Source organism: Rathayibacter sp. VKM Ac-2929 (assembly GCF_022815495.1).
In the GTDB taxonomy this organism is placed as follows: domain Bacteria; phylum Actinomycetota; class Actinomycetes; order Actinomycetales; family Microbacteriaceae; genus Rathayibacter; species Rathayibacter festucae.
Window position 1 is genome coordinate 1 of the sequence record NZ_JALGRV010000006.1, and the last position, 57,671, is coordinate 57,671.

A 57,671-nucleotide genomic window follows, 5' to 3' on the forward strand; every position below is an offset into this window, starting at 1 on the left:
GTCCGCACCATGAAGCTCCTCGGCGCCCACTCCCTCGAGGAGCTCACCCCGGCCCACGTCACCCAGCTCGAGCGCCTGCAGCCCCGCCCCCGCGCCTGACCCGGGAAGCATGCTGGTCGAGTAGCCACGGAACGCGGCGTATCGAGATCCGCCGTCGCCAGCAGAGCGGGTCTGCGGACCTGTCTTCTGACGGTGGTGGATCTCGATACGGCCGCAGTGCGGCCTACTCGATCAGCATGCAAGGACTGACACCTTCGGCGCTGCATGCCCTCTCTTGCTGGTCGAGTAGCCGCCGCAGGCGGCGTATCGAGACCCACGCGGTCAGCACGGAGGATCTCGATACGCCCGCTCCGCGGCCTACTCGATCAGCAGAAGGGGCCGACCCGCACTCAGCCTCTTGCCAGGTACACCCGCAGCCCGCTACGGTCGACGAACGCCACCACGAAAGGAGCCGACCATGACGAACGCGCCGCACTTCACCACCGCCGGCTTCTTCGGCGCCCTCTCCGACTGACCGGTCGAGCCTCCCGCTCGTCATCGCTCAGACGGTGACGGCGCAGAAGAAGCTCCCGGTCCCGCGGCACCGCCGCACGGACCGTCGTCCCGTCCCCGACCCGATCCCGGGTCCTGCGCGCCGCCCCTCCGGCGGCCGCTCCGCGCGCTCCGAGCGCGCTCCTCGCCGCGCCCACCAGGCGCTCTCCGGCGCGCCCGCGCGCCAGCCGCCCGGCACCGACCGGGCCCCGCACGAAGGACACCATCGTGAACACCGCAGCGACACTCGTCGCCCGCCTCCCCCGACCCCGACTCGCCCGCCTCCTCGACCGCCTCGCGCTCCGCGCGGGCATCGCCCTCGTGGCGTGGAGCACCCGGGAGCGCCGCCTCCCGCCCACCCACGCGGAGGTCGCCGCCCTCCGCCACGAGCGCGCCGCCCTCGAGGACCGCGAGCGCCGCACCGCACTCCTGCGCACCCCGCGCTGACCCCGCCACAACGCTGAAGTCGCGGTGGTCGAACGCGACCACCGCGACTTCAGCGTCATGAGCCGGGTGGCCTAGAGCTGCTGGTCGAACACCTTCGCCTTCCGAAGCGCGTCGTCGAAGCCGAAGCCCAGCACGCCCTCGTACTCCCAGACCTCCAGCCGATCGCCGGGATCCACACCATCGATGAAGAAGGTCGTCTCCGCGTCCTCGGTCGACTTCGAGACACCGGCGACGCCGCGGGCATCGTTCTCCCGGATCTCGGCGACGGGCTTCCCGCCGACCACGACCACGAAGCGCCGATCCGACTCGACGATCGCGTCCGGCAGGGTGACCAGAGCACGACCGTCCGAGATCGACGCCTTCACGAACGTCGGCTCCACCGGGGCGGGCGCGGGAGGCGCAGGCGGCGTGGCCGTCAGAACCTGGTCGAGCAGCTTCTCCTTGCGGTGGGCCGGATCGCGCGAGTCGTACCACGTGCCCTCGTACTCCCAGACCTCCAGGTGCTGACCGGGCGACACCGTGCTGAACTCGAACAGCTTGGCGTCACCCTCGCGCCACACCTTCACGGGCCCGTACGCCGCGTCGCCCTGGATCTCACCGAGGTCCCTTCCGCCGGTGGAGACCACCAGCCGCTTGTTCGTCCGGAGGACCTCATCGGGCACGGACAGCACGGCGTTCCCGTTCACCAGGGACACCGCCATGCCCGGCTTCTCGCCCACCTGCTGGTCGAACAGCTTCGCGATCCGCTTGACGTCCTCCACCCCGAAGTCGAACCCGGCTCCCTCGTACTCCGAGACCTCCACCCGGCTGCCGGGCTTCACACCGAGGAGCTGGATCCTCGTCCGGTCGCCGTCGATCCGCTTGCTGCCGAGGAACGCGGTCCGCCCGTCCTGGCCGCCGCCGATGAACGTCTTCCCGCCGTAGCTCTGACCGACCTCCACCCCGTCGGCCCGGAACACGAGCCTCCTCTCCGCCGCGATGACGGCGGTGGGCACGCTCACCACCGCGAAGCCGTCCACGAACGACGCCGTCAGTCCCGACTCGACCGGAGCGTCCGACGCTCGGAAGTCGGCCAGCTTCTTGATCCAGTGGGCGTCGTCGACGTCATCGCCCAGCGATCCCTCGAGCTGGAAGACCTCCAGCCGCTCACCCGCCTGCGCGGCACCGAACTCGATCTTCATCCGGCCGTCCAACGCGTAGTACGACGTCCCGCCGAGGACGACGCCGTTCTGGATCTGACCGAGGACCCTCTCCCCGGCGCGGACCATGAGCCACGTGTCCGACGAGGAGATCTCGCCGGGGAGGCTCACGATCACGTGACCGTTCACGAGGGACGCCGTCACAGCCGAGCTCGGCGCAGGAGCGGGCACGGCCGGCGCGGCCGCGGACCGGGAGGCCCCGACCCCGGCCGGGTCGGCCGGTGCCGCCGTCGCGGGCGTCGCCGACAGCAGCCCGACCAGTGCGGTCGCGGCGACGCAGGCCGCCAGGGTGCGCGTGCTTCTCATGGAATTCCTCTCTCACTGCGACCGGCGACGACGAAGCGGCGCCTTCTGGAGCGGCCCCGGCCGGTCACGAGGAGCCATTGTGTTCGAGGCGCACCGCACCCCTTCTCCCCCTGTCGCGCAGTGCGGGATGCCTGTCCCGACCCGCGAGCGCCGCGCCGCGCTCCGCTCCAGCGCGGCCCGCGCCGATCCCGCCCCCATCACCACGCAGAAGTTGCGGTAGTCGCACTCGACTACCGCAACTTCTGCGTACAGAACCACTTCTCGAGAGAGAGCAGCGCCGGCTACAGCGTCCCCTCGAACAGGACACGCTCCGGAGCGTCTTCATCGACACCGGACCCGTTGCCACCCTCCAGAGTGACCTTCACCTGGTCACCCGGATGCGCATCAGCCGCGAAGTACAGCCGGTGCCCCGAGTAGTAGGCGCCCGAGAGACCGGTGAGCTCGTCGTTCCAGACCGATCCGATCTTCACGCCGTTCACCGAGATCAACACCCGCGCCGTACTGGTAGCGACGTCCTCCGCCAAGGAGAAGACCGCTCGGCGGTCCTCGTACGACACCGTCACCACCGGAGCATCCTTCGCAGTACCGGGCCCCGCGACAGGACCGGGAGTCGGTGCCGCGGTCGAGACCGGAGCCGGCTGCCCGCCCGTCGGAGCCGCATCGCCGAGCTGCGCCGTGTACAGCCTCGTCCGGCGGAGGGTGTCATCGAACCCGTCGTCCAGCGACCCCGCGTACTCCGTGACCGCCATGCGATCGCCCGGCTTCACCCCGGGGATGTAGAGGACCGTCCGACCATCGACGACATCGGGGACCACCCTCACCACACCGCGAGTCCGCTTGCTCTGGATCTGAGCGACGGGCTTCCCCTCGACGATCACCACGAACCGCTTGTCCGTGCGGTAGAGGTCATCGGACACCGACACCAGCACCCCCTCGTCCGAGAGCGTCGCGATCACGAACGGCTGCTGCGCGATCGGCACCGCTCCGGGAGCGGCCTCGGTCGACGCGGGAGCGGCATCGCTGAGCTGCCCCGCGAAGAGCCTCGTCCGGCGGAGCGTGTCGTCGAACCCGTCGTCCAGCGACCCCACGTACTCCGTGACCGCCATGCGATCGCCGGGCTTCACCCCGGGGATGTGCAGGACCGTCCGACCATCGACGACATCAGGGACCACCCTCGTCACACCGCGCGTCTGCTTGCTCTGGATCTGAGCGACGGGCTTCCCCTCGACGATCACCACGATCCGCTTCTCCGACCGGTACAGGTCGTCGGACAGCGACACCAGCACCCCCTCGTCCGAGAGCGTCGCGATCACCGGCGTCGGCTGCGCGGACGGCGCCGCTCCCGGAGCGGGCTCGGCCGTCGGCGTGGGCGCGATGGTCGTCGGAGTCGGGGCCGGCTGACGCGGAACGGCCGTCGGCGTGGGCGCGATGGTCGTCGGAGTCGGGGTCGGCTCGGCCTGCGCCGGCGTCGCCGCCAGCAGGCCGAACAGGGTGGTCGCGGCGAGACAGGCCGCGGCAGCGCGCGTGTTCCTCATGGGTATCCCTTCGATGAAGGCGACCAGAGACGAAGGAGCGGAGCGCTTCGGGACGCCCGCGGCTGGTCGCGACGAGACATTCTCATCCGGCGGGACTCGCGGTCGCTCGGCCGTGGCGCGAGACACCTGTGCGGTCGACCGCGCCTGCTGCGGGCGTCAGGAGCGACCGGGATGCACGCCTCATCCGGCAGTCGCTCACAGTCGCCGCACATATCGCTGAGTATCGTTCGGAGCGACACGGTCGTTCGGAACGGCACACTCGGAAGACACTCGGAGGTCATCATGAAATACCAGTCCTCGACCGGCGCGTTCGGCGCCGGCAACCCCATCGACGGCATCTGGCAGGCGATGGAGCAGGCCCGCGCCGGCTTCGAGAAGCGGACAGGCAGCCGGGTCGGCCGCGGCGACGTCCGCGCCGCCGTCCTCGCGCTCCTCGCCGAGCAGCCGATGCACGGCTACCAGATCATCCACGAGATCGAGGAGCGCAGCGGCGGCAGCTGGAAGCCGAGCCCCGGCTCCGTCTACCCGACCCTCCAGCTGCTCGCCGACGAGGGCCTGATCGCCGCTGACGAGTCGAACGGCCGCAAGACCTACAGCCTCACCGACTCCGGCCGCGCGCAGGTCGCCGCGTCCGGCACCGATGCCCCGTGGTCCGAGTCCGACCAGGTCGACTTCGGCGCGCTGCCGAAGGCCGGCGTCGCACTCGCTCAGGCCGCCGCGCAGGTCGGCCGCTCGGGCACCCCGGCGCAGATCCGGCAGGCCGTCACCGAACTCGAGGACGTGCGCCGGCGCCTGTACGCGATCCTCGCGCAGGACTGACCCGGGTGGCGCCGGTCCGCCCGGGTCCCACGGACCCGGGCCGCCGAGCCCGCAGCGACCAGCGTCGCTACCGCCGCATCCTGCGGTTCGCCTCCTGGCACCTCGCGGTGACCTGGTTCTTCGATCTGCTGCTGCCCCGCATCGGGCTGACGGCGATCGCGTTGCGCACCCGCCCGCAGCGGATGCGGCGCTTCGCGCGCAGCTTCCACGTCCTGGCCGTCGATCTCGGCGGTCTGATGATCAAGGTGGGCCAGTTCATGTCGTCGCGCCTGGACGTCCTCCCGCCCGAGATCACCCGGGAGCTGGAGGGCCTCCAGGACGAGGTGCCGCCAGTCCCCTTCCCGCGGATCCGGGCCCTCGCCGAGGCCGAGCTGGGCATGACGCTCGCGCGCGCCTACGCAGACGTCGACGAGACACCGGTGGCCGCGGCCTCGCTCGGGCAGGCGCACCGCGCGCGGCTGTCGCCGGTGGACGCCGCCGACTCCGGGCACGAGAACGCCATCGTCAAGGTCCAGCGCCCCGGCATCGACGAGATCGTCGAGGTCGACCTCGCGGCGCTCCGGCGCATCGGCGGCTGGCTGACCCACGTGCGCCTCGTCTCCGATCGCGTCGACGCGCCCGCGCTCGTCGAGGAGTTCGCGGTCACCAGCCTCGAGGAGATCGACTACCTGCGCGAGGCGGCCAACTCGGTGCGCTTCGCCGCGGACTTCGCCGGCGACCCCCGCGTCGGCGTCCCGGATGTGATCTGGGAGCGCTCGACCCGCAAGGTGCTGACGCTGCAGGACGTCACCGCGATCAAGATCACCGACGCGGAGGGCCTGGCCGCCGCCGGGATCGACCCGCGCGACGTCGCCCCGGTGTTCGCCGCGGTCATGTTCGATCAGCTCTTCACCAACGGCTGGTTCCACGCCGACCCGCACCCGGGCAACGTCTTCGTCACACCCACCCCCGGCGGCGAGCTGCCCTGGCGGCTCACCTTCATCGACTTCGGGATGATGGGCGAGGTGCCGCCGACGACGCGGGCCGGGCTGCGCGCGATGCTGATCGCCGCCGCCTCGCGCGACGGCAAGGGGCTCGTCGACGCCGCGCGCAACGTCGGCGTGCTGCTCCCCTCCGCCGACTCCCGCGAGCTCGAGCGCGCGATGACCCAGCTCTTCGCGCGCTTCGGCGGAATGGGCTTCGCGGAGCTGCGCGAGGTCGATCCGCGCGAGTTCCGCGACTTCGCGATCCATTTCGGCGACGTGGTCCGCTCGCTGCCCTTCCAGCTGCCCGAGAACTTCCTGCTCATCATCCGGGCCATGTCGCTGACCTCCGGCGTCTGCAGCGCGCTCGACCCGGCGTTCAACCTCTGGGACTCCGTCGAGCCCTACGCGCAGCAGCTGATCCGGGAGGAGCGCGGCAACGTCGCGCAGGACGTGGGCCGGCAGGCGCTCGACACGCTCGGGCTGCTCGTCCGGCTGCCGCGACGCCTGGACGAGCTGGCGACCACCCTCGAGGACGGGACCCTCGCGGTCACCGTGCCGACGGTCGAACGCCGGCTGAACCGGCTCGAGGGGACGGTCCGGCGGGTCGTCTCGGCGGTGCTCTTCGCCGGGCTGCTCATCGCGGGCGCGGTCGTCCGGGCGGACGACACCGTGTTCGGCACGGTCCTGATGGCGGTGTCGGCACTGCCGCTGCTGCACGCTCTGTTCTCGCGCTCCCGCTTGCTCTGACCCGGTCGGCGACCGACCGATTCCCGCCAGGTCATCGGTCTCCGCCGATCAGTGGAGAGTCGGGTGATCGAGGTCCACGGTGGAACCACGGTCACCCACCACCGGGCGCCCGATCAGGTCCGAGGAAGGGAGCCGTCATGATCTTCGCGTTGATCGCCTATCTCATCTCGATCTTCGACTAGTCCCGCCGCATCGGCCGCGGCCACCCGCACACTCAGGGGTGACCGCGACCACGACGGGGCACGTGGATCTCACCACCGTGGATCCCGCCACCGCGGACCGGAGCACCACGGACTGGAGCACCACGGGCCGAGTCCCGGGATCGTCGACCGTCAGCGCTCCGACCCGGGCGTGCTCAGCCGCTCCTCCAGCAGGCTGTACTGGCCGAAGCGGGAGCCGATCGGCTCGCCCGGACGGCCTCCGATCACCGCGACCCGCACCTCGTCGCCGGGCTTCGCGGGCCCCATCCTCATGAAGACCCGATCGCCCGCGGACCAGCGGTGCGCGTAATAGGCGGTGCCGCAGTAGGTCTCGCCGATGTACTTGTCGTTCACCAGGACGACGATCCGGGTGCGCGTCCGGAAGAGCCCGGCCGACACGTCGATCACGACGTCGGTACCGTCCAGGTGGGCCTTGACGGTGGTATCCGCCTTGTAGACGGAGTGGTTCGTGGTGCAGAGGGTCGAGTCCGTCGCCGTCCCGCCCGTGTCGTCCGCTGCTGTCGCCGGGGGCGCGGACGCGAGGCCGAGGAGTACTGCGGCGATCACGCCGATGGTCGTGGTGCGGATGAGCTTCATCGTGTTCCTTTCGCTCGGCCTCTCGGCCGACCGAGGAGGACGGCGGTCTCCCCTCGGCCGTGACGAGGGAGGGTCGTCCGATCCTCGTGGAGTGAGCGGTGAAGGACGTCATCGCTGTCGCGGACTGAGGCGGATGGCACGGAGCCTGCCGTCGGCGGCCTCTCGACAAGGAGCGATTCCGCCGCCCAGGACGACGAGCGCCATCGGGTTGAACCCGCGGCCGAGCATCGGTGAAAGTGGGCGCCGGTCCCCGTGACCGATCCGTCCGTCCGACACCGCGACAGGAGACAGCCGTGTTGCTCAACGCCCTCGTCGCCATCGCCATCGCCTTCTTCGGCTCGCTCTAGCGAGTCGACGGCGGGGACGAGCCGCTCCCGCGCGAGCGGGCCGCTCCTCGCCACCGAGAGGCAGACCCCCGCCGTCCCGGCGACCCGTCCCGCCCGACCCGATGAGAGGAGCCGACGTGGCCTTCTTCCTGCTGATGTTCAGCTGGCTGTTCCCCAGCTGACGTGGCGCTCCCCTGACCGCAGGGTTCAGGGACGACGACCACGACACGACGGGCAGGGGGAGGCGGTTCTCCATTCCCGCCTCCTCCTGCCTCCTTCCGGCCCTCGACTGCGCTTCGGCTCGTCGGGCGCGGACTCACGCGAGGACGATCACCTTGCCGGTGATGCGGCCCCCGGCCGACTCGGCGTGGATCGCCGGCAGCTCGGCCAGCGGTACCCGGCGGGTGACCTCCACGGTCAGCTCCCCCGCATCGACGAGGGCGACGAGCTGCGCGAGGCGCTCGCGGTCCGGGAGCACGAACACCGTCGCCGCTCGGACGCCGCGGCTGTCGTCGCCGGGCGTGGTCAGGAACGCCGTCGTGCTGACGACGGCCCCGCCGTCGCGCACCGCGGCGACCGAGGCGGCGAACCGCTCCCGCTCGAGCGGAGCCAGGTTGAGCAGCACGTCCACCTGCTCGCCGAGAGCCGCGAGGACGTCGGTCGCCGTGTGATCGATGATCTCGTCGGCGCCCGCCGACCGGACGGCGTCGATGCTGCGCGGACTCGCCGTCGCGATCACGTGCACGCCGGCGCGCTTCGCGAGCTGCACGGCGTACTTCCCGACCACTCCGCCCGCGCCGATGATGAGGACCCGCTGACCGGCGACGAGCCGGCCGTCGTCGAACAGCGCCTGCCAGGCGGTGAGCGCCACCGAGGGCAGCGCAGCCGCGTCGGCGAGCGGGAGGCTCGTCGGAGCGGCGACCACGGCCTCGGCCGGCGCCAGCACGAACTCGGCGGCGCCGCCGTCGCGCTCCATCGGCAGGAACGCGAGGACCGCATCGCCGACCGCGACTCCCTCGACCCCGTCGCCGACCGCGTCGACGGTGCCCGACACGTCGTACCCGGGGACGTGCGGGAGCTCGACCGGGATCGGCAGGAAGCCGGCCCGCATGCCGGCGTCGGCCGCGTTGAAGGCCGACGCCGCCACGCGGAGCCGCACCTGCCCGGTGCCGGGAGTCGGGACCGGGATCTCCTCCTGGACGAGGACCTCGGGTCCGCCCACCTCGTGGAATCGCACTGCCTGCATGATCGTCTCCCTCACCTCATTGCTTCAAATTCGAAGCACTGGGGAGACGGTAACACTGCTTCCAATTCGAAGCAATAGTAGGATCGAGAACATGACGGACGCCCTCACCCCGACCCAGCTCTCGGCCTACCTGGCCTTCACCGAGGTCGGCAGCCTGCTGCGGCCGGCGGTCGAGCAGCAGCTGCGCGAGGCGGGCGATCTGAGCTACCTCCAGTTCCAGCTGCTGGCGCGCTTGGGCGACGCTCCGGACGGCCGGCAGCGGATGACCGACCTCGCCGACGGCGTCGTGCACAGCCGCAGCGGCCTCACCTACCAGGCGCAGCTGCTCGAGCAGCGGGGGCTCGTCACCCGCTCGCCGTCGCCGGACGACGAGCGCAGCACCGTCGTCGCGCTGACCGCCGCGGGGCGGGAGGTCCTCCGGGCCGTGTTCCCCGGGCATATCGAGACCGTGCACGGGCTGCTGTTCGCCCCCCTCACCGACGCCGACGCCGGCGAGCTCGCGCGCATCCTCGGGCGGGTCGGCGAGCACCTGCGGGCGGCGCCGCCGAGGTCGGCGCGACGACGACGGACGAAGCCCGCCGACGGCTCCGCACCGACCGGAGCCCGAGAGGCCTAGAGCAGGCCGGTGAGCACGCCGCCGTCCGCACGCAGGGCTGCGCCGTTGGTGGCGGAGGCGCGCGGGCTGGCCAGGTAGGTCACGAGCGAGGCGATCTCGTCCGGCTCGAGGAAGCGCTCGACGAGCGAGGTCGTGTTGCCGCCGATGATCGCGGCCCGGAGGGCGTCCACCGGCACGCCCTGGGCGGCGGCGACGCCCTCGACGCTGCTCGCGACGCCGTCGGACCAGGTCGGGCCGCCGAGGACCGAGTTGACCGTGACTCCGGTGCCGCGGGTCAGCTTGGCCAGGCCGTTGCCGAAGGCGAGCATCCCCGCCTTGGTCACTCCGTAGTGCGTCATGTCGCCCGGCACGTTCACGCCGGACTCGCTGCTGACGAAGACGATGCGGCCCCAGCCCGCCTCGAGCATCGGGTCGAGGACGTGCCGGGACAGGCGGACGCCGCTCATCACGTTGACCGTGAAGTAGCGCAGCCACTGCTCGTCGGTGATCGCCGCGAAGGGCGCGACCTCGAAGAGCCCGACGTTGTTGACCAGGACGTCCACCCGGCCGAGGCGCTTCAGAAGGCGGTCCACGGACTCCGCATCGGCGAAGTCGGCGGCGAGGCCGGAGACGACGGCGCCGGGGACCTGCGCGTCGAGACCCTCGACCGCCGCTCGGACACCGGCGTCGGTGCGGCCGTTCACGACGACCTCGACGCCCTCCCGCAGCAGCGCGAGAGCGATGGCGCGGCCGATGCCCTGCGTCGAACCGCTCACGAACGCGCGCTTCCCTGTCAGTTCCAGATCCATCCCGGTCGTCTCCCTCGTCTGCCGCAGGCGATTGCTTGCCTGGGAAACTGTAGCCGGTTCACTTTCCTGGTCAAGTGAGTCGGCGGTACGCTGATGAGGTGACCGGCCCTGATCCCGCCCCGCTGAGCGGCGACGACCTCGCCGCCTGGAGCGCGCTCGCGACCGTGCTCGAGTGGCTCCCGGCGACGCTCGACGCGCAGCTGCTGCGCGACTCCGGCCTGAGTCACTTCGAGTACGGCGTCCTCTACGCCCTCGCGACCGCGCCGGAGCGGACCCTGCGGATGAGCGCACTGGCGGGCTTCGCGAACAGCTCGCTGTCGCGGCTGTCGCGCGCGGTCTCGCGGCTGGAGGCGCGCGGCTGGGTGGAGCGGCGACCCGATCCCGGGGACGGGCGCACGACCCTCGCGACACTGACCGCTACCGGTGCCGCCCAGCAGGAGCAGGCGGCGCCCGGCCACGAGACCCTGGTCCGCGCCGTCGTCCTCGATCCGCTCAGTGCACGGCAGCGCCGGGAGCTGCAGGCGATCGCGGCGACCATCGCGGGGGCCATCCGCCCGGACGGCTCCTGGACGGCGCCGCCGGAGGACCGCGCCGCGCGGTGACCCGGCGCGGCGCGGCCCTCCTCAGGCGCTACCGGACCACGCGAAGGTGTAGCCGGGGAGGCGGAAGTAGCTCGACCGCTCCCAGTAGACGTGAGGATCCCCTGCGGGCATCTCACCGGGTTAGCTCCTCTCGGCGACGATAGCGCCGGACGCGGCGTGCACCTGGATGTCGACGTCCCGCGCATCACCCGGAATCACGGCCCTCCAGGACGGGCCTCCGGGCTGCACGAGAGGAGAGACCTCTTCGACGAACTCGCCCGAGCCCGCCTGGTAGCGGATCTCGAGGGAGGCGGCGAGCGGTGCGCCGTCGTTGTTCGAGAAGGTGAGGTCCCGCGCGGGCGCGGGAGTCTCGGATCCCTCGACGATTCGGTAGGAGACCGTCCTGTCCTCGGTCTGGACGAGCTCGTAGCCGGGCACGGAGAGGGGCTGCGCCGTCCGCGCTCCGGGGGAGGAGATCTCCTGTGCGATCGAGGCAGCGGCGGCGACGGCCGTCGCGTCGGCGTTCCCGGACGCGAGAGACGCCGCGGCGGCGACGGCCGCGGCGTCAGCGTTCCCGACCGGCGCCGCCATCGCCGGCGACACCGCCGTCACACCCACGAGCACCGCCGCAGCCGCACCGATCGTCATCGTCTTCCAGAGTTCCATCGTGATCCCTTCCGTCGCCGCGAGCAGTGGCGGAAGGGCCCGGGTCACCGGGTCACCGCTCGCGGACCGTGAAGAGGTCATTGTTCTCGTCCAGGCGCGAAAGCCGGGGCTTCCCGTCAGAGAACGATCGCGCTGGCACGGGACGTGCAGAACGGCGTCGATCAGGGACGTCGGACGAGGCCCGGCCGGGGCCGCTCCGAGCGCCGGATCAGCTCACGACGATGCGGATGAAGACGGTCGCCTCGCCGTCGGAGGCGTTCGCGTAGGCGTAGTGCCGGGCGGTCGAGAAGGCGATGTGCTGGCCGAGGGCGAGCCGGACGTCCGGCTCGCCCTCGCGCTCGAGCAGGAGCGCGCCCGCGGTGACGAGGAGGATCTCGTGCCAGCCGTCGGGGTCGGGTTGCGCCCGGTAGCGGTCGCCGGGGCCGAGGGTCCAGGTCCAGAGCTGCGCCTCGGCGCGGGCCGGGACGGACGCGAGCAGGACGGCGACGCTCGCCGCGTCGTCGCCGCGCCAGGCCACCTCGTCGATCGCGGCGGGAACGGAGCCGGGAGCGGAGACGAGGGCGGTGAAGCTGGAGCCGAGCGCGCTTGCGAGGCGGTCGACGCCGGTGAGGCTGATGTTCGCCTCGCCCGCCTCGACGTTGACGATCGTGCGCCGGCTGATGCCGGAGAGCTCGGCGAGCGCCGCCTGACTCAGCCCGGCCTCCAGCCGCGCCCGGCGGAGGTTGCTGCCGACGTGAGCGAGGACGGCGGAGGGCTCTGGCGTGCGCATCGTTCTGCACTCTATAGTGTGCAGAATGCTGCGCACCTCCCCTCTCTCGGCCGTCCGGTTCTCGCGACCCGAGTGGGCGCTGATCGGCATCACGGCGCTCTGGGGCGGCACCTTCCTGGCGGTGCACGTGGCGATGCAGCACAGCGGTCCGCTCTTCTTCGTCGGGGTGCGGTTCCTGGCGGCGGGAGTGATCAGCGCGGTGGTCTTCCACCGGTCGCTGCGCGGGATGCGGCGGATCGACCTCGGGGCGGGGGCGGCGATCGGGGTGATGATCGTCCTCGGCTACGGGCTGCAGACCTACGGACTGCAGACGATCCCGAGCAGCACCTCCGCCTTCCTCACCGCGCTGTACGTGCCGCTGGTGCCGCTGCTGCAGTGGGTCGTGCTGCGGAAGCGGCCCGGCGTCTTCACGCTGGTCGGCGTCGGTCTGGCGTTCGCCGGACTGCTGCTGATCGCGGGGCCGCAGACCGGAGTGGGGCTGGGCCCGGGCGAGCTGGCGACACTGATCAGCACCCTTCCGATCGCCGCCGAGATCATCCTGATCAGCGCGTTCGCCGGCCGGGTCGACCTGGGGCGGGTGACGGTCGTGCAGCTCCTGGTGGCGGGAGGCCTCTCGTTCGCCGGCATGCCCTTCGCGGGAGAGGCGATCCCCGCGTTCTCCTGGGTCTGGCTGATCGCCGCGCTCGCCCTGGGCGCCAGCAGCTGCCTCATCCAGCTGACGATGAACTGGGCCCAGCGCTCCGTCTCGCCGACCCGCGCGACGATCATCTACTCCGCCGAGCCGGTCTGGGGCGGGGTGATCGGGCGGCTCGCGGGCGACCGGCTGCCGGCGCTCGCGCTGGTAGGGGCCGCGCTGATCGTGGCGGGGACGCTGGTGAGCGAGCTGCGGCCGCGGCGGGCGAGCGGGGACGCGGCGGAGGTGGAGGCGCGAGGACCGGAGGAGGCTCTCGAGGCGACCACCCCCTCGTCGGAGCCGCTCGACCGCACCGTCGGCTCGTGAGCGCTCGCCCGGGACTGGCCCACGGCCAGGAAGTTAGGTTAGGTTAACCTTCGCAACCCCGTCACCCCCTCCGAAGGATCGCCGTGCCCGTCTCCCTCACCCCCCTCCGCCGCACGCCTCTGCGCGTCTCCGCCGTCGCCGCGCTCGGCCTCTCCGCCCTGCTGCTGACCGGCTGCTCCGCGGGGGCCGACGCCGCCGGCACCGACGGCGGCACCGATGCCGCCGCGACCGGCGCGGGCTTCCCCGTCACCGTCGAGCACGCCTTCGGCGAGACGACCGTCGAGTCGGCGGACCGCGTGGTCGCGACCAGCTGGACCAACCAGGACGTGGCGCTCGCCCTCGGCGTGACCCCGGTCGGCTTCGCGAAGGCCTCCTACGGCGACGAGGACGGCGACGGCCTGCTCGCCTGGACCAAGGAGGCGCTCGACGCGAGCGGCGCCGAGACGCCGACCCTCTTCGACGAGACCGACGGCGTGCCGTTCGAGGCGATCTCGGACCTCACCCCCGACGTGATCCTCTCCGCCTACTCCGGCATCACGCAGCAGGACTACGACACCCTCAGCCAGATCGCCCCGACCGTCGCCTACCCGGGACTGCCCTGGGCGACCACCTGGCAGGACTCCGCGAAGCTCGACGGTGAGGCGCTCGGACTGGGCGACGAGGCCGAGGCGAAGGTCGTCGAGGTCGAGGACGAGATCGACGCCGCCGTCGCCGCGAAGCCCTCGCTGGCCGGCAAGACCTTCACCTACGGCTGGTACGACCCAACCGACGCCAGCACCTTCACCTACTACACCGGCAACGACGCGCGGGTGAAGTTCGTCGAGGACCTCGGCCTCGAGCTCGCCCCGAGCGTCGTCTCGCTCACCGGCGACTCCGAGCTGTTCAGCGGCACCGTCAGCTCCGAGAACGCCGACCAGCTCGACGCCGACGTCCTCATCGTCTACGGCGACGACACCACCCTCGCGGCGCTGCAGGCGGACCCGCTGCTCTCCAAGATCCCCGCGGTCGCCCGCGGCTCGGTCTACGTCCTCACCGACGACTCCTCCGAGGCGATGGCGACCTCGTCGCCGAACCTGCTGAGCATCCCGTGGGTGCTCGACGAGTACACGACCGGCCTCGCGACCGCCGCCGACAAGGTGTCGTGACCGCCGAGGCCACGGCACCCCACCGGCGCCCCGGACGCGACGACACTCGCCTCCGGGGCGCCGGTGCGCGCTGGCGCGTCCCGGCGCTGATCGCCGTGCTCGCCGCGCTGGTCGTCGCGTCGGTGCTCTCGCTGGTCTACGGCTCGCGCGAGATCCCGCTTGGCGAGATCTGGCCGGCGCTCACCGCGCCCGACCCGGACTCGATCGTCGACGCGGCGGTGCAGGGGCGCGTCCCGCGCACGGTCCTGGCGCTGCTCGTCGGCGCCGCGCTCGGGCTCGCCGGCGCGGTGATGCAGGGGATGACCCGCAACCCGCTCGCGGATCCGGGGATCCTGGGGCTGAACGCGGGCGCGTCCCTCGCGGTCGTGCTCGGGATCTCGACGGTCGGAGCGACGACGCTCCCCCAGTTCATCTGGCTCGCCTTCCTCGGCGCGGCGGCGGCCGGGGCTTTCGTCTACGCGGTCGCCTCGCTCGGACGGGAGGGCGCGACACCGCTCAAGCTCGCGCTCGCCGGCGCCGCGACCGCCGCGGCCCTCGCCTCGCTGATCAGCGCGGTGCTGCTCACCCAGGACGCGACGCTCAACCGCTTCCGGTTCTGGCAGGTCGGCGGGGTCGGCGGCGCCGAGTTCACGAGCATCGTCCAGGTCCTGCCGTTCCTCGCGGTCGGCGGCGCGCTCGCGATCGGCAGCGCCCGCGGGCTCGACGCCCTCGCGCTCGGCGACGACCTCGCCAAGGGACTCGGCCGCCGCGTCGGCCGGACGCGCCTCGTGGCCGGGCTCGCCGCGGTGCTGCTCTGCGGCGCGGCGACCGCCATCGCGGGGCCGATCGGCTTCATCGGGCTCACCGTGCCGCACCTCGCGCGGCGGTTCACCGGTCCGTCGCACTCCTGGCTGCTCCCCTCCTCCGCACTGCTCGGCGCGCTGCTGCTGCTGGTCGCCGACGTGATCGGGCGGGTCGTCGCGCGGCCGAGCGATGTGGAGGTGGGCATCGTCACCGCGCTGATCGGGGCTCCGGTGCTGATCGCGATCGTGCGCCGCTCGAAGGTGCGGGCCCTGTGAGCGCCGCCCCGTCACTCCGTTCTCCTGCGGGTGCTCCGCCGCTCGGCGTCGCCGCGGGTCGTCGCCGCCGCGCCCGCCGCACCGCGCTGGGCTGCGGGGTGCTCGCGCTGGTCGCCCTCGCGCTCGTCGTCGTGTCGCTCACCGTCGGCAGCACCGTCTACTCACCGCTCGAGGTGCTGCGGGTGATGCTCGGCGAGACGGTGCCCGGCGCCTCCTTCACCGTCGGCACGCTGCGGCTGCCGCGCACGCTGACCGCCGTGCTGGTCGGCCTCGGCTTCGGGATGGGCGGCGTGATCTTCCAGACGATGCTGCGGAACGCTCTCGCCAGCCCCGACATCATCGGCATCACCTCGGGTGCGAGCGCGGCGGCCGTCGTCGCGATCGCGTTCTTCGGCCTGTCCGGCGGCGCGGTCTCGGTGATCGCGGTCGCGGCGGCACTCGTCACGGCGCTGCTGATCGCCTGGCTCGCCGACGGCAGCGGAGTGATCGGCGCCCGGCTGATCCTGATCGGCATCGGGATCGCGGCGATGCTGCAGAGCGTGATCGCCTACGTGCAGACGCGCGCGCAGTTCGAGGACGTGCAGGAGTCGCTGCGCTGGCTGACCGGCAGCCTCAACTCCGCGTCGTGGGCGGGGGTGCCGGCGCTCGCGCTGTCGACGCTGGTGCTCGTGCCGCTCGCGCTGCTGCTGGCCGGCCGGCTCTCGATGCTGCAGCTCGGCGACGAGTCGGCGACCGCGCTGGGCGTGGACGTGCGGCGCAGCCGGCTGGGGCTGCTCGCGGTGGCGGTGTGCCTGGTCGCCGTCGCGACCGCGGCCACCGGTCCGATCGCGTTCGTCGCCTTCGTCTCCGGGCCGATCGCGCGGCGGCTCGTGCCGGACGCGCGCGTGCCGCTGATCCCGTCCGCGCTGGTCGGGATCGTCGTCGTGCTCGCGGCGGACCTGGTCGCGCAGCACGTCGCCGGGCTCGCCTTCTCGGGCGCCCGCTTCCCCGTCGGAGTGGTGACCGGTGCGCTCGGCGCGCCGTTCCTGCTCTGGCTCCTCGCCCGCCGCAACCGCACCGGAGGATCCCTGTGACCGCCCCGACCTCCCCCGTGGCCGCCGGTCACTCCACGCTGTCCGTCGACGGCGTGACGCTCGCCTACGACGAGCGCGTGGTCGTCGACGGGTTGTCGCTGACGGTGCCGACGGGCGCGATCAGCGTCATCGTCGGGGCGAACGCCTGCGGCAAGTCGACGCTGCTGCGCGCGATGGCGCGGCTGATCACGCCGAGCGCGGGGGCCGTGCTGCTGGACGGCGAGGCGATCCACCGGCTCCCGACGCGGCAGGTCGCGCAGCGGGTGGGGCTGCTGCCGCAGACGCCGATCGCGCCCGAGGGGATCGCCGTGGCGGATCTGGTGGCGCGCGGGCGGTACCCGCACCGCGGCTGGTTCGGGCGGGGCGCGTCCGCGGACGACGACGCGATCGTCGAGGACGCCCTGCGCGCGACCGGGACGCTGGAGATCGCGGACCGGCCGGTGGACGAGCTGTCCGGCGGGCAGCGGCAGCGGGTGTGGATCGCGCTGGCGCTCGCCCAGCGGACGGACGTGCTGCTGCTCGACGAGCCGACGACCTACCTCGACGTGTCGCACCAGATCGAGGTGCTCGACCTGCTGACCGACCTCAACCGCGAGCGCGGCACGACGATCGTGATCGTGCTGCACGACCTCAACCTCGCGGCGCGCTACGCGGACCACCTCTTCGCAGTGCGGGCCGGCGCGCTCTACGCCTCGGGCACACCGGCCGAGGTGGTGACCGCGGAGACGGTGCGCGCGGTCTTCGGCATGGAGTCGCGCGTGATCGCGGACCCGGTGTCGGGGACGCCGCTGGTGCTGCCGATCGGGCGGCACCACTCGGGGTGACGGGTCTCGAGACGCCCCCGCGGGGCCACTCGACCAGCATGAGGGCGGCGAGACGTCCTCGGACTGTCGAGGCGTCCCGGTGCTGCTGGACGCCTCGACCGTTGCAGGACGTCTCGGCGGGTGCGCTTCGTGCTGATCGAGTAGGCCGCGCAGCGAGCGTATCGAGATCCACCAGTGCCGAACGGGCGGTCTGCAGACGCCCCTCCGAGGCCGCTCGACCAGCATGCGGGGGCGGTGGGAGCGGTTTCCTGGGGCCGGTGTCGGAGGCGTGTGGCACCCTCCTCCGAGGAGTCCGCAGGCGGCGGACGGAGCGGAGCGGCATGATCGAGCTGGACCTGAGCGGACGGACGGCCCTGGTGACGGGGTCAGGCCAGGGCATCGGACTCGCGATCGCTATCGGGCTGGCACACGCCGGCGCCGAGGTTGTCGTCAACGCGCGATCGGAGCGGTCGGTGCGCCGAGCGATCAAGGACGTGCGCGGGGCCGTGCCCGACGCCTCCGTCCGCGGTGTGGCGGCCGACGTCTCGAGCGAGGCCGGGACGGCGAAGCTGCTCGAGTCGGTCCCGCGGGTCGACGTGCTGGTGAACAACCTCGGCATCTTCGGCAGCACCGAGCCGCTCGACATCACCGACGACGAGTGGCGCCGCTACTTCGAGGTCAACGTGCTCACCGGCGTGCGCCTCACCCGCGCGTACCTGCCCGCGATGACGGAGGCGGGCTGGGGCCGCGTCCTCTACATCGGCAGCGACTCCGCCGTCGTCACGCCGGCCGAGATGATCCACTACGGCGTCTCGAAGACCGCGCTGCTCGGCGTCTCCCGCGGCTTCGCGAAGGCCGCCGCCGGCACCGGCGTCACCGTCAACAGCGTGCTCGCCGGGCCGACCCACACCGGCGGCGTCGAGGACTTCGTCTACGAGCTCGTCGACCACTCCCTCCCCTGGGAGGAGGCGCAGCGCGAGTTCATGCGGCTGCACCGCCCGCAGTCGCTGCTCCAGCGCCTGATCGAGCCGGAGGAGATCGCCAACATGGTCGTCTACCTGGCGTCGCCGCTCGCCTCGGCGACCACGGGCGCCGCGGTGCGGGTGGACGGCGGGTACATCGACGCGATCGTGCCGTGAGCGGTCGCGGTGCAGGAGGCGCGGGCCGGGGCAGTCCATGGGTCCTGCCGGTACGCGACGGCGGGGCGGGGCCGTCGACGCGGGCGGCGCTCTGCCATCTCCACGGTGCTTGAATGAGTCGATGACCTCCCGCGCCGACCACCTCGCCGACTTCGCCGAGTTCCTCACCGCCTCGCCCTCCTCCTTCCACGCCGCGGCGGAGACCGCGCGGCGACTGGCGGCGGCGGGGTTCGAGTCCGTCGATGAGACCGCCGCGTGGCCGTCGGAGCCCGGGCGCTACTTCGTCCTCCGCGACGGGGCGGTCATCGCCTGGCACGTCCCGGCCGGGGCCACCGCGGTGACGCCGTTCCGCATCCTCGGCGCGCACACCGACTCCCCCGGCTTCAAGCTGAAGCCGCGGCCGACGGTCGGGTCGAAGGGCTGGCTGCAGGCCGGCGTCGAGGTCTACGGCGGACCGCTGCTCAACTCCTGGCTCGACCGAGAGCTCGAGCTGGCCGGCCGCATCGTCACCCGCGACGGCGCCGAGGTGCTCGTGCGCACCGGCCCGTTCCTGCGCATCCCGCAGCTCGCGATCCACCTCGACCGCGAGGCGAACGACGGCCTGAAGCTCGACCGGCAGAAGCACACCGTCCCCGTCTACGGCCTGGGCGACGCGGACGGGAACGACCTGCTCGAGATCCTCGCCGCGAAGGCCGGGCTCGACACCGCCGCCGACATCGCCGGCTACGACCTCATCACCGCGGACACCCAGCCGCCCGCGCGCTTCGGCCTCGACGACGCGCTCTTCGCGGCCGGGCGGATGGACGACCTCAGCTCGGTGCACGCGGGACTCGTGGCGCTGCTCGCGGCGAGCGCCGGGGACACGGACGCGGAGCCGCGGCACATCAGCATGCTCGCCGCCTTCGACCACGAGGAGCTCGGCTCGGCCAGCCGCTCCGGAGCGAGCGGCCCCTTCCTCGAGGACGTGCTCACCCGCATCGGCGCCGCACTCGGCGCGGGCGTCGACGAGCGCGCCCGCGCGATGGCGCGGTCCTGGTGCCTCTCCGCCGACGCCGGCCACTCCGTGCACCCGAACTACCCGGAGAAGCACGACCCGGTGAACCAGCCGGTCGCCGGCCAGGGCCCGCTGCTCAAGATCAACGCCTCGCAGCGCTACGCGACCGACGCGCGCGGCGCGGCGCTCTGGGCCGGAGTGTGCGCGCGGGCCGGAGTGGAGTTCCAGGAGTTCGTCTCGAACAACACGGTCCCCTGCGGCTCCACGATCGGGCCGCTCACCGCCACCCGGCTCGGGATCTCGACGGTCGACGTCGGGGTGCCGCTGCTGTCGATGCACTCCGCGCGCGAACTCGCCCACGTCGACGACCTCGTCGCCCTGACCCGCGCGATCGAGGCGTTCTTCACCGCCGCCGACTGACGCCGGCGGGCCTGCAGGCCGCCGTCTCGACGGGGGCGGATCTCGATACGCGCGCTGCGCGCGCTACTCGATCAGCATGAAAGGGGCGCGCTGCGCGCTCTGCTCGCTCAGCACGGAGGGGCGCTGCTCGACCTGCATGGCGGGGCACTGCGCGCACTGCCCGATCAGCACGGCGGGGCGCTGCGCGCACTGCCCGATCACAAGGTGCCTCTGCAGCACCATGCTGGTCGAGCAGCCCCGCAGGGGCGTCTCGAGACCCACCCTCTCCGGCAGTGCCGGTCCGGAGACGCGGTCCTCCGACGTGGGCGGAACGGCCCCTCCCGGATCGCAACCCCCTTGCCGCGCCACCCGAGCACGCGGTGCCCTGGGGCATGCGCGAAGTGAAGCTCGTCCGTCTCGTCAGCCGTCTCGAGAACGTGGCCGCCCTCGATCCGCTCGTCGACCGGGTCAAGAAGGTGGTCGACGCGGTCATCCGGCCGCAGCCCGTGCGGGACGTGCTGCACGGCGTCCCGATCGGGCACCCGGTGCATCCGCTGCTCGTGCTCGTGCCGACCGGCGCGTGGGTGTCGGCGGCGGTCCTCGATCTGCTGCCCGGCAACGAGCGCGCGGCGCGCACCCTCATCGGCCTGGGGATCGTCAGCGTGCTGCCCACCGCCGCCGCCGGCTACACCGACTGGTCCGAGCTGCACGAGCAGCAGAAGCGCGTCGGGCTCGTCCACGCGGCCGCCAACGTCGCCGGGACCGTCCTCTACACCGCGTCCTTCGTCCAGCGCGTGCGCGGGCGGCGCGCCAGCGGGAAGGTGCTCAGCGCGCTCGGCCTCGCCGTCGTCTCCGGCGGCGGCTACCTCGGCGGCCACCTCAGCTACCGCCAGGCGGCCGGTGCGAACCACACCGAGGACGTGCCGCACCGCTTCCCGACCGGCTGGCACCCCCTCGGCCCGCTCGCCGAGCTGCCGCAGAACTCCCCCGTGAAGAAGACCGTCGCCGAGACCCCGCTGCTCGCCGTCCGCCGCGGCGACCGCGTCGATGTCCTCTCGAACGTCTGCAGCCACCTCTCCGGCCCCCTCGACGAGGGCGAGCTCCGCGGCACCGGCGCCGACGCCTGCATCACCTGCCCCTGGCACGCGAGCGCCTTCTCGCTCGAGACCGGCGAGGTCGTCCGCGGCCCCGCCACCTCACCCCAGCCGCGTTTCGAGACGCGCGTCACCGACGGCCTGGTGGAGGTTCTGCTGCCGCACGCGGGGTGAGCGGGACCCCTGCGGCGCGCCTCAGTCCACTCGCGGCCAGTCGCTCGTCAGCGACGCCTCGATCGCCCGGTGCCGGAACCCGTACAGCTTCCCTCGGTCGATGATCCCGCGGACGGTGTCGAGACGCTGCGCCGTCGTCCCCACCTCCGACGGCTTCGACAGACCGAGCGCGCGGGCGATCCGGGTCAGCGACCGATCGCGGGCCGGCAGAACCGCCATCGCTTCGAGGAAGGCGCGCTCTCGCGCGGGCAGCCGGCCGAGGATCCGCTCGACATGCGCGGCCGCCTCCCGCTGCACGCCTCGCCAGCCCGCAAGCACCTGCCGGCGCGTGATCGTGGCGTCGGTGCCCGCGTACCAAGCGCTCTCCCCGGCCAGCTGGAACAGGAACGGCTCACCCCGGCAGAGGTCGACGATCGCCGCGACGGCGTCGGCCTCCATCCGGATGCGGCCCGTCCCACCCGCGCCGTCCGCGACCTCCCAGCCGGGCAGCACGAAATCCTGCAGCGCCGCGACGATGTCGTCGTCGTCGATGGCCGTCAGCACGGTCGTCTTGAAGCGGCGAGCGAAGGTGGCGCCCTTCTGGCCGCCGGCGCGGTCCTCGAAGTCGGGCAAGCCGGTGAGGTAGACCGCGATGGGCAGGAAGCGGGTCACCTGTACGCCGCCCGGCAGCGCGACCGTCTCCTCGTGGGTGATGGCATCGCCGAGCGCGATCAGCAGCTGCGAGAGGCCGCTCTCGTCGGCGATGTTCTGCACCTCGTCGAGGTGCACGAGCACGACGACGTCCTGCGCGATCGCGGCCCGGCCCACCTCGACGAGCAGCTCGGTCAGCGCGGTGTGCGCCTCCGGGCCGTCCTGTCCGCGGAGGGTGAGCGACAGCCCGGATGCAGCGACCGCCTGCACGCGCTCGAGGAGGGCCGCGATCCGCTTCTCCCGGGCCGTCGGCAGACCAGCGGCCTCGGCGAGAGCGAGCAGGGCGGCGGCCACGAGCTTCAGCGGGTCGGCGCCCGACGGGATGCGCAGCTGCGGAGTCACCCAGTCGCCGTCCGCTGCGGCGTCGCGGGCGATCCGCCGCACCAGGGCGGACTTGCCGAGTCCGGGCTCGCCGAGGATCGTGCGGCCGCGCTCAGGGAGGCCTCGCGCGAGGCGGGGACGGAGCACGTCACGCCAATCGCTCAGCTGCGTCGTCCGCCCCGCCCAGATCTCGGGCACCGCGTCGGAGCCGGGACTGAACGGGTTGTCGAGAGAGTTGCGCATGTTGATAATGTTACCAACTCGACCATCGGCGATAATGTTATCGCCGCGGTGATCGCCTGCTCACCCGCTCCGCCGCTCCTCCGCCAGTGCCGCGAGCTGCTCGCGGCAGCGCGCCAGCAGCGCGTCCTTCTGCTGCTGCGGCTCCGGCGGGAACAGCTCGCCGAGGCGGGACCAGTCGGCCGTGGCCGGGATCGCGGCCTCCTCGTCGATCCACTCCGAGAAGGCCGTCGTCAGGCGGTCGGCCTCGGCGCGGCGCCCGAGCGCCAGGAGCGCGCGGATCGCGGAGACCGTCTGCTCGTCGTAGTGCGGCGCTGTCACCGCGTCGCCGGTCAGCCCGGCCGCCGCCTCCCAGTCGTCGGCGGCGCCCGCGTCGTCGCCGAGGCGCGCCCGCGCGGTACCGCGGCGCAGCAGCAGCCCGGCGGGGACGGCCGACGGCGGGCGCTCCTCGCCGAGGCAGGCGGGCGGCGCGAGGGCGGCGCAGAGGAAGGTCAGCGCATCGGTGGGCGACGACGCGTCGGCGAGCGCGATCATCGTCGCGTCCCAGACCTCGAGCACGCGCCCCTCGGGCACCCGGCTCCCCGGGCCCTCCCCCTGCCCGAGCACCCGGCCCAGCAGCAGGCCCTGAGCGCGACCCGCTCGGCCGTCCGCGATCAGCAGCGCCGCGTACTCGAGGGTCAGATCGTCGCGCTCGAGGACGAGCGCCTCGTTCTCCTCGAGGAGGGCGAGCCGCTCCTCGTGCCCGAGGAGCACCCGGAGCTGGTCGTACTCGACGAGGAGCCCTGCGTCGCCGGGGGCGAGGTGCCGAGCGCGCTCGAGGTAGGCGAGCCCCGCCTCGGCGTCGCCGTAGGCGGTGCAGGAGGCCGCCCCCAGCGCGCGCAGCGCGGCCACCCGCACCCACGCCCTCGGGTCGTGCGCGGCGGCGGACCACGTAGCAGCGAAGGCGTCCTCGACGCGGCCCACCGCGGAGTACCAGCCGCCGAGGAGGAAGCGGGCGGTGGTGTCCTCGGCGTCGGCCGCCTCCAGCGCCTCGACGTCCTCGAGGCGGACCGGGCGGCAGCCCTCGAGCGGCGCCTGCTGCGCGATCCGCCGGGCGGACCGTGCCTGGTCGGGCCGACCCTGCCGCTCGTGCAGCAGTGCGGCGTGATAGTGCACCAGCGGCACCACCCCGGTCCGCTCGCCGGGGGTGCGCCGCGCGGCATCGGCCGCGAGCGCGAGGGCGAGCAGTCGCAGTGCGTCGTCCGGCAGCCCCGCGTCGCGGTACTCCAGCGCGACGTCGAGCAGCGCGTCGGCGTCGGCGTCGAGCGGCCGGCCGGCGAGGTCGCGCGCCCAGTGGTCGAGCGGATCGCGCGCGAGCACGCTCTCGAGCAGCGCCCTCGACTGCTGCGCCCGCCGGCCGCGCCGGAGCACGACGGCGAGCAGGACCGCCGCCCGCGCGTGCTGCCCGTCGACCACGCGCACCTCGCGCAGCACCGCCTCGGCCTCCTCGAGGCGGTCCGTCGCCAGGAGGAGCCGCCCGAGCGCGACACCGGACGGGACGCGCCAGGCCGGTGTCCTCCGCGCCGTGCTCAGAGCCTCGAGCGCCTCCTCCGGCCGTCCCTGCCGGGCGAGGAGCTCGCCCAGCCGGTGGTGCGCCTCGCCGTCGGCCGGCACCACGCCCCGTGAGGTCAGCCGCTCGATCGCGGAGCGGAGGTGGCCCTCCGCCTCGTCGAAGCGGCCCGCGGCGGCGAGCGACCGCGCCAGCGCGACGCGGCAGCGGGCGTCGCCGGGGTCCCGCCAGACCGCCTCCTCCCAGTAGTGCTCGGGCGCGCCTCCGGAGTGCGGGCGCTCCTCGAGGTGCAGACCGAGGAGGAACAGCTCGTCGTTGGACGCGACGTCCTCCGGAGCGGGCGGAGGGGGCGGCGGCGCAGCGCTTCCCCTGGACGTTCCACTGGTACTGTCGGCGGAAATGGCAGCGTTGTCATCGAGCACGCCGCCCAGTCAAGATCAGATCCGGTGCCGAGATGGAGGACGGAACCCGTGGAACTTCTGGACGGAACGCTGATGAGGTGCGCACGGACGCCCACGATCCTCGGGGCGGGCTTCCCGGGCGAGACGATGCACGTCCTGCCGCGTCCCCGCGTCCGGGAGGCGCTGACGCAGCCGGGGACGTCGCACCTCCTGGTCACCGACTGCGGCCACTTCCCCGAGGCGCGCGGGCACGGACGAGTGCGCACCAGCCCGATCGCGGACGCCGTCGTCCTGGTCTGCACCCGGGGTTCCGGCTGGTGCACGACGGCGGCGGGCACCTTCGCCGTGACCGCGGGGCAGATCGTCCTGCTGCCGCCCGGCGAGCCGCACGGCTACGGGGCCGACGCCGCCGACCCGTGGACGCTGTGGTGGCTGCACCTCGCCGGCAGCGACCTGCCCGAGTTCCTGCAGGCCGCGCGCGCCACGGTCGACGCTCCGGTGCGCACCCTGTCAGACGTCTACGCCGCGGTCGCGCTGATCTCGGCGGCGATCACGCACCTGGGCTGCGACTCGACGATGAACAGCCTGCTCGCCGCATCGGGCGCCGCCTGGCACCTGCTGGCGATCCTCGCCTCGGACCGCCCGCCCGGCGACGCGCGCAGCACCGCCCTCGACCGGGCCGCGCAGTTCCTCCACGACCACCCCGCCGAGCGGATCGAGGTGGCGGAGCTCGCCTCGATGGCGTGCCTGAGCCCGTCGCACTTCGCGGCCCTCTTCCGGCGCCGCTTCGGGATGCCGGTGCTGCAGTACCGGACCGAGCTGCGGATGGCGCGGGCCCGCGAGCTGCTCGACATGACGGAGCGGCCGATCGCCGAGGTGGCCGCCGCGGCCGGCTACGAGGACTCCTTCTACTTCGCCCGGCAGTTCAAGCGGATCCACGGCCTGACTCCGCACGCGTACCGGACGCGGAACTGAGCGGAGCGGAACCGAGCGGCACGGAACCGAGCGGCGCGGAGGACAGCGGCGCGGGCCCGGTCTCCCCGGTCTTCCCGGACGCCAGGACGAGGCCGTTCAGCCGCCGCTGCAGCTCGACGTTCGACCAGCCCGGGTGCTGCGGTGCGGAGTTGGAGCCGACGAGCGTTCCCCAGTAGCCGAGGTCGATGCAGCGCTGGACGGCGTAGCCGGCGAGGACCCGGCCGGCCGGCCCGTCCTCGAACTCCGCCTCCAGCGGCGTGTAGCCGATCCAGCCCTCGCCGACCACGGCGGGGATTCCGCGGCGGCGGGCCCAGGTCGCCACCGCGCGCAGCCGGACGTCGATCGCCTCCCTCATCGCGACCTCGTAGCGGCCGTAGTGCGAGTACAGCCAGGCGTCCCAGGCGACCGGATCGACCTGGTCGTAGGCGTAGAACATGCTCGGGCTGATGCCGGTCGCCGCGAGCCGCCACGGTTCGACGGTGTGCGCCAGGGCGTCGAACTCGGGCGCCCCCTCGCGCAGGAGCGATCTCAGCTCGGCGCTCGGGAACACCGGCGGCTCGGCCCGCACTCCCGCCCACTCCTCCAGCGCCGCGAGGACCCCGTAGACGTAGAAGTGCACGTGCGCGACCTGCGCGTTCTCCGGCACGGAGTCGAGGTCGAGGTACGGCGGGATCCCGTAGCAGACGGTCGACAGGACATCCGGATGATCCGCCTGCAGGATCTCCAGCGCGGCGGTCAGGTACGGCTTCTGCGCCCAGAAGGTGTCGAGCCCCTCCGCCGGCACCTCGCCGAGGCGGGAGAGGTCGACCTCGTTGTGCACCTCGACGTAGGCGATCCGGTCGGCCAGCCCCTCGACCTCGAGGAAGGCGATCAGCCGGGACTCGGCGCGGGCGAGAGCCTCGTGGCGCTCGGTCGGCGGGATCGCCGTCAGCAGGTCGTGCCAGGACGAGTCGCTGAGGAACGCGGGGCTCTGCTGATACTCCCAGGAGGAGACGATGACGAACACGTCGTGCGCGGCGGCCTGGCGGAACAGCTCGACCAGGCGCGCCCGCAGGTCGACCACGGCGCCGCCGACGGCGTCGTACCAGCGCGTGCCCCGGCCGACGTCACCGCCCATGTTCGAGAAGCGCAGCTGCGAGGTGTCGATCGAGTGGTCGCCGAACAGCAGGAGCGGAGCCGCGCAGATCCGGACCGTGTTGCAGCCGCGCTCCACCGCCTCGTCGAACGCGCGCCCGAGGTCGTGGAAGGGCTCGCCCGGCATCGTCCGCGTGTACCAGGAGAAGTCCCAGAGCGAGAGGGTCAGCCGCGGCGGCAGGTGTGCGGGCGGGCGGGGTGAGCGGGTCGCGCGGGACATGCCGGGTGCTCCTTCGGGCCGGAACGGTGCTCCCACGCTAGGCCTCGTGCCGCCCGATCCGCACGGGCGATCCTCCGGAGAAGACTGGAGGATTCGCTGATCACCCAGGAACGGCCACGGATGCCCTGTCTGCGCCACCTGGACGATGGGACGGTCGACCGACCGGTGCGGTGCGAACGCGCCGAGGGTCAGCCGCGCGGTGCCGCGACGGACCCGCCCGGGCGCCACGGCCCGCCGATGCGCTCCTGGAGCAGCGGCGCGGCCGGATCGGCGAGGCGGGCGAGCAGCGCCTCCACCCCGCGGCGGCCGAGGGCGTGGCCCGGCGCGACGAGCAGGTCGAGCGCGGGGTCGGCGAGGTCCGCGACGTCGGGGTCGGAGGCGAGCAGCACGATCGAGAGGTCCTCGGGCACCCGCACGCCGCGGTGGCGCAGCTCGTGCGCGAAGCCGACCGCCGCGCCGCCGTTGATCACCAGCACCGCCGTGGCCGCCTGCGGATCGAGCGAGCGGGCCAGGGCGCGCCCACCGGCGGGCGTCTCCTCGCAGTGCAGGAGCGCGGCGGTCAGACCGCGGGCCGCGGCCGCCCGCTCGAACACCTCCCGGGTCCGCGCGTAGGGGCCGAAGTCGGCGCCGCCCTCCGGCCCGAGCACGAGCGCGACCCGGCGGTGCCCCAGCGCGGTCAGGCGCTCGAGCGCCTCCTCGACCATGCCCTCGAAGTCGATGTCCACCCAGTCGAGCGCCGAGGGGTCGCGGGTGCGGCCGAGCAGGGCGAACGGGGTGCCGGAGTCGCGCAGGACCGCCACCCGCTCGTCGCCCGACGTCACCTGCATCAGCACGACGCCGTCGAGCAGGCCGTCGGCGCGCAGATCGGCGAGCTTCTCCGCGCCGCCGACCGTGGGCCAGAGCACGATCGAGTAGCCGCTCTCGGCGGCCGCCTCGGCGGCGCCGGCGAGGAAGGTCGTCGCGGTGTTCAGCGGACGCGAGGGCACCAGCGGGTAGACGATCGCGATCATCATCGAGCGCCGTCGGGCCAGCGCGCGGGCGAGGGCGTGCGGGCGGTAGCCGAGCTCGCGCATCGCCTCCCGGACCCGCTCAGCCGTCTCCGGCGAGACCGGCTTGCTGGCGTTGACGACGAAGGAGACGGTCGCGATCGACACGCCCGCGCGGCGCGCGACGTCCTGCATGGTCGCCATCGCGTCTCCCTCCGCTCGACGCGCCCCGCCGCGGTTGACGCGGGGGCGCGGTGTCCCGCAGTCTAGGAGCACTCGCCGGTAAAGCGCTTAACCGTCCCACCGGCGCCCTCCGACACCCTCCGACGAAGAAGGACCCTCCGTGACCACACCCGCCGCTCCCCTCCGCGTCCTCGTCTGGGGCGAGAACCGCCACGAGCAGATCGAGGAGAAGGTCCGCGCGATCTACCCCGACGGCATGCACACGACGATCGCCGCCGGCATCACCGAGAACCTCGGCGAGCGCGCGACCGTCTCTACCACCACGCTCGACGAGCCCGAGCACGGCCTCACCGAGGAGGTCCTCGCCGGCACCGACGTGCTGGTCTGGTGGGGCCACATGGCGCACGACGCCGTCGCCGACGAGATCGTCGAGCGCGTGCAGCGCCACGTCCTCTCCGGCATGGGGCTCGTCGTCCTGCACTCCGGCCACTGGTCGAAGATCTTCGGGAAACTGATGGGCACCACCTGCACGCTGCGCTGGCGCTCGGCCGAGGACCGCGAGATCGTCTGGACCGTCGACCCGACCCACCCCATCGCGCAGGGCGTGCCGCACCCCTTCACGATCCCGCAGCAGGAGATGTACGGCGAGTTCTTCGACGTCCCCGCGCCCGACGAGCTGGTCTTCCTCTCCACCTTCTCCGGCGGCGAGGTCTTCCGCTCCGGGATGACCTGGAAGCGCGGCCACGGGAGGATCTTCTTCTTCTCGCCCGGCGACCAGGACTTCCCCGTCTACCACCACGCCGACGTCCGTCGCGTGATCGCGAACGGCGTCGAGTGGGCGCACTCCGACCGCCCCGAGCGCCGCCTGCCCGTGCTGCAGCGCTACGAGTCCGGCGAGTTCTTCGCCGGCGAGGACTACCAGGGGGCGCTCGTCCGATGACCGTCCGTCTCGTCCAGGTCGGAGCGGGCGCCATGGGGCGCGCGTGGATCCGCACCGTCCGCGACCACCCCGACGCCGAGCTGGTCGGCCTCGTCGACCTCGACGTCGCGCTCGCCGAGCGGGCCGCCGAGGAGGAGGGGGTCGGGCCGATCGCGGTCGGCAGCTCCGTCGCCGAGGTCGCCGCGCGCTCCGGCGCCGATGCGGTCGTCAACGTCACCGTGCCGCGCGCGCACCTGCCGGTGAGCAGCGAGGCGCTCTTCGCCGGGCTGCCGGTGCTGTCGGAGAAGCCGATCGCGCCGACGATCGCCGAGTCGCTGATCCTCGCCGCGACGAGCGAGGTCGCCGGGCAGCTGCTGATGACCAGCCAGTCGCGGCGCTACTACCCCGCGATCGCCGCGTTCCGCGAGCAGGTCGCCGGGCTCGGAGAGCTCGGAACGGCGTCGGTCCTCTTCGCGAAGGCGCCGCACTTCGGCGGCTTCCGCGAGGAGATGCCGCACGTGCTGCTGGTGGACATGGCGATCCACGCCTTCGACGCGGCGCGCTACGTCCTGGACCGCGACCCGGTCGCCGTCTACTGCGAGGAGTACAACCCGGGCTGGAGCTGGTACGCCGACGGTGCCGCGGCGAGCGCCGTCTTCGAGTTCGCCGGCGGCGTCCGCTTCAGCTACACCGGCAGCTGGTGCGCCGACGGGCTCGAGACGTCCTGGAACGGCGACTGGCGCGTCACCGGCGCGGGCGGCACCGCGCACTGGGACGGCGACGGCGCGCCCTCCTGGCAGGCACGGGAGTCGGAGGCGGTGCGGACCGCGACGCTCGAGCCCGGCCCGCAGGAGATCGCCGGCTCGCTCGCCGAGTTCGTGCGCGTGCTCGGCTCCGGCGCCGTGCCCTCCGGCGAGGTGCACGCGAACGTGCGGAGCCTCGCGATGGTCGAGGCGGCGGTGCGCTCCTCCGAGACGGGCGCGCGCGTCCGCATCGACGACGTGCTGGAGGAGGGCTACGCGGAGGCACTCGGCCTCGCGCGCGACGAGCGCGTGCGCGCCGCCCTGGCCGGCTGGGGCTCGGCGGCGGCGGGCCTCGCCGCCCGCTGAGCCGACGGAATGTGTGCATGCTGGTCGAGTAGCCCCGCAGGGGCGTATCGAGACCCACCGTCCTCAGCAGGGCGGGCCGGCAGACCCCACTTCTGACCCAGGTGGATCTCGATACGGCCGCTCCGCGGCCTCCTCGATCAGCATGCATCCGCCAACGGACCCGCGACGGGGCCAGAGCTCCGAGCAGGCCCCCGTACGCGTCCACTCGCAAGCGCCGACCCACGCGAGTGGACGCACATCGGGCCCTGCCCTCCGGCCGAACCCCGTTCCGAGTCCACCCGCTCGCTCTCGCCCATGCTGGTCGAGCAGCCGCGGCACGCGGCGTATCGAGACCCCCGGCCCCAGCAGGGCGGTTCGCAGACTTCTCCTCCCGACCCCGCCCCCGGGCGTTCGCCCGCCGGACACCTGGGCGCGCCGTCGCGTTCACCCGGGGCGGCCAGCGTGGGCGGGTTCCTTCGAAACCGCTCAGGAGATCCGTGCCCCGTCACTTCGCCCCCCGCCGCACCGCCGGCGCCGCGCTCACCCTCGTCCTCGCGAGCTGCACCGTCGGCGCCGCGCTGCCCGCCACCGCCGCCGGCGACTCCTTCTTCACGCGCATCGCCACGGTGCCCGCGTACCTCAACGCCGTCGACCCGGCGGTCGACTCCGCCGTCGCCGAGATCTCCAGCGCCTCGCCCGACGGCCGCCTGGTCTACTCCACCGACTCCGCCGGCCAGCGGATCAACGTCCTCGACATCAGCGACCCGGACGCGCCGAAGCCCCTCGGCGGCGTCGGCGTCGGCGGCGAGCCCACCTCGGTCTACGCGACCGGCGAGTACGTGCTCGCGGTCGTCGACACCTCCGACGGCGACTTCGCGAACCCCTCCGGCCACGTCAGCGTGCTGCACGCGAGCGATCTCGCCCCGGTCGCGACGATCGAGCTCGGCGGACAGCCCGACTCCATCGACGTCACCACCGCCGGCGACCTCGCCGTCATCGCGATCGAGAACCAGCGCGACGAGGAGTTCACCCCCGAGGGCGCCGAGGAGGGCGACCTCCCGCAGGCGCCCGCGGGCGAGCTCGTCGTGATGGACCTCACCGCCGACCCGTCCGCCTGGGTCGCCGAGCACATCGCGCTCACCGGCCTCGCGGGCCTCGACACCCCGAGCGACCCGGAGCCCGAGTACGTCTCCATCAACCCGGCCGACACCGCCGTCGCCGTGACCCTGCAGGAGAACAACGCCGTCGCGATCCTCGACCTGGCCACCCGCACCGTCACCGCGTCCTACTCGGCCGGCACCGCCTCCGTCTCCGGGATCGACACCCTCGACGACGACCGCATCGCGCTGACCGACTCGATCACCGACGTCCCGCGCGAGCCCGACGCGATCGGCTGGGTCGGCGACGACCACGTCGCGATTGCGAACGAGGGCGACTGGAAGGGCGGCACCCGCGGCTGGTCGATCCTCGACGCGGCCTCCGGCGCCGTGGTCTGGGACGCCGGCAACTCCTTCGACCACCTCGCCGTCAGCCTCGGCCTCTACCCCGACCAGCGCTCCGACGCGAAGGGCTCCGAGCCGGAGGGCCTGCTCTCGGCGACCTTCGACGGCGTGCCGTACGTCTTCGTCGGCGCCGAGCGCGCCAACTTCGTCGCGGTCTACGACGTCTCCGACCCGGCCGCGCCGCGTCTCGTGCAGGCGCTGCCGTCCACGCCCGGGCCGGAGGGGCTGCTCGCCCTGCCCGAGCGCGACCTGCTGGTCGTCTCGAGCGAGACCGACGACGCCGAGGCGGCGGTGCGCGCGAGCGTGCAGCTCTACGCGCTCGGCGCCTCCGCCCCGGCCTTCCCGACCATCGCGTCGGCCGACGTCGACGACTCACCGCTGCCGTGGGGCGCGCTCTCGGGCCTCTCGGGCGACCCGGCCTCCGCGGATCGTCTCTACGCCGTGAGCGACAGCGCGTACGCGCCGAGCACGATCCACTCGGTCGACACGTCGGTCGTCCCGGCGCTGATCGACTCGACGCTCACCGTGACGGAGGCGGGTGAGCCGGCCGCCCTCGACCTCGAGGGCATCGCCGCGCGCGAGGACGGCGGCTTCTGGGCGGTGACCGAGGGCGCGACCGGACCGGAGAACGCGCTGCTGCGCCTGGACGCCTCCGCCGCCGTGCTCGAGCGGATCGCGCTCCCCGCCGAGCTGGGCGACGCGCTCGGCTCGCAGGGCTTCGAGGGCGTCACGATCGAGGCGGGTGCGGACGGCGAGATCGTCTGGACCGCACTGCAGCGCGAGGCGTCAACCGACGCCGACGGGATGGTGCGAATCGGGCGCTACGACGTCGCGGCCGGCAGCTGGAGCTTCTTCGGCTACCCGCTGGAGACCCCGTCCGGTGCCGAGGGCGACTGGAACGGCCTCTCCGAGATCACGCTGACGCCCGCCGGGACCCTCGCGGTCATCGAGCGCGACAAGCGCAACGGACCGGACGCGGCGCTCAAGGCCGTGTACACCGTGCCGCTGCCGACGGGGCCGGGCGCCATGATCGGCGAGGAGCTCCCCGTGCTGGAGAAGACGCTCGCCGTCGACGTCCTGCCCGCGCTCGAGGCCGGCAACGGCTGGACCCAGGAGAAGCTCGAGGGCCTGGGCATCACCGGCGCCGGCGAGGTCTTCGCGGTCACTGACAACGACGGCGTCGACGACGCGAACGGCGAGACGGTGCTCGCGTCGCTCGGCTCCGCGGCCGACGTGTTCGGAGCGGCGGTGACGCCGACCCCGGTGCCGACGACCGAGCCGACCGCTGTGCCGACCGCCGCGCCGACTGCCGTGCCCACGGCCGAGCCGACCGCTGCGCCCACTGCGCAGCCCACGGCCGGACCCACGGCCGAGCCCACCATTGCGCCGACCGCGCAGCCTACGGTCGCGCCGACGCACCCCGCCGGTGCCGTGCCGCCGCGGACGGGCTCCGGCTCCGGCTCGCTCGCCTCGACCGGTGTCGAGACCGGCTGGCTCTCGGCCGCCGCGCTGTCCCTCCTCGCCGGCGGAGCCCTCGTGCTCGGCCTCGCCCGGAGGCGCCGCACGGCGCGCTGACGCCGCGAGATCTCGAGACGTCCGCTGCACATGCTGGTCGAGTAGCCGCGGCACGCGGCCCCGCATGCTGGTCGAGTAGCCGCGGCACGCGGCGCATCGAGACCCGCCGTCACCAGCAGGGCAGGTCTGCAGACTCCACTCCTGGCGGGGGTGGATCTCGATACGCCCGCTGCGCGGGCTACTCGATCAGCATGGAGGACCCGCTCCGCGGGCTGCTCACTCAGCAGAGAAGTGCGCACCAACGCGGCCCCATGCTGGTCGAGTAGCCGCGGCACGCGGCCCCGCATGCTGGTCGAGTAGCCGCGGCACGCGGCGTATCGAGACCCGCCGTCGTCAGCAGGGCTGGCCTGCAGACCCCACTTCTGGCGCCGGTGGATCTCGATACGCCCGCTCCGCAAGAGGGGGCGCCTTCGTCGATGTGTCCGGACCTCCGGCACGCGGAAACACCTCCGGCTCGTCGAATCCGTGGATTCCGACGAGCCGGAGGTCGTTCCGCGTGCCGGAGGTGCAGCCCGGGGGTCAGCTGCCGGAGGGGGCGTCCGACTCCTCGGGGGTGGCGGTGTCGCTCGGGGCGGAGGGGGTCGCACCGGCGTCGGGAGCGTCACCGGCGGCGGGGCCGGTGCCGGGGCGCGCGGGACCGGCGGGCGCCTCACCGGCGGCCGGGGGCGCGGGCGGGGTCGGAGCGGAGCCGTCCGCCGGGGGCGTCGGGAGCTCGCAGTCGCCCGAGGGCGCGGCCGGCGGGGTCGGCGGGGTCACGGCGTCGCCGTCCGCGGGCGCGGCGGGCGGGGTCGGGAGCACTCCGTCGGCGGGCGGGGTCGCCGTCGCGCCGTCGGTGGGCGCGGCGGGAGGCGTGGGCGCCTCGCCGTCAGCGGGAGCCGCCGGCGGGGTCGGCATCGAGCCGTCGGCGGGAGCGGCCGGCGGCGTGAGCGCCTCGCCGTCGGCAGGGGCCGCGGGAGGCGTCGGGGTCTCGCCGTCAGCGGGGGCAGCGGGAGGCGTCGGCGCCTCGCCATCAGCGGGAGCCGCCGGCGGGGTCGGCATCGAGCCGTCCACGGGGGGCGTGGGCGCCTCGCCGTCAGCGGGAGCCGCGGGCGGGGTCGGCGCCTCGCCGTCGGCGGGCGCGGCCGGCGGGGTCGGCATCGACCCGTCCGCACCGGGCGCCGGGGGCTTCGGCAGTCCGGCGCCCGCGGGTCCGCAGGCGGCCGGGCCGGTCGAGGCCGGGCCGGTGAGGGTCGGCGCGTCGCTGGAGTCCGGGGTCGGCGTCGCACTGGCCGTCGCGCTCGGCGTCGTCTCGATCGTGCTCGAGCTCGTCGAGCCGGAGGTGGGCGCGGAATCGGCGAAGGCGGCGGTCGATCCGATCGCGGCGAAGCCGAGGGCGCCGGCGGCGATGCAGAGGGCGATCGCACGGGTCCGGGGGCGGCGCGGGCCGAAGCCCTGGCCCTCAGTACCCGAGCCCTGGGTTCCGGGGGTGCGGCTGTCGGGGGTCTTGCTCATGGGAGTCTCCTCGGTCCGGCCCGGTGCCGTTCCCGTTCGGGAGCGGTTGCGGCCGGTTCCATTTCAGATTCCGAGCCGAATCTGAAGCGGTCCTTAAGAACAGAGGCTCCCCAGCCGAGTGGCGGTCGACGCCGATCCGCGCCCCCTACGGTCGGAGCATGCTCCCCTCCGCCCGCGTGCTCCTCGTCGAGGACGACGACGCCATCCGCTCCTCCGTCGAGGCCGCCCTCCGCGGCGAGCGCTACACCGTGCGCGCCCTGCCGACCGGCGAGGACCTCGCCCGCGAGCTCGCCGACTTCGCGCCCGACCTGGTCGTGCTCGACTGGATGCTGCCTGGCCCGAGCGGCATCGTGCTCGCCGAGCGGATCCGGCGCACCAGCGACGCGGCCGTGATCATGCTGACCGCGCGCGACGCCGTCGACGACCGGCTCCGCGGCTTCGACGAGGGCGTCGACGACTACGTGGTGAAGCCGTTCGTCCTCGCCGAGCTGGTCGCCCGAGTCACCGCGGTGCTCCGCCGGCGCGGTCGCGTCCCCTCGATCATCGAGATCGGCGACCTGGTCGTCGACCCCGACGCCGGACGCGCCCGCCGCGGCGGCGAGCCCCTCGACCTCACCGCCACCGAGTTCCGGCTGCTCGCGTTCCTCGCGGGAAGCCGCGGCCGCACGCTGACCAAGACGCAGATCCTCACCCAGGTCTGGGGCTACGACCACGTCGACCCCAACCTCGTCGAGGTGCACCTCAGCTCGCTCCGCAAGAAGATGGAGGCGCACGGCGACCGCCTCATCCACACCGTCCGCGGGCTCGGCTACCGGGTGGAGGCATGAGCACCCCCGCAAGCACCCCCGCCGCGCGCTCCGCCTCCGCCCCGCTGCGCACCGGATCCCTGCGCCTGCGCACCGTGCTCGCCGTGCTCGCCCTGCTGGCGGTGCTGCTGCTGGCGCTGTCCGCGACGGTGCAGGTCGTGCTCGGCGAACGCCTCCGCGACCAGATCGAGGAGCGGCTGGCCGATCGCGCCTCCGCCGCCGCCGCCCTGGTCGGCACGATCGCCGACGACGAGCTCGCCTCGCGGCTCTCGGCGCAGGGTGTCGCGGTGCGGATCCAGAGCCCCGACGGCGAGGAGGTGGTCGCCGGCCCGAGCCCCGAGCAGCTGCGCCAGGGACCGGGAGCGGCGGACCAGCTGGGCGAGCCGCCGAGCCCGCCCGGGAGCACCAGTGCCGCCGTGCCCACGCCCCGCGACGCCACCGTCACCGTCGCCTCGAGCAGCGTCTCCGGCGACGACGGCCTGATCACCCTGCAGTCCGTCCTCAGCGACGGCACGGTGCTGACCCTCAGTAGCGAGGCGGGCTCGGTCGGCTCGACCCTCGCGTCGCTGAACGGGATCCTGCTCGGCGCCTCGGCCGTGTTCCTCCTGCTCGCCGCCGGCGCCCTCGTCCTGGTGGTCCGCGCGACCCTGCGCCCGCTCGAGCGGATGACGACCGTCGCCCGCTCGATCGCTCACGGCGATCGCGGCCGGCGCCTGCGCCCCTCGCGGCCCGGCACCGAGCTCGGCCGCACGGCCACGGCGTTCGACGAGATGCTCGACGACCTCGAGCAGGCCGAGCAGTCGGCACTGGCCGCCGAGCGCCGGATGCGCGCCTTCGTCTCGGACGCCGCGCACGAGCTGCGCACCCCGGTCGCCGGCATCCAGGCCGCGGCCGACGCGCTGGTCCGCGCCGACGGCACCGAGGAGGAGCGCGAGCGGCTGTCGGTGCACGTGGTCCGCGAATCGCTGCGGGCCGGGCGGCTCATCCAGGACATGCTGCTGATGGCGCGGCTCGACGAGGGGCTCGCCCTCGACGCCCGGCCGCTGGACGCCAGCGCGGTGGCGGCCGCCGCGATCGAGCGGCAGCTGCTGCGCGACTCCGGCCCCGAGATCGTCCTGCACCGCGACCCCGCGGCGCCGCCCGTGCACGCCGACGCCGACCGGCTCGGCCAGATCGTCGGCAACCTGCTCGAGAACGCCGCCCGCTTCGCCCGCTCCCGGATCGACGTCACGCTCGCGCACGCCGACGGCCGCGTCACGGTGACGGTCGACGACGACGGCCCCGGCGTCCCCGAGGCCGACCGCGACCGCGTCTTCGACCGGCTCGTCCGCCTCGACGACGCCCGCAATCGCGCGGACGGCGGCTCGGGCCTCGGTCTGCCCATCGCCCGCGGCCTCGCGCGCGCCCTCGGCGGCGACCTCGTCTGCCTGCCCGGCGCCGCCGGAGCGCGCTTCCGCGTGATCCTGCCCGCCGGCTGAGAAGATCCCCCTGCGGCGTGGGACCCCCCTGCTGATCGAGTAGCCCGCGCAGCGGGCGTATCGAGATCCACCACCGCCAAAAGTCGAGTCTGCAGACCCGCCCTGCTGGCCACCGAGGGTCTCGATACGCCCCTGCGGGGCTACTCGACCAGCATGAAGCGCCCGCGCGTGAGAACTCGCACAGCACATCCGGCGAATGCGCAAGTACGTGTTCAGGGGACGCCTCCCGCGCGACGATGGGCGGGATGGACACGATCGACGAGCGCAGCGCCTGGGCGCGGACCGTCGTCGAGCGCGACTTCGGCGTCCGCCTGGTCGACTTCCTGCCGATCATCGGCGGCCTCGACCACGGCGCTCAGGTCTGGTTCGCAACCGACGACGCCGGCGCCCCGTGGAGCGTCAAGGCCTCCCGCCGCGACGGCCGCTTCGGCCTCGCCCTCGCCTCCGCCCTCGGCGACGCGCGGGCGCCCGGCATCGCCGCGCCCACCCGCGCCCGCGACGGCCGCCCCTGGACCGAGGACTCCGGCCTCCTCGTCTCGCTCGCCCCCTGGATCGTCGGCGACGACGCGGTCGACTCCGGCGAGGACGCGCTGCCCTGGGAGGAGTTCGGCGCGGTGCTGCGCGGCGTGCACGACTCCGCCCCGCCCGCCGGCACCGTCCCGCCGCGCCGCGGGATCCGCCGCGCCCAGCGTCCGCCGGCCGCGCTGCTCGCCGAGGTCGACGAGCACCTGACCCCCGAGCTCCGCGGCCGCCTGCACGCCCTCGCCCGCGCCGAGCGGCGCCTCAAGCGCTCGCGCACGCCGGCCGCCCGCGTCCCCGTGCACGGCGACCCGCACCCCGGCAACGTCGTGATCGACGCGCACGGCAGCCCCTGGCTGATCGACTTCGACGAGGCCACCGTCGCCCCGCGCGAGGTCGACCTGCTCCTGGTCGAGCTGGGCGTGATCTTCGCCCGTCCGATCACCGACGTCCAGCGGCGCGCCTTCCGCGCCGGCTACGGCGAGACCCTGATCGACGACGAGCGGATCGCCCGCTTCGGCTGCGTCCGCGCGGTCGAGGACGTCGCGACCACTGTCCTCCTCTCGCTCGCTCCGGCCCGGACGCCGGCCGAGGAGGAGGAGCGGCGAGCGCTCCTCGAGGGCCAGCTCGGCCCGCACGGCCTGGTCTCGCTCGTCGAGACCGCCCTCGACCGGCTCGGGCAACCGGCCGCCTAGACCCACCCCGCAGCACCGCACCCCGCAGCACCGCACACCTCCCTCCGCACTCCTCCCACCGCACCCACGCAGCACGCACAGAAGAAGGAACCGCCCCTCATGCGCAGACGACTCCTCCCCCTCGCCGCCCTCGCGGTCTCCACCCTCGCCCTCACCGCCTGCAGCGGCTTCGGCGGCGGCGGCGGCTCCTCGGCCGACGGCGACTCCATCACCTTCACCACCTGGGCCAGCGAGTCGGAGCAGGCGGCCTTCGAGTCGCTGATCACCGACTTCGAGGCCGCGAACGACGGCGCGAGCGTCGAGCTCAACGTCGTCCCCTACGACCAGATGTTCAGCAACATCGACGCGCAGCTCAGCTCGGGCGAGGCGCCCGACGTCTTCCGCGTCGACTACGGGAACCTCGGCGTCTACTCCAGCCAGGGCCAGCTGCTCGACCTGACCGACCGCATCGACGAGTTCGACTCCTTCACCCCCGCCTTCCAGGAGGCCGTGTCGTTCGAGGGCACCCCCTACGGCGTCCCGCACCAGACCGACGTCTCGGCCCTGCTCGTCAACACCGAGCTGCTCGCGGCCGCCGGCGTCACCGATATCCCGACCACGGCCGCCGACGCCTGGACCTGGGAGGAGTTCGCCGACGTCTCGACCAAGCTGCGCGCCTCGCTCCCCGCCGAGCAGTACCCGTTCGCCGCCAACTGGCAGCTCGGCGGCACCCCGCGCTGGCTGAGCTGGCTCTTCGAGGCCGACGGCGCCCTGCTCGAGGAGGACGGCACCACGCCCGCCATCGACTCCGAGGCCGGGGCCAAGGCCCTCGACTTCACCAAGAGCTTCTTCGAGAACGACTGGGTCCCGCCGACCAGCTCGGTCAAGTCCGCCACCTACGCCGACTCCTTCTTCACCGAGCAGAGCGTCGCGATGTCCTTCGTCGGCTCCTTCCTCGTGCCGGACGTCGACAACCTCGCCGACTTCGAGTGGACCGCCACCCCGATGCCCGTCGACGCCCGCGGCGCGACCGACCTCGGCGGCAACGCCCTCGTCGCCACCGCCGAGACCGACAACCCCGACATCGCGGCCGAGTTCCTCTCCTTCATGACCGAGGCCGAGAACATGGCCGAGTTCTGCGCCGCCACCAACGAGCTGCCGACCCGCACCGACATCGACCCCGCCTCGATCGACTTCGCGGTGCGCGCCGACGTGATGCCCGTCTTCGTCGAGCAGGCCGCCACGATCACCCCGCGCGACGTCCAGCAGCTCACCTCCCCCTTCCTCGCCCAGATCTCGGTCGCGATGCAGGACCAGCTCGAGGAGGCGTTCGTCGGCGGACGCAGCACCGAGGAGACGCTGACCGGCCTGAGCGACGCGATCGCGCAGGCCACGAGCTGATGACGGCCGTCCCCCTCCGCGGGTCGCCGCCGCGTCGGCGCCGCACCGCCCGCACCCGCGAGGCGCTCGCGGGCTTCGGCTTCGTGGGCCCGAACCTGCTGCTGATGGCGCTGTTCCTGTTCGTGCCGATCCTCTGGGCGATCCAGCTGTCGTTCCAGGAGTCGCGCGGCTTCGGCACCCCGGAGTGGGTCGGCCTCGCCAACTACGCCCGGATGGGCGCGGACCCGGTGTTCTGGCAGAGCCTCGGCAACACGCTGATCTTCACCGCGGTGACGGTCCCGCTGGAGCTGCTCGGCGGACTCGGGCTGGCGGTGCTGCTCAACTCGGTGCTGCCGGCCCGCGGGATCTTCCGCACGATCATCGTGCTGCCGCTGGTCATCTCCGGAGTCGCCTCCGGCATGATCGCGGTCACGATCTTCAGCGAGTCCTCCGGCATCGTCAACAAGGTGCTCTCCTCGCTCGGGGCGTCGCCGGTCTCCTGGCAGTCCGACGGCACCGCGGCGATGATCTCGGTGATGCTCACCGCGGTCTGGCTGCGGATCGGCTTCAACATGGTGATCTACATCGCCGGCCTGCAGGGCGTCTCGCCCGAGCTCTACGAGGCGGCGCGGATCGACGGCGCCACCCGCTGGCAGCAGTTCCGCTCGCTGACGGTACCGCTGGTCGGCCCGTCGACGTTCTTCCTGCTGATCATGAACGTGATCGCCTCGTTCCAGGTCTTCGACATCGTCTTCGTGATGACCGGCGGCGGGCCCGGCTTCTCCACCTCCGTGCTCGGCACCTACGCCTACCGCAACGGCTTCCAGGTGCGCGAGCAGGGCTACGGCGCCGCGCTCGGCGTCGTCATCCTGCTCGTCTCCCTCGCCTTCACCTACCTGCAGTGGCGCACGAGCCGCACCCGCGACCTCGTCGAATAGGAGCCTCCTGTGACGTCCTCCACCCTCACCACGCCCGCCGCCGTCGCGGCCGCGAGCGTCCGCGACGCGCCGAAGCGCCGCCGCTCCACCCGCGACGGCTCCCGCACCGGACTCGTCGTCCGCATCGTCGTCGCGGTGATCGCCTCGGCGATCGTCTTCTTCCCCCTCTACTGGATGCTCGTCATCGCGTTCTCGCCGCGCGGTGAGGTCTTCTCGCCCGGCCCGCCGCAGTTCTGGCCGAGCGAGATCTCGCTGGAGAACTTCGCGACCGTCTTCGCCCGCTTCCCGGTCGGCGAGTGGTTCGTGAACTCCGTCGTGATCGGCGCGTTCGTCACCGCCTTCACCGTGGTGCTCAACCTGCTGGCCGGCTGGGGCTTCGCGCGGCTGCGCTTCCCGGGCCGCAACCTGCTGTTCCTGCTGGCGCTCGCGACGATGATGATCCCGGTGCAGGCGATCATGGTCGCCCAGTTCAAGCTCGTCACCGGGCTGCAGATCTACGGCACCTACTGGTCGGTGATCCTGCCCGGAGCGGCGGCGGCCTTCGGCATCTTCCTCGCCCGGCAGTTCTTCCTCTCCATCCCGGAGGAGCTGATCGAGGCCGCGCGGATCGACGGGGCCGGACATCTGCGCGTGTTCCTGCAGATCGTCCTGCCGCTGAGCAGGCCGCTGATCGCGGTGCTCATCCTGCTGACCCTGCTCGGCAGCTGGAACGACTTCGCCTGGCCGCTGATCGCGCTGAAGGACAACGAGCTGTTCACGCTGCCGATCGGCCTGCTCTACCTCAAGGGCCAGTCGACGCCGGACTACTCCGCGAGCATGGCGCTCGCGCTGATCTCGGTGCTGCCGATGGTGCTGCTGTTCCTCGCCTTCCAGCGCTACTTCGTCCAGGGCTTCGCCCGCAGCGGCATCCGCTGAGCCGGGTCTCGATACGCCCCTCCGGGGCTACTCGACCACCAGAGTGGTCGCCCACCCCATGCTGATCCACAAGGTGGTCGCCCACCCATGCTGATCCAGCAAAGGAGTCGCCCACCCATGCTGATCGAGTAGCCCGCGCAGCGGGCGTATCGAGATCCCCCACCCCCAGAAGTCGAGGCCGCAGACCTGCCCGGCGGCACCGGCGGATCGTCGCCGGGCTCTCGGCCCGCCGCCTAGTCTGAGAGCGTCCGCCGCACGAACGAGGAGACCTGGGTGAACGTCCGCGAGCTGCTCGGCCACCCGGAGCTGCAGCTCACCCTCGTCGGCGGCGACGACGTGCAGCTGGCCCGCGCGATCTCGGGCACCTACACGATCGACCTGCCCGACCCCGGCCGCTTCCTCTCCCCCGGCGACGTCGTCCTGACCAGCGCGCTCTGGACCTCCGGCCGGGAGAGCGTCGAGCGCTTCGTCGGCGGCGTCGCCGACCGCGGGGTCGTCGCCATCGTCGTCGGCCTGATCGCGGTCGGCTCGCTGCCGGCCGGCATGCTCGAGGTCTGCCGTCGGCACGGCGTCGCCCTGCTGACGGTCGCGCCGGACGTGTCGTTCAAGACCATCGCGCAGACGGTCGCCGGAGTGATCGCGCAGGCCGACCTGCCCACGCTCGGCCGCGAGGCCCGGTTCGCGCGCCGCCTGCTCGCCGATCCCGCCTCGGGCGAGGGCGTGCAGGTGGCGTTGCGCGCGTTCTTCGAGGAGTTCGCGCACGGCAGCTGGGCCGTCGACCGGGCCGGCACCCTGGTCGCCTCCGCCGGCGGACTGCCCACGGCCGCCGACTACGGCGCCGCCTGGGAGGCCTCGCTGTCCTCCCCCGACAGCCGCTGGGAAGTCACCGAGCACGGCCGCTCGCTCTCCCGCCGCGCCCTCTTCTCCGCCGCCGGCGAGCGGCTCGGCGTTCTCGTCGTCACCGGCGATCAGCGTGGCTGGTCGGACGAGACCGCGGACGGCGTCGAGCTGCTCGCCGGTGCGGTCGCGGGCCGACTCGACCTCGCCCGGCAGCGAGAGCGCGCGTCGGCCGCGCCGCTGCTCGACCTGCTCCGGGCGCTCCTGCACGACGAGCTACCCGAGTCCGAGACCGCCGTCCGGCTCCGGCTGCTCGGCTACCGCCTGGGCGCGCCGCTCCGGGTGGTCGTCGCGCGCACGGATGATCCGTCGCTGCCCCCGGAGGCGCTGCTCCAGCCGCTGCGCGCGGCCGCCGAGCGCGAGCACGCACTGGCACTGGGCGCGGTACTCGACGGGGCCGCGGTCCTGCTGCTCGGCGATCCCGCGGACGGCACGGCCTCGCCCGGCCCCGCGCTGCGCTCCGCCGTGGAGGCGGCGCCGTGGCTGCTGCACGAGCGCCGGATCGCGATCGGCGTGGGCGACGCCTCCCGTGAGGTTGCGCAGCTGGGGGTCTCGCTGCTCGCCGCCCGCGAGCGCGCGCGCGGCGCCTCGTCGGACGAGCCCGTCTCGATCGTCGAGCACACCGTCCCCGTCTCGAGTGACGCCCTGCTCGAGCTGGTCGCGCCGCGCACCCGTGCAGCCTTCGCGCTCGCTGTCCTCGGGCCGCTCGTCCGCTACGACGACGAGCACCGCAGCGACATGGTCGAGACCCTGCGCGTCTTCCTCGAGAGCGGCGGCTCCTGGCGCCAGGCCGCCGACCGCCTGCACCTGCACGCGAGCACCCTCCGCTACCGGATGCAGCGGATCGAGGCGCTGACCGGCCGCGACCTCTCCGCGATGGCCGACCGCGTCGACCTGCACCTGGCGCTCCGCTTCCTCTGACGCGCCGAGCGCCGCCGGACGACAGGACCCGCGCCAATCGACCGTCCCGCGTCAGCGTGCGCCGTGGGCGCCAGACCGCCTTTCGCGTGCCAGATGTTCGACGGTCGATGGAGCTGGATGCGAGCATTCGTCGTCCCCGCCGTCCATCCATCCCAGAGGAGCCCCCGTGCATCGTCGTCCCGACTCCCTCCGCCCGCGCCGCTGCGCCGGCACCCCGTTCACCGTCGCCGCCTCCCTCGCCCTGACCGTCGGCCTCCTCGGCTCCGCCACGGCCGCCCACGCCGCCGAGGCGCCTCCGGCCTCCCCGACCCCCACCGCCAGCGCGACCGTCAACGCCGCCGCCTTGACGGCCACCGCCCGCGGCGAGCTCGTCCTCAAGCCCGGCGAGAAGCCGGCCTCCGGCACCCCGCTCAGGTGGACCATCACGGTCACCAACACCGGCGCCGTCCCCCTCGACGATGTCACCACCGACCTCAGCGAAGGAGTGATCACCCTCAAGCCCGGCGAGAAGCACGACTTCATCGAGCAGGACCTCCTCACCAGGAGCATACTCAGCGACGGCTACGCCCTCATGACCACCCACGCCACCGCACTCACCCCCACCGGCACCGAGATCACCACTCTCGTCACGGCCCGCTTCGACCTCCCCACACCCACACCCGCGCCGACTCCGACCACGCCGGCACCCACTCCGACGACGCCGGCACCCACTCCGACCACGCCGGCACCGGCCCCGACACCCGCGCGGGGCGCCTCCCTGAGCGCGACCGCGCGCGGCGAGCTCGTTCTCAAGCCCGGCGAGACGCCGACGGTCGGCACCCCGGTGAGGTGGACCGTCACCCTCACCAACACCGGCGACGTCCCCCTCGACGAAGTCGGCGATAATCTCGTCCAACCCGGCCTCCATCTGGAACCCGGCCAGGCCCGCGAGGTGACCTGGTCGACCACCCTTGATGAGTGGGAACTCTCGGACGGCTTCGCCCACATCGCGAAGTTCGTCGCCGGACTAGCACCTGACGGCACCGTGGCCCGCACACGCGTCGACGGCCGAATCGCCCTCCCTAGCCCGATACCGACCCCCGCACCGACTCCGCCCACTCCGTCACCGACCCCGACGACGCCGGCTCCCACCCCGCCAGCACCTTCGCCGGCGCCGACCCCGGCCGAGGACCCGTCGCTGAGGGCGACAGCGGACGGTGAAGTCGTCCTCAAGCGGGGCGAGACCCCGAAGGTCGGCACCCCGGTGCGGTGGACCATCACGGTCACCAACACCAGTGACGTCCGCGTCCAGGACATCACCGCCGACGACACCGGCGACCTCATCGACCTCGACCCCGGCCAGACCGGAGACCTGAAACTGACGACCACGCTCAGCCAGGAGGACCTCACGAACGGCTACACCCTCCTCGACGCCCTCATCACCGGCAAGACACCCGCCGGCACCGAAGCCATCACCCTCCTCGAGAGCAAGCTCACCTTCGCCGCCCCGATGCCGCCGACACCGACCCCTACGCCTCCCACTCCTACGCCCACGCCTCCGGCGCCCACCCCGACCCCTCCGGCCCCCACCCCCACTCCGCCCGCGCCGGCACCCGTCCCGGTCATCCCGACACCCGGCCCCTCTTCCAGCACGCCGGCCGCCGTCGTGCCCGTCACCCCGGGCTCTACCGGCTCGACCGGCTCGACCGGCTCGACCGGCTCGACCGCGAAGGTCTCGTCCGTGGCGGACACGGCCCAGCGCCGCCTCGCCTCGACCGGGTACGACGCGACGAACGCTCTGCCCGCCGCCGGGATCCTCACCGCCCTCGGCGCGCTCGGCGTGCTCCTCGGCCGCCACCGCCGACGCCACCGCACGGCCGACTGACCGATCGCCGGCGGAGTCGACGCCCCTCGACACCGCCGGCGGTCCACGACGGCCCGAGCCCGCCCTCCCGGCGAGCTCGGGCCGTTTCCTCGTTTCTGAGTGATCGCTCCCTCCGCCGTGCCCGACTGCATCGACCTGCACCTGGCGCTGCGCTTCCTGATGCCGGACGCCCCGCCGATGAACACGACCTGCGCCAGACGGTCGCCCCGCGTCAGCCTGCGCTCCGGACGCCAGATGTTCTCTCGTCTGCCAGATGTTCGACGACCGATGCGGCGCGATGCGAGCATTCGTCGTCCCGCCTTCCACCCCACCTCTGAGGAGCCTCCGTGCAACGACGTCCCGACTCCCTCCGCCCGCGCCGCTGCGCCGGCACCCCGCTCACCGTCGCCGCCTCCCTCGCCCTGACCGTCGGACTCCTCGGCACCGCCTCGGCCGCCCACGCCGCCGTGGTGCCGACAGCCTCCCCGACGCCCACCGCGAGCGTGACCGCGGAGGGCGCCGCTTTCAGCGCGACCGCGCGCGGCGAGCTCGTCCTCAAGCCCGGCGAGAAGCCGGCGGTCGGCACCCAGGTGAAGTGGACCATCACGGTCACCAACACCGGCGACGTCCCCCTCGACGACGTCGCCCGAACGATCGCCGGACCGGGCCGCCATCTGGAACCCGGTCAGACCCTCGAGCTGGCCTCGTCGACCACCCTCAACCAGAGGCAACTCGCGGAAGGCTTCGCCGTCCTCGACGAGTTCACCGGCGCGAGGACACCTGACGGCGTCTCGGTCTACGCACGCGTCCGCGGCCGACTCGCCCTCCCCAGCCCGACTCCGACGCCGACTCCGACTCCGACCATCCCTGCACCCACTCCGGCTCCGATCACGCCGGTACCGACTCCGACCACGCCGGTACCGACTCCGACCACGCCGGCACCCACTCCGACGACACCGGCGCCCACCCCGACACCGGAGCAGCACCCCTCACTGAAAGCGACCGCCCGCGGCGAGCTCGTCCTCAAGCCCGGCGAGAAGCCGAAGGTCGGCACCGAGGTGAAGTGGACCATCACGGTCACCGACACCGGCGACGTCGCCCTCTACGACGTCTCCGTCGGGGAGACGGGCGACGAGGTCGATCTCGCGCCGGGCCAGACCAGGGAACTGACGCTGAGCACGACCCTCGGACAGAAGGACCTCGACGCCCGCGCCGCCGTGCTCACGACGTTCGCGGGCGGCGATACCGAGTACGGCGAGTTCATCAGCGTCGACGTGACCGGCGGACTCGCCCTGCCGACCCCGACCCCACCGGCACCGACTCCGACTCCCACTCCGACGCCCACTCCCACCCCGCCGGGGCCCATCCCGACTCCGATCCAGACCCCTCCGACGCCCACCCCAGCCCCACCGGCACCGACCCCCACTCCCACCCCGACGCCCACTGCGGCGCCGCCGGCGCCCACGCTCACCCCGCCGGCGCCCACCCCGGCACCGGAGCACTCGCCGGACACCCCGACCCCCGTCGCGCCCGCAGCCTCCGGGACGACGGGCTCCACCACGACGAGCTCGAAGGCCGCAGGGGCGTCGAAGAACCGCCTCGCGGAGACCGGGTCCGACGCGGCCGGCGCGCTCTCCACCGCTGGGATCCTCACCGCCCTCGGCGCGCTCGGCGTGCTCGTCGGGCGTCGTCGCCGGAGCAGCCGCTCGACCCACTGACCGCTCGCCGGCGGAGTCGACGCCCTTCGACTCCGCCGACGAGCCACGACGGCCCGAATCCGCCCACCTGGTCGGGTTCGGGTCGTTCTCACTCTCCGGGTGATCGCTCCCTGCGGAACACCGAACGATCGATCCCGCGACCGGCCCATTCTCGTCGCCGACCTGCCCGTTTCGAAACAACGCCCGCGACTACTGCGCCTCAGTGCCATCACTCTCATCGGGCGCCTGATTGCCTACTTCACGCCATAAAGGTGGCAACCCCTCATCGCCGATGTGATCGTTTCCGAGCTCCGCTCAATATTCGAATCACCAATGCCTAGGAGTTCCCATGACCCCCCGCCGCCCCGACGCCCAGGGACCCCGCCGGTCCCTCGGAGCACCGCTCAGCATCGCCGCCTCGCTCACCTTGAGCGCCTGCCTGCTCGGCTCCACCGCTCTCGTCGCCCACGCCGACGAGGCCGCCCTGCCCGTCGTCTCCGAGACCACCGCTCAGGCCGTCGTCGTCGACCCCACCGCGCAGGCCGTCGCCTCGGCGCCCACCGCACTCGAGGCCGCGCCCGCTCCGGCCGCGCAGACGTCCGCCCCGACGGTCACCCCGGCGCCCGTCTCCCCGGAACCCGTCTCACCGGCAGCCTCAGCGGCACCCGCTGCGACCGCGTCCGGCGAAGCGACGGTGCATGCCGCCGCGCTCCCGCCACCCCGGCGCCGACCGCGCCCGCGGCCGAGGCCGAGGCGCCGATCGTGCCGGCCCCTGCGCTCCAGGATGCGCCGGCCGACGCGCCCGCGGCGGCGACCGAGACGCCGGTCTCGGCGCCTCAGCAGCAGCCCACTCCGGCCGCATCGGCATCGATGTCGGACGGCGTGACCGCGACGGTGAAGGGCGTCCTCGACCTCAAGCCCGGCGAGAAGCCGACGGTCGGCACCCCCGTCAAGTGGACCATCACCCTCCACAACACCACCGCCCACCCCGTCGACGTCCTCAAAGCGCTCCTGCACCTCGAGCCCGGCGAGAGCGGCGACGTCGAGGACAACCTCGCACCGACCACCCTCACCCAGGCCGACCTCGACGCCGGCCGCGTCACCTACGCCAGCCGCTACGACATCGTCTCCAGCAACGGCCCCCAGATCATCCGCGCACGGGGCGCACTCGAGCTGCCGAAGACCGCACCGACCCCGGCTCCGGCCACGGGCCCGACCACGACTCCTGCGCCGACCACGCCCGCCCCCACCCCGACGAGCACCGCGTCCGACCAGGTGACCGCCTCCGTCCGCGGTGCCCTCGACCTCAAGCCCGGCGAGAAGCCGACGGTCGGCACCCCCGTCAAGTGGACCATCACCCTCCACAACACCACCGCCCACCCCGTCGACGTCCTCAAAGCGCTCCTGCACCTCGAGCCCGGCGAGAGCGGCGACGTCGAGGACAACCTCGCACCGACCACCCTCACCCAGGCCGACCTCGACGCCGGCCGCGTCACCTACGCCAGCCGCTACGACATCGTCTCCAGCAACGGCCCCCAGATCATCCGCGCACGGGGCGCACTCGAGCTGGCCAGCACGACCACCCCGGCCACGCCGACCGCCCCCACCACGCCGACCGCCCCCACCACGCCGACCGCCACGGCCTCGCAGGCACCCGACGCGCCCGCGCACGCAGCGCAGTCGTCCTCGATCCGAGGCGAGCTGCTCCTCACGCCCGGCGAGAAGGTGACCGCGGACACCCGCGTGAAGTGGACGGTCACGATCACCAACACCGGCGAAGTCCCCCTCCACAACGTCGACAACGGCCACACCGGAGAACGCGTCGACCTCGCCGTCGGCCAGTCCAAAGACCTCACCGTCACCCTTCCCCTCGGACAGAGCGCACTCGCCAGCGGCACCGCCACCCTCAACGCCCGCACCTCCGGCACCAGCGACACGGGCGTCCTCGTCCACAGCCGAGCCACCGGCACCCTCACCCTCCCCACCACCAGCACGACCACCCCGACCACCCCGGCCACGCCGACCGTCACGACCACGCCGACCGCCACGACAACAACCAACCCGGCCACCGCCCCGACCACCGGCACCGAGACGGGCACGACGACCACCGCCCCGACCACCGGCACCGAGACGGGCACGACGACCACCGCCCCGACCACCGGCACGGAGACGGGCACGACGACCGGCGGCACGGAGACGACCGCGGGAACCACCATGACTCCCGCCGCCGGTGCTCCCGCCGGTGCCGTCGCCGGCAGCGAGAACGTCGCCGACGGCGCGGGCTCGCTGAAGCGGGCCGTCGACGCCGCCGCCCAGAGCGGCGCTGGAGCCGGATCGGCCTCCGCCTCGGCACCGACCATCGCTGACAAAGCCTCCGGCAGCACGAGCGCGAAGAGCTCGGCCACGAAGAGCGCCTCCGCCGCCCACCTCGCTCAGACCGGCGTGGACACGGCGGCCGCACTGCCCGCCGCCGGGATCCTCGGCCTGCTCGGCATGGTCGGCCTGCTCCTCGGCGCCCGTCGCCGTCGCAACCGCACCGCCGACTGACACAGCACCGTCCCCTTGAAGCGCCGGTGGCGTCGACCCGACTCGACGCCACCGGCGCTTCGCCGTGTCATCCCCTGCCACGGATGCGCACGCGCGACGTCGATCCACGCTCCGCGCACCCTCGTCCTCGAGCGCTTCACTGCCCCCGAGGGACAGCGGCCTCGACTCGAGTCGGAGCCACCGACCCTCGGTCGTCGCGCCCTGCCACCGACGTCAGTGACTGCCGCGAGCCCGCTTCCGCGCCAGGAATGCGCCGCTCCGGAAACACCCGTGTGATCATTCCCGAACCGTCTCGACCCCTTGCCGATCCCTGCCCAGGAGCCCCATGACCCCCTCACGTCCCGACCTACGACGACCGCGCCGATCGCCCGCCACTCCCCTCAGCATCGCCGCGTCCGTCGCGTTGAGCGCGTGCCTGCTCGGATCCAGCTCCCTCGTCGCGCACGCCGAAGGACACCCCGACGTCGCGACCGCGACGCCGGAGCAGGACGCCGCTGCAGCGGTCGCCCTGTCGACGCCCACGCCCTCTCCCGCACCGGACGATGCCGCGCCGCCGGCCGGCCCCGCCGCCCCGGACGCCGCCCCGGCGACCGCACCCGCCGCGCCGAGCAGCGCACCCGCCGCGCAGGACGCCGCCCCCTCCCCCGCTCCCCCGGCGCCGACCCCCGCGACCGCCCCGCCTATGGCCGATCCCGCCCCGGCACCGGCCACGACCGACGTCACGGCGACGCCGACCGACGCGGCCGCACCGGAGACGCCGGTCCCCTCTCTCGCACCGGCCGCACCCGACGCGATGCCGACACCGGCGGCCGAGGCGCCGGCCGCCGCGTCGGAGACGCCGGTCGCCGCCGCCCAGCAGCAGCCCGCTCCACCGCCGACCGTGCCCATGACCGGGGACTCCCTCGTGAGCGCGACGGTGAGGGGGACGTTCGAGGTGAAGCCGGGCGAGAAGCCGGTGGTCGGCACGAAGGTGAAGTGGACCGTCACCTTCCGCAACAACGGAACGACCGCCGCCGCCGTCTACGGGACCGAGTTCTCCGTCCCGGCGGGGCAGAGCCGCGACGGTCGGGACGACGCGAAAGAGCAGACGGTCACTCAGGCCGACCTCGATGCCGGGGTGATGAGGTACGCGAACAGCTGGGGCGTCGTCACGCCCGCGGGCGTGCACTGGATCCCCGTGCGAGGCGAGCTGCCCATCCCGGCGGAGAACCCCGCCCTCGAGGTCGTCTACACCCCGAGGTTCGAGCTGGCACCCGGCCAGCCGGTCGTCGTCGGCACCGTGGTGGACCCGACCGTCACGGTGACCAACCGCGGGGAGGTGACCCTGCACGACATCACCTTCACCGGCACCCCGCCGTTCAGCCTCGCACCGGGTCAGCGCGCCGTCCTCTCCTCAAAGGGCACGGTCGACGAGCTGGACGTGTTCGCGGGCGAGTACCACCGCGACGGCGGCTACGTCTACGCGCGCACCCCGAGGGGCGCCGTCTACAAGACCATCGCCTCCGTGCGGCTCCCGTTCCCGAAGCCGGACGCCCCCGCCGCGACGAGCACCGCCACACCGGCCCCTGCGCCGAGTGCCGGGACGGGAGGGTCCCCAGCGGGCGGCACGACCGACGAGTCCTGGAGGTTCCGCGGCGAGTTCGTGCTGCAGCCCGGCGAGCAGGTGAAGGCCGGCACGAAGGTCCGCTGGACCTCGACGTTGACCAACACCGGCCCCGACGACCTCCGCGACCTCGTCGCCGTGCGGGTGGGGGCCGCCCCCGGCAGCCCCGGCAGCACCAGCGAGAAGCTGGCCGTCCTCGCCAAGGGCCGGACCGCGCAGCTGCACCTCGAGTCCACCGTCACGGAGGACGACCTGGTGAGCGGCATCACCCACATCGTCGTCGACGCGACCGCCGTGACGGGCGGACGGACGAACACGGTGCGCAGCGGTGCGACGCTCGCGATTCCCGTCGAGCACCCGCTCCTCGACGTGACCACCACGACGAGGCCGAGGCTCGGGCCGGGAGCACCCCTCGTCGCCGGCACCGTCCTCGACACCACCTTCACGATCGTCAACCGCGGGGACGTCACGCTCACCGACGTCCGGTTGAACAGCTTGGCCCCGTTCACCCTCGCACCGGGCGAGAGCGCTGACCGGGTCCTCTCGGGCCCGCTCACAGCGCGGGACGTGGAAGCCGGCGAATACCGTCTCACGGCCAAGGTGACCGTTCGCACCCCCCGCGGTGTCCAGTACAAATCCAACGACATAGTCGTCGCGCTGCCGATCCCCACGAGCAGCTCCCCCGGCGCCGCGCCGGCTCCCGCACCCACCGGCGCCCCGTCGACCCCCGCACCCACCGGGACCGCACCCACCGGCACGCCCTCGGCCCCCGCGCCCACCGGCACGCCGTCGGCCCCCGGGACCGCGCCCATCGGCACACCGTCCACTCCGGCACCGACCGCCACGCCGCCGATCCCCGCACCCACCGGCACCCCGTCGACCCACACACCCGGCACGCCGTCGGCACCCGCGCCGACCGGCACGCCCGCCCCCGGTCCCAGCACCACCCCGCAGATCCCCGCTCCGGCACCCGCCGGCGTGACCGGGACCGTGAGCGGATCGCTCGATCTCAAGCCGGGTGAGAAGCCGGTCGTCGGCACCCGGATCAACTGGGTCGTCACGTTCCGGAATCAGAGCTCCGCCCCGGTCTCCTTCTACAACACCCCCGTCGTCCTCGGCCCCGGCGAGAGCCGCGACGCCCGGGACACCACGAAGACGTGGGCAGTGACCCAGGCCGATCTCGACGCCGGCCGAGTGTCGTACGCGACCTCCTGGGGAGTGAAGACCGCGAGCGGTGACGGCTTCGTCACCGTGCGAGGCGAGCTTCCCCTGCCCAAGGACGCCCCGATCGCCGCGGAGCATCCTCTCCTGGAGGTGACGCACGCTTCCGCCCTCGACATCGCACCGGGCACACCCGTCACCGCCGGCACCGTCGTCCGGGCGACCATCACGGTGACCAATCGCGGCGATGTCGCCCTCCGCGACATCCGCCTCGGCAGCACTCCGCCGTTCACCCTCGCACCCGGCGAGCAGCACACGGAGCCCTTCACGGACTCGATCACCGAGCAGGATCTGCTCAACGGCCGGTACCTCCGCGAGGACGGCGTCCTCGTCGCGCTCACACCCAGCGGCGCCCAGTACCGTCTGGACTTCACCCCCGCCACCTTCCCGATCCCGAAGGCCGCCACCACCGGCACGACGCCCGCCCCCTCGCCCGCGCCGACCGTCGCGCCGGCACCGACCGCGACGCCCACACCGACCGCGACGCCTGCGGCCACCGGGACGCCCGCCACGGGGACCGCGACTCCCTCGCCCACCGGCACCGGCACCGGCACTGGCACCGGCACTGGCACTGGCACTGGCACTGGCAGTACCCCCGCCCCGGGCACGGACACACCGACCACGGGCACGCCCTCGACCGGCGCCGGCGGGTCGGGTACCACTGGCTCCGGCACCTCAGACCCGAGCAAGCCCGGGACCGGAACCACCGGGTCCGGTACCACCGGATCCGGCACGGGCACCACTGGCTCCGGCGCCACAGGCTCCGAAACCGGCCCGACCGGCACCGGCACCACCGGTTCAGGCACCGCAGGCACGGGTACCGCAGGCACGGGCACCGCAGGCACGGGCACCGCAGGCACGGGCACCGCGGGCACGGGTACCCCCGGCATCACCGGCACGACCACCACCGACCCGGGCACCGACGGCGCCGGTACCGGCACGACGGTCACCGGGACCCGCCCGACGATCACCGCCTCCACCGAGACGGGCAGCGGGGGTACCACCGGCTCGTACGCTAACGGCGTCGGCACGACGGTGGCGGGCACCGGCCCGACCGGCGCACGCAGCACAGCGACGGGTACGACCGCCTCGGGCACGACCGGCACGACCACGGGCGGCACGACCGGCTCCGGAGTCACGGGCACGCGGGCGGCGAGGGACGCGTCCGCTCCCCGCCTCGCCGAGACAGGCGTCGATCCGGCGCCCGCGCTGGCCGCCGGGGGTGTCCTCGCGCTGCTCGGCGCGCTCGGCACCCTTCTCGGCGCCCGACGCCGACGGCGCAACCGCACGGCCGACTGACCGGCCCGCCGACCGCGGGAACGACGGAGGGCGCGGGGCATCACGCCCCGCGCCCTCCGTCGTCCGTCCGTCAGCTCGCGGCGACCGCGATCTCGTTCGGCGTGACCTCCAGCTCGGCGCTGGACAGCACCTTCCCGGTGGTCAGATCGAGCGCGTGGACGCTCTTCGCGGCCGGGTCGGTGACGTAGGCGATGTCACCGGCGACCGTGATGGCAGGGTGCGGGTCCTGCCACTCGACGGGGCTCTCCCAGGCGTCGACGACGGGGTACGAGTCGGTGATCTCCCCGGTCTCCGGCTCGATCACCTGGACCGCTCCGTCCGAGCCGATCAGGTAGGCGAGGTCGCCCGGGCCGCGCGCGACGCCGCGGAAGGTGTACTCGACACCCTCGGGCAGGTCGACGACGTCGAGGGTCTTCGCCTCGGTGTCGATCAGCGCGAGGCGGTGCAGGAGGTAGCCCTCGGCGTCCTGGTCGTCCTTGTAGTCGCCGACGACGATCGGGCTGGTCTCGCTGACCCAGGCGTTGCCCATCCGGCCGTAGGGCTGGTCGGGCGCCTCGAGCTTGGTGATCTCGCCGCCGTCGTAGACGAGGGCGCCGTTCTCGCAGCCGAAGACCACGACCACGTTCTCGGCCGTGCCCTCGCCGTGCACACCCGGGCACTGGTCGTTCGTGGCGACCACCGCGCCGGCGGCGTCGCGCACCTCGATGCCGGTGCGGCCGTCGGCGTTCCCGACGGTGGTGAGGAAGGTGCCGTCCTCGAGGACGATCGACACCCCGTGGTGCGCCTCGACGCCCGGGATGGTCTCGACCTCGGGCACGCCCTCGGCGTCGGCCAGGTCCGCGGTCTCGACGACCGTCGTGTCGCTGGTGCCGTCGGCGTAGAGGATCGTCTTCCCGCCGTGGCGGACGACGTGCCCGGGGGTGTCCGCGGGGAAGACGATGTCGGTGAGCTCGGGCTCGCCGTCGGTGCCGGCGGCGGTGTCGAGGAGCTGGAAGCCCACGCTCATCGTGACCATGACGTGCCGGCCGTCGCCCGCCGGGTTCAGGCGGGTGAACTCCTCGGAGTCCAGGTCGGCCACGGTCTCGAGGGTCTCGCCGTCCAGGACGAGGATGCCGCCCTCGTAGGCGACGGCGAGCCGGGTGCCGGCTGCGGCCGGGGTGGCGGCGGCGGACGGATCGGCCGCGGGGGCGCCGCTCGAGGAGCAGGCCGCGAGGGTCGCGATCGTGCCGAGGGCGAGGAGGCCGAGGCCCGCTCGGCGGAGAGGTGCTCGCCGGAGCGGCGCTCGGCGGAAGGGGCTGGTGCGCATGGGGATGTGGTTCTCCTGGTGCTGGTCGTGGGCGCTCACGGTGAGAGCCCGGTGGCGATGCGCTGCGTGTTCACGCGCATCATGCTGAGGTAGTCGGGGGCGCCGCCCTCGGGCCCCGTGAGGGACTCCGTGAACAGCTCGACCACCTCGACGCGGATGTCGGCCTCGCTCGCGAACGCCTGGACCAGGCGGTCGGGAGACGAGGACTCCGCGAAGATCGTGGGGACGCCGGTCTCCTCGACCGCCTCGACGAGGTCGGCGAGGTCGGAGGCGGACGGCGCCGCGAGGGTCGTGCCGCCGGGGATCACCGCGCCGACGACGTCGAAGTCGAAGCGGTCGGCGAGGTAGCCGAAGACGTGGTGATTGGTGACGAGGGCGCGGCGCTCCTCCGGGATCGCGGCGAAGGCGGCCGTCATCTCGGCGTCGAGCGCCTCGAGCTCGGCGCGGTACTCGGCGGCGCTCCGCTCCAGGGCCGCGGGGTCCGCGCCGTCGAGGTCCGCCAGCACCGGCGCGAGCGCGTCGACGACGGCGATCATGCGGGCCGGGTCGGTCCAGAAGTGCGAGTCGGGGCTGCCCTCGGCGTCGCCCTCGCGGTAGTCGAGCACCTCGATCGCGTCGCCGGCGACGAAGGCCGGCACGTCCTCGGCGGCGGCCGCGTCGAGGTGCTGCTGCAGCCCCTCCTCGAGGCCCAGGCCGTTGGAGACGACCAGGTCGGCCGAGCGGAGTCGCGCGGCCTCCTGCGCGGAGATCTCGAAGGAGTGCGGGTCGGCGTTCGGCTTCATCAGCGTCACGACCTCGACCTCGTCGCCGACCAGCCGCTCGACGACGTCGCCGAGGATGTTGGTCGAGACGATCACCAGCGGGCGGTCGTCCGCGGCGGCGGAGCAGCCGGTGAGCGCGAGCAGCGCGACGGCAGCCGCCGCGAGAGGCGCGCGGCGTCGGAGGTGGCGGGGGCGTCCCATGCTCAGCGCCCCGTCTCAGCGGTGAACGCCGGCTCGGTCGCCGTCTCGAAGCTGCGCGCGAGGCGGGCGTCGTCGGCGTAGTCGATCTCGTGCACCCGCCGCTCGGCAGGTGCGCTGAGGTAGGCGCGCTGCTGGTCGGCGACGAGGGTCGGGGCGAGGCCGGCGGCGAGCGACTCGGCCGCGAGCGGCTCGGTCTGGGCGAGCAGCGCGCCGTCCGCGCCGTCGAGCACGAGCACCCGGCCGTCCTGCGCGAGCGCGAGCAGGTGGTCGTCCTCGTCGTCGACGGCGGTCACCTGCGCGAGGGGCGCGGGAGTGGGGAGCAGCGACCAGGAGCGGGCGCGGGTGTCGAGCAGCCAGATCCCGGTGCCGCCGGCGAGCCCGGCGACGGTCGGCCGGCCCTCGCGGTTCGCGAAGCTCGTCGCGGCGGGCGCGGTGGCGTCGGCCGGGTAGGTGATCCGCTCGACGGTCAGCTCCTCGCCGTCGACGGTCGCGAGCAGCGCGCCGTCCGCGCAGCCGATCACCGCACCGACGCGGGTGGTGATCGTCCCCGCAGGCTGCGGGCACTCCTCGACCAGGCCCGTTCGCTCGCCGTCGGCCGTGTAGCCGGCGACCGAGGCCGACTCCCCCGCGCCCTCGGTGACGAGCGCGAACGAGCCGACCGGGACGACCATCCCGGGCCCCGGCTCGCCGTCGAGGCGGAACGACTCGGTGATCTCGCCCTTCGACAGCGCCTCGGTGTCGAGGAGCACGGCCTCGCCCGAGTCGGGGAAGTACAGCCCGGTGCCGCCGGACGTCGACAGGTTCGTGGTGGCGACGACCGCCTCCCCCTCGCCCGCGACGGTGCCGAGCAGCCTCGGCTCGGCGCGGTAGTAGTGGAAGTGGTCGACGTGGTCCCAGGTCCAGGCGCCGCTGTCGACGATCTCGACGCCGGCGGCGGTCTGCGCGAAGAGGTAGCGGCCGTCGGTCGTCAGCGCCGAGGGCGCGCCGATCGTGCCGAGCTCGACGACGCTCTCGTCGAGGAGGTCGAGGTGCGAGACGGCGCCGGCCGGGTCGATCCAGGTGACTCCGAGGGCGGGCTCGGCGAGCTCCGCGGCTCCGGAGATCGCGCCGTGGCCCTCGCCGGTCGCGTCGTCGGCGGCGGGTGCGACGGGGTCGGCGGAGCAGGCCGCGAGGCCGAGAGCGAGGGCGCCCAGGAGGAGCGCCGGGGCGGTGCGGAGGGAGCGGGTGGAGCGGGAGAGCACGGGATCCTTTCGAAGGGGGACGGTCAGGCGGGGACGGCGGCGAAGACCCGGCGCGGACGACGTGACGCGGTGGCCGCCCGCAGCGCCCAGGACAATCCGGAGACGGCGAGGGCTGTGGCGGCGACGGAGGCACCCGCGGCGGTCGCCGCGTACCAGGAGACGAGCAGCCCGACGAGCACGGAGAGCACGCCGAGCACGGCGGCGAGCGCCATCCGAGTCGGGATCCGCGTCGTCCAGTGGCCCGCGGCGACGGCGGGCGCGAGGAGCAGCCCGACGACCAGGAGCGAGCCGACGGCCTGGTACGAGGCGACGACCGCGAGGGTCACCAGCCCGACCAGCGCGGCCTGCGCCGAGCGCGGCCCGAGCCCGAGCACCGCGGCGATCCGGTGGTCGAGCGCGAGCGCCACCAGCGACCGGTGGAACACCGCCGCCACCGCGAGCCCGACTCCGGCAGCGACGGCCAGCAACACGAGATCGACCGGGGCGATGGCGAGGATGTCGCCGAACAGGATCGAGGTCGCGTCGGTCGCGAAGCTGCCGGAGTGGCTGATGATGATCACGCCGAGCGCGAGCATCGAGACGAAGAGCATGCCGATGCTCGTGTCGTAGGACAGGCGGCCCCGACGCTGCAGCGCGGCGATGCCGAGGCTCATCGCGACGGCGCTCGCCGCCCCGCCGACCAGCACGGGCGCGCCGAGCACGGTCGCCAGCGCGACGCCGGGGAGCATGCCGTGGGCGAGCGCCTCGCCGAGGAACGCCATGCCGCGGATGACCACCCAGGTCCCGACGACTCCGCACAGGACGGCGACGAGAGCGCCGCCGAGGAGGGCGCGCTGGAGGAAGTCGAGCGCGAACGGCTCGAGGATCCCGGAGAGGAGGGCAGGCATGGTGCCCGACCGTAACGGATAATGAGAACGATTATCAAACTGCTAC

44 protein-coding genes and 2 pseudogenes are annotated in these 57,671 nt (G+C 73.5%); 28 read left to right on the forward strand and 18 right to left on the reverse strand.

The window, feature by feature from the left end; translation table 11 throughout:
• Positions 1-759 precede the first annotated feature (759 nt).
• Positions 760-978 (forward strand): hypothetical protein, encoded by a 219-nt coding sequence (locus MT355_RS18305; protein ID WP_243600615.1) that lies wholly within the window; start codon positions 760-762, stop codon positions 976-978.
• Between the two features lie 71 nt (positions 979-1,049).
• Here the strand turns inward: MT355_RS18305 and MT355_RS18310 are convergent, their stop codons facing one another.
• Both MT355_RS18310 and MT355_RS18315 read right to left on the reverse strand, forming a co-directional pair.
• Entirely contained in the window at positions 1,050-2,483 is a 1,434-nt protein-coding gene (locus MT355_RS18310; protein WP_243600616.1) for a hypothetical protein, read from the reverse strand.
• A 281-nt stretch (positions 2,484-2,764) separates the two neighbouring features.
• A complete protein-coding gene (locus MT355_RS18315; RefSeq protein WP_243600617.1) occupies positions 2,765-4,018 on the reverse strand; it encodes a hypothetical protein in 1,254 nt (417 codons plus the stop codon).
• Between the two features lie 282 nt (positions 4,019-4,300).
• Between MT355_RS18315 and MT355_RS18320 the strand changes: the two genes are divergently transcribed.
• Positions 4,301-4,837: a PadR family transcriptional regulator gene (locus MT355_RS18320; RefSeq protein WP_243600618.1), complete on the forward strand. Its 537-nt coding sequence runs from the start codon at positions 4,301-4,303 to the stop codon at positions 4,835-4,837.
• Between the two features lie 5 nt (positions 4,838-4,842).
• Positions 4,843-6,549, forward strand: coding sequence for an AarF/ABC1/UbiB kinase family protein (locus tag MT355_RS18325; RefSeq protein WP_243600619.1), 1,707 nt, complete (start codon positions 4,843-4,845; stop codon positions 6,547-6,549).
• A 332-nt stretch (positions 6,550-6,881) separates the two neighbouring features.
• Here the strand turns inward: MT355_RS18325 and MT355_RS18330 are convergent, their stop codons facing one another.
• Both MT355_RS18330 and MT355_RS18335 read right to left on the reverse strand, forming a co-directional pair.
• Positions 6,882-7,346, reverse strand: a complete 465-nt coding sequence (locus MT355_RS18330; protein ID WP_243600620.1) for a hypothetical protein — start codon at positions 7,344-7,346, stop codon at positions 6,882-6,884.
• A gap of 642 nt (positions 7,347-7,988) precedes the next feature.
• The gene (locus MT355_RS18335; protein ID WP_243600621.1) at positions 7,989-8,918 is read right to left on the reverse strand and encodes an NADP-dependent oxidoreductase; all 930 of its coding nucleotides are present in this window, start codon (positions 8,916-8,918) and stop codon (positions 7,989-7,991) included.
• 91 nt (positions 8,919-9,009) lie between these two features.
• Between MT355_RS18335 and MT355_RS18340 the strand changes: the two genes are divergently transcribed.
• Complete coding sequence (locus MT355_RS18340) at positions 9,010-9,534, forward strand: MarR family winged helix-turn-helix transcriptional regulator (RefSeq protein WP_243600622.1); 525 nt, start codon at positions 9,010-9,012, stop codon at positions 9,532-9,534.
• On the opposite strand, the gene MT355_RS18345 is transcribed toward MT355_RS18340, so the two are convergent.
• Positions 9,531-10,322, reverse strand: coding sequence for an SDR family NAD(P)-dependent oxidoreductase (locus MT355_RS18345; protein WP_243600623.1), 792 nt, complete (start codon positions 10,320-10,322; stop codon positions 9,531-9,533). The two genes, MT355_RS18340 and MT355_RS18345, sit on opposite strands and share 4 nt — an antisense overlap.
• A gap of 98 nt (positions 10,323-10,420) precedes the next feature.
• On the opposite strand from MT355_RS18345, the gene MT355_RS18350 reads away from it, so the two are divergent.
• Positions 10,421-10,924, forward strand: coding sequence for a MarR family winged helix-turn-helix transcriptional regulator (locus tag MT355_RS18350; protein ID WP_243600624.1), 504 nt, complete (start codon positions 10,421-10,423; stop codon positions 10,922-10,924).
• A gap of 120 nt (positions 10,925-11,044) precedes the next feature.
• On the opposite strand, the gene MT355_RS18355 is transcribed toward MT355_RS18350, so the two are convergent.
• Complete coding sequence (locus tag MT355_RS18355) at positions 11,045-11,569, reverse strand: hypothetical protein (protein WP_243600625.1); 525 nt, start codon at positions 11,567-11,569, stop codon at positions 11,045-11,047.
• Positions 11,570-11,777: 208 nt separating this feature from the next.
• Positions 11,778-12,338 (reverse strand): XRE family transcriptional regulator, encoded by a 561-nt coding sequence (locus MT355_RS18360; RefSeq protein ID WP_243600626.1) that lies wholly within the window; start codon positions 12,336-12,338, stop codon positions 11,778-11,780.
• A 25-nt stretch (positions 12,339-12,363) separates the two neighbouring features.
• Between MT355_RS18360 and MT355_RS18365 the strand changes: the two genes are divergently transcribed.
• From MT355_RS18365 to MT355_RS18395, 7 genes are all read left to right on the forward strand, one after another.
• Positions 12,364-13,338 carry a DMT family transporter gene (locus tag MT355_RS18365; RefSeq protein WP_243600627.1) on the forward strand — a complete coding sequence of 325 codons (975 nt, stop codon included), beginning with the start codon at positions 12,364-12,366 and terminating at the stop codon, positions 13,336-13,338.
• Positions 13,339-13,421: 83 nt separating this feature from the next.
• Complete coding sequence (locus MT355_RS18370; protein ID WP_243600628.1) at positions 13,422-14,483, forward strand: iron-siderophore ABC transporter substrate-binding protein; 1,062 nt, start codon at positions 13,422-13,424, stop codon at positions 14,481-14,483.
• Positions 14,480-15,541, forward strand: coding sequence for an iron ABC transporter permease (locus tag MT355_RS18375; RefSeq protein ID WP_133962793.1), 1,062 nt, complete (start codon positions 14,480-14,482; stop codon positions 15,539-15,541). Before MT355_RS18370 ends, MT355_RS18375 begins: the two co-directional genes overlap by 4 nt.
• Entirely contained in the window at positions 15,538-16,614 is a 1,077-nt protein-coding gene (locus MT355_RS18380) for an iron chelate uptake ABC transporter family permease subunit (protein ID WP_243600629.1), read from the forward strand. Before MT355_RS18375 ends, MT355_RS18380 begins: the two co-directional genes overlap by 4 nt.
• Positions 16,611-17,438 (forward strand): ABC transporter ATP-binding protein, encoded by an 828-nt coding sequence (locus MT355_RS18385; protein ID WP_243600630.1) that lies wholly within the window; start codon positions 16,611-16,613, stop codon positions 17,436-17,438. Before MT355_RS18380 ends, MT355_RS18385 begins: the two co-directional genes overlap by 4 nt.
• 323 nt (positions 17,439-17,761) lie before the next feature.
• Entirely contained in the window at positions 17,762-18,556 is a 795-nt protein-coding gene (locus MT355_RS18390; RefSeq protein WP_243600766.1) for an SDR family NAD(P)-dependent oxidoreductase, read from the forward strand.
• Between the two features lie 121 nt (positions 18,557-18,677).
• Positions 18,678-19,970, forward strand: coding sequence for a M18 family aminopeptidase (locus tag MT355_RS18395; protein ID WP_243600631.1), 1,293 nt, complete (start codon positions 18,678-18,680; stop codon positions 19,968-19,970).
• A 63-nt stretch (positions 19,971-20,033) separates the two neighbouring features.
• Here the strand turns inward: MT355_RS18395 and MT355_RS18400 are convergent, their stop codons facing one another.
• Entirely contained in the window at positions 20,034-20,192 is a 159-nt protein-coding gene (locus MT355_RS18400) for a hypothetical protein (RefSeq protein WP_243600632.1), read from the reverse strand.
• A 149-nt stretch (positions 20,193-20,341) separates the two neighbouring features.
• On the opposite strand from MT355_RS18400, the gene MT355_RS18405 reads away from it, so the two are divergent.
• A complete protein-coding gene (locus MT355_RS18405) occupies positions 20,342-21,217 on the forward strand; it encodes a Rieske 2Fe-2S domain-containing protein (protein WP_243600633.1) in 876 nt (291 codons plus the stop codon).
• Positions 21,218-21,238: 21 nt separating this feature from the next.
• On the opposite strand, the gene MT355_RS18410 is transcribed toward MT355_RS18405, so the two are convergent.
• Positions 21,239-22,471 (reverse strand): ATP-binding protein, encoded by a 1,233-nt coding sequence (locus MT355_RS18410; protein ID WP_243600634.1) that lies wholly within the window; start codon positions 22,469-22,471, stop codon positions 21,239-21,241.
• 60 nt (positions 22,472-22,531) lie between these two features.
• Positions 22,532-24,439: a tetratricopeptide repeat protein gene (locus MT355_RS18415; RefSeq protein WP_243600635.1), complete on the reverse strand. Its 1,908-nt coding sequence runs from the start codon at positions 24,437-24,439 to the stop codon at positions 22,532-22,534.
• 72 nt (positions 24,440-24,511) lie between these two features.
• Between MT355_RS18415 and MT355_RS18420 the strand changes: the two genes are divergently transcribed.
• Complete coding sequence (locus MT355_RS18420; protein WP_243600636.1) at positions 24,512-25,393, forward strand: AraC family transcriptional regulator; 882 nt, start codon at positions 24,512-24,514, stop codon at positions 25,391-25,393.
• Here the strand turns inward: MT355_RS18420 and MT355_RS18425 are convergent.
• Together MT355_RS18425 and MT355_RS18430 are read right to left on the reverse strand one after the other, a co-directional pair.
• The gene (locus MT355_RS18425; RefSeq protein ID WP_243600637.1) at positions 25,344-26,747 is read right to left on the reverse strand and encodes a cellulase-like family protein; all 1,404 of its coding nucleotides are present in this window, start codon (positions 26,745-26,747) and stop codon (positions 25,344-25,346) included. The two genes, MT355_RS18420 and MT355_RS18425, sit on opposite strands and share 50 nt — an antisense overlap.
• Before the next feature lie 188 nt (positions 26,748-26,935).
• Positions 26,936-27,937 (reverse strand): LacI family DNA-binding transcriptional regulator, encoded by a 1,002-nt coding sequence (locus MT355_RS18430; protein ID WP_243600638.1) that lies wholly within the window; start codon positions 27,935-27,937, stop codon positions 26,936-26,938.
• Between the two features lie 139 nt (positions 27,938-28,076).
• On the opposite strand from MT355_RS18430, the gene MT355_RS18435 reads away from it, so the two are divergent.
• From MT355_RS18435 to MT355_RS21765, 3 genes and pseudogenes are all read left to right on the forward strand, one after another.
• Entirely contained in the window at positions 28,077-28,856 is a 780-nt protein-coding gene (locus MT355_RS18435; RefSeq protein WP_243600639.1) for a ThuA domain-containing protein, read from the forward strand.
• Positions 28,853-29,944 carry a Gfo/Idh/MocA family protein gene (locus MT355_RS18440; protein ID WP_243600640.1) on the forward strand — a complete coding sequence of 364 codons (1,092 nt, stop codon included), beginning with the start codon at positions 28,853-28,855 and terminating at the stop codon, positions 29,942-29,944. Before MT355_RS18435 ends, MT355_RS18440 begins: the two co-directional genes overlap by 4 nt.
• 1,067 nt (positions 29,945-31,011) lie before the next feature.
• A pseudogene (locus tag MT355_RS21765) lies at positions 31,012-32,589 on the forward strand (esterase-like activity of phytase family protein); the annotation flags it as partial.
• A 188-nt stretch (positions 32,590-32,777) separates the two neighbouring features.
• Here the strand turns inward: MT355_RS21765 and MT355_RS21770 are convergent.
• Positions 32,778-33,287 (reverse strand): annotated as a pseudogene (locus MT355_RS21770) (hypothetical protein); the annotation flags it as partial.
• A 232-nt stretch (positions 33,288-33,519) separates the two neighbouring features.
• Positions 33,520-34,491: a hypothetical protein gene (locus tag MT355_RS18450; RefSeq protein ID WP_243600642.1), complete on the reverse strand. Its 972-nt coding sequence runs from the start codon at positions 34,489-34,491 to the stop codon at positions 33,520-33,522.
• Positions 34,492-34,649: 158 nt separating this feature from the next.
• Between MT355_RS18450 and MT355_RS18455 the strand changes: the two genes are divergently transcribed.
• From MT355_RS18455 to MT355_RS18505, 11 genes are all read left to right on the forward strand, one after another.
• A complete protein-coding gene (locus MT355_RS18455; protein ID WP_123446969.1) occupies positions 34,650-35,318 on the forward strand; it encodes a response regulator transcription factor in 669 nt (222 codons plus the stop codon).
• Positions 35,315-36,775, forward strand: a complete 1,461-nt coding sequence (locus MT355_RS18460; protein ID WP_243600643.1) for a HAMP domain-containing sensor histidine kinase — start codon at positions 35,315-35,317, stop codon at positions 36,773-36,775. The genes MT355_RS18455 and MT355_RS18460 overlap by 4 nt, the downstream gene beginning before the upstream one ends.
• Before the next feature lie 245 nt (positions 36,776-37,020).
• The gene (locus tag MT355_RS18465) at positions 37,021-37,989 is read left to right on the forward strand and encodes a phosphotransferase enzyme family protein (protein ID WP_243600644.1); all 969 of its coding nucleotides are present in this window, start codon (positions 37,021-37,023) and stop codon (positions 37,987-37,989) included.
• A 99-nt stretch (positions 37,990-38,088) separates the two neighbouring features.
• A complete protein-coding gene (locus MT355_RS18470; protein WP_243600645.1) occupies positions 38,089-39,369 on the forward strand; it encodes a sugar ABC transporter substrate-binding protein in 1,281 nt (426 codons plus the stop codon).
• Positions 39,369-40,286: a carbohydrate ABC transporter permease gene (locus tag MT355_RS18475; protein WP_123446973.1), complete on the forward strand. Its 918-nt coding sequence runs from the start codon at positions 39,369-39,371 to the stop codon at positions 40,284-40,286. The genes MT355_RS18470 and MT355_RS18475 overlap by 1 nt, the downstream gene beginning before the upstream one ends.
• A gap of 9 nt (positions 40,287-40,295) precedes the next feature.
• Positions 40,296-41,201 carry a carbohydrate ABC transporter permease gene (locus tag MT355_RS18480; protein ID WP_243600646.1) on the forward strand — a complete coding sequence of 302 codons (906 nt, stop codon included), beginning with the start codon at positions 40,296-40,298 and terminating at the stop codon, positions 41,199-41,201.
• Between the two features lie 273 nt (positions 41,202-41,474).
• Positions 41,475-43,019 (forward strand): PucR family transcriptional regulator, encoded by a 1,545-nt coding sequence (locus tag MT355_RS18485; protein ID WP_243600647.1) that lies wholly within the window; start codon positions 41,475-41,477, stop codon positions 43,017-43,019.
• Positions 43,020-43,185: 166 nt separating this feature from the next.
• Positions 43,186-44,883: an LPXTG cell wall anchor domain-containing protein gene (locus MT355_RS18490; protein ID WP_243600648.1), complete on the forward strand. Its 1,698-nt coding sequence runs from the start codon at positions 43,186-43,188 to the stop codon at positions 44,881-44,883.
• A gap of 326 nt (positions 44,884-45,209) precedes the next feature.
• A complete protein-coding gene (locus tag MT355_RS18495) occupies positions 45,210-46,580 on the forward strand; it encodes an LPXTG cell wall anchor domain-containing protein (RefSeq protein ID WP_243600649.1) in 1,371 nt (456 codons plus the stop codon).
• A gap of 741 nt (positions 46,581-47,321) precedes the next feature.
• The gene (locus tag MT355_RS21695; RefSeq protein ID WP_243600650.1) at positions 47,322-49,106 is read left to right on the forward strand and encodes an LPXTG cell wall anchor domain-containing protein; all 1,785 of its coding nucleotides are present in this window, start codon (positions 47,322-47,324) and stop codon (positions 49,104-49,106) included.
• A gap of 325 nt (positions 49,107-49,431) precedes the next feature.
• Positions 49,432-53,229: a hypothetical protein gene (locus MT355_RS18505; protein WP_243600651.1), complete on the forward strand. Its 3,798-nt coding sequence runs from the start codon at positions 49,432-49,434 to the stop codon at positions 53,227-53,229.
• Between the two features lie 70 nt (positions 53,230-53,299).
• On the opposite strand, the gene aztD is transcribed toward MT355_RS18505, so the two are convergent.
• Genes aztD through aztB form a run of 4 tightly spaced genes read right to left on the reverse strand, consistent with a single transcriptional unit; the run spans position 53,300 to position 57,625 of the window.
• Positions 53,300-54,535: a zinc metallochaperone AztD gene (gene aztD, locus MT355_RS18510; protein WP_279392605.1), complete on the reverse strand. Its 1,236-nt coding sequence runs from the start codon at positions 54,533-54,535 to the stop codon at positions 53,300-53,302.
• Positions 54,536-54,570: 35 nt separating this feature from the next.
• On the reverse strand, positions 54,571-55,497 hold the full coding sequence (gene aztC / locus MT355_RS18515; protein WP_243600653.1) for a zinc ABC transporter substrate-binding protein AztC: 927 nt from the start codon (positions 55,495-55,497) through the stop codon (positions 54,571-54,573).
• Positions 55,498-55,499: 2 nt separating this feature from the next.
• A complete protein-coding gene (locus MT355_RS18520; RefSeq protein ID WP_308197439.1) occupies positions 55,500-56,738 on the reverse strand; it encodes an ABC transporter in 1,239 nt (412 codons plus the stop codon).
• A gap of 23 nt (positions 56,739-56,761) precedes the next feature.
• Positions 56,762-57,625 (reverse strand): zinc ABC transporter permease AztB, encoded by an 864-nt coding sequence (aztB, locus tag MT355_RS18530; RefSeq protein ID WP_243600654.1) that lies wholly within the window; start codon positions 57,623-57,625, stop codon positions 56,762-56,764.
• Positions 57,626-57,671 lie beyond the last annotated feature (46 nt).

Bases quoted from the DNA above. Each gene is read 5' to 3' on its own strand.
- MT355_RS18310 (WP_243600616.1), bottom strand. From the start codon at position 2,483: ATGAGAAGCACGCGCACCCTGGCGGCCTGCGTCGCCGCGACCGCACTG.
- MT355_RS18315 (WP_243600617.1), bottom strand. From the start codon at position 4,018: ATGAGGAACACGCGCGCTGCCGCGGCCTGTCTCGCCGCGACCACCCTG.
- MT355_RS18320 (WP_243600618.1), top strand. From the start codon at position 4,301: ATGAAATACCAGTCCTCGACCGGCGCGTTCGGCGCCGGCAACCCCATC.
- MT355_RS18330 (WP_243600620.1), bottom strand. From the start codon at position 7,346: ATGAAGCTCATCCGCACCACGACCATCGGCGTGATCGCCGCAGTACTC.
- MT355_RS18335 (WP_243600621.1), bottom strand. From the start codon at position 8,918: ATGCAGGCAGTGCGATTCCACGAGGTGGGCGGACCCGAGGTCCTCGTC.
- MT355_RS18340 (WP_243600622.1), top strand. From the start codon at position 9,010: ATGACGGACGCCCTCACCCCGACCCAGCTCTCGGCCTACCTGGCCTTC.
- MT355_RS18345 (WP_243600623.1), bottom strand. From the start codon at position 10,322: ATGGATCTGGAACTGACAGGGAAGCGCGCGTTCGTGAGCGGTTCGACG.
- MT355_RS18355 (WP_243600625.1), bottom strand. From the start codon at position 11,569: ATGGAACTCTGGAAGACGATGACGATCGGTGCGGCTGCGGCGGTGCTC.
- MT355_RS18360 (WP_243600626.1), bottom strand. From the start codon at position 12,338: ATGCGCACGCCAGAGCCCTCCGCCGTCCTCGCTCACGTCGGCAGCAAC.
- MT355_RS18365 (WP_243600627.1), top strand. From the start codon at position 12,364: ATGCTGCGCACCTCCCCTCTCTCGGCCGTCCGGTTCTCGCGACCCGAG.
- MT355_RS18395 (WP_243600631.1), top strand. From the start codon at position 18,678: ATGACCTCCCGCGCCGACCACCTCGCCGACTTCGCCGAGTTCCTCACC.
- MT355_RS18400 (WP_243600632.1), bottom strand. From the start codon at position 20,192: ATGGTGCTGCAGAGGCACCTTGTGATCGGGCAGTGCGCGCAGCGCCCC.
- MT355_RS18405 (WP_243600633.1), top strand. From the start codon at position 20,342: ATGCGCGAAGTGAAGCTCGTCCGTCTCGTCAGCCGTCTCGAGAACGTG.
- MT355_RS18410 (WP_243600634.1), bottom strand. From the start codon at position 22,471: ATGCGCAACTCTCTCGACAACCCGTTCAGTCCCGGCTCCGACGCGGTG.
- MT355_RS18420 (WP_243600636.1), top strand. From the start codon at position 24,512: ATGAGGTGCGCACGGACGCCCACGATCCTCGGGGCGGGCTTCCCGGGC.
- MT355_RS18425 (WP_243600637.1), bottom strand. From the start codon at position 26,747: ATGTCCCGCGCGACCCGCTCACCCCGCCCGCCCGCACACCTGCCGCCG.
- MT355_RS18430 (WP_243600638.1), bottom strand. From the start codon at position 27,937: ATGGCGACCATGCAGGACGTCGCGCGCCGCGCGGGCGTGTCGATCGCG.
- MT355_RS18440 (WP_243600640.1), top strand. From the start codon at position 28,853: ATGACCGTCCGTCTCGTCCAGGTCGGAGCGGGCGCCATGGGGCGCGCG.
- MT355_RS18450 (WP_243600642.1), bottom strand. From the start codon at position 34,491: ATGAGCAAGACCCCCGACAGCCGCACCCCCGGAACCCAGGGCTCGGGT.
- MT355_RS18455 (WP_123446969.1), top strand. From the start codon at position 34,650: ATGCTCCCCTCCGCCCGCGTGCTCCTCGTCGAGGACGACGACGCCATC.
- MT355_RS18460 (WP_243600643.1), top strand. From the start codon at position 35,315: ATGAGCACCCCCGCAAGCACCCCCGCCGCGCGCTCCGCCTCCGCCCCG.
- MT355_RS18465 (WP_243600644.1), top strand. From the start codon at position 37,021: ATGGACACGATCGACGAGCGCAGCGCCTGGGCGCGGACCGTCGTCGAG.
- MT355_RS18470 (WP_243600645.1), top strand. From the start codon at position 38,089: ATGCGCAGACGACTCCTCCCCCTCGCCGCCCTCGCGGTCTCCACCCTC.
- MT355_RS18475 (WP_123446973.1), top strand. From the start codon at position 39,369: ATGACGGCCGTCCCCCTCCGCGGGTCGCCGCCGCGTCGGCGCCGCACC.
- MT355_RS18505 (WP_243600651.1), top strand. From the start codon at position 49,432: ATGACCCCCTCACGTCCCGACCTACGACGACCGCGCCGATCGCCCGCC.
- aztD (WP_279392605.1), bottom strand. From the start codon at position 54,535: ATGCGCACCAGCCCCTTCCGCCGAGCGCCGCTCCGGCGAGCACCTCTC.
- aztC (WP_243600653.1), bottom strand. From the start codon at position 55,497: ATGGGACGCCCCCGCCACCTCCGACGCCGCGCGCCTCTCGCGGCGGCT.
- aztB (WP_243600654.1), bottom strand. From the start codon at position 57,625: ATGCCTGCCCTCCTCTCCGGGATCCTCGAGCCGTTCGCGCTCGACTTC.